Below are 57,671 nucleotides of genomic sequence, written 5' to 3'. Positions count from 1 at the left end.
CAGAACCGTCTAGAACATCAATTTTCTTGCTTACAGAATTTGATGACATACTAGTGGAAAAGTTGAATTGAGGTTCTCCAGATGTCCCTTTTTTAGTAGTAATAATAATAACACCGTTAGAGGCTCTTGATCCATAGATCGCTGTTGCTGAAGCGTCTTTTAGTACACTGAAACTTTCAATATCATTGGGATTAACTAAGGTTAAAGGGTTTTTTACCCCAGCAGGGTTAGTGTTATCAATAGCAATTCCATCAATAACGATTAGCGGACTACTATTGGCACTTAATGATGCACCACTCCTAATACGAATATTAGGTTCTGCATCCGGCTGACCACCTGCAGAGGTGATTCGTACACCAGGGGCTTTACCATTTAAGAGCTGATCGGCAGATACTATTGCTCCTTTATTAAATTCTTTAGAAGAAACAACATCTACAGATCCGGTTAAGTCTTCTTTCTTAACACTTCCGTATCCTATTACAACCACTTCATCTAAGCTGGCCGTATCCTCAGCCAATACAACATCTAATACAGTTTGTCCTGTATAGGTGATTTCCTGAGTTTGATATCCGATGAATGTAAAAGTGATTACATCTCCCTGATTTACTTGAAGCTGATATTCACCGTCAAAATCGGTAGCTGTACCATTGGTAGTACCTTTAACGAGAATATTTACTCCAGGAAGTGGCAAAGATGTAGATTGTTCTGTAACTGTTCCTTTAATACTTGTTTGGGCCAAAACTATTGCGGGCACAAATAAGAGAAAAAACAGTACGCCATTAATAATTGTCTTCATACAGTTCTTTTTATAATGTCTTTGTTTAGTTTGTTATATCTTCACTTCTCACGTTGAATTATTGCTAATGTAATAATTAGTGGTGTTGGTTAATTATCAAATTCGCAACGCAAACGTTTCCGTGTTAATAACTTTTACGAAATTTTTAACGCAAACGTTTCCGAACGATATTTTTTTTGATACTTAGGTTATTTAGAAGAAACAAACTAAATTAGCTCTACTAGGTTAGTCGTATTTTTAGTAATGCTTCTTAAATTTAGTCATATTTAAAACAAATAATGAAGAAAAAAGTTACATTAAAGCAAATTGCCAGAGAATTAGACGTATCGGTTTCAACGGTTTCAAGAGCCTTAGCGGATAGTAAGGAAATAGGAGAAAATACCAGAAGACGTATTCAGGCTTATGCTAAATTTCTTAATTATAAACCCAATAATATAGCGCTAAGTTTAAAGAACAAAAAAACGAAAACCATTGGTGTTTTAATTCCTGAAATTGTACATCATTTTTTCTCAACAGTTATTAGAGGCATTGAAATTGTAGCCAATGAGCGTGGTTATAATGTAATTGTTGGCTTGTCTAACGAATCGTTTAGTAAGGAAGTTTTAAATATGGAAATGCTTGCTAACGGGAGTATCGATGGTTTTGTGTTGTCGATTTCTAAGGAAACCTTATTGAAGCAGGATTATCATCATTTTAATGAAACTATAAATCAAGGCATTCCTATTGTTATGTTCGATCGTGTAGTAAATGAGGTGGAATGCGATAAAGTGATTGTTGATGATTTTAAAGGCTCAGTAAAAGCAGTGAAAAAACTAATAGCTAACGGATGCAAACATATTGGATTAATCACGACAATGGATTATGTAAGTGTAGGAAGGCTGCGTACCCAAGGCTATTTACGAGCTTTAGAGGAAAGTCAGATGTACGCAGCGCCTAATCTAATTTTAAAGTTAGATGATATGGTCTCTTTAGAGGAAAACCTTGATGTCCTTGAAAACGAAATTGAACAGTTATTTAAAAAGAACCCAAAAATAGATGGTGTTTTTGCAGTGAATGAGTTGTATGCGGTAACTGCTATGAAGGTGGCTAAAAAATTAGGATTAGCTATTCCTGATGATTTGCAGGTGATTGGTTTTACCGATGGTGTTTTGTCGAAACACGCATCGCCGAGTTTAACTATTGTAAGTCAGCACGGACAAAAAATAGGAGAGAAAGCAGCCGATTTATTAATCGATCGTTTAGAAATGGATGAAGACGATGGTGACGCAAATATCAGTGATAACACTAGAGAACAGGCGTTTGAAACCTGTGTGATAGAGACCGAAATTATTGAAAGAGAATCGACTAAATAATTTTTTTTAGGAATTTTAAAATTCTTTTCTATATCTTTGATGCAGAATCAAAACTTATATTTTCACTTCTCACAAAGTAAGTTTTGATAAGTTTTATGCTTATCAATAGTATCAATTAAATACTATTTCGATGGAAAAGCGTAAGTTAAGTTTTCTTCAAATCTGGAACATGAGTTTCGGGTTTATGGGAATTCAAATGGGTTTCGCCCTGCAAAATGCCAATGCAAGTAGAATACTTCAAATTTTTGGAGCCGATGTACATCAGTTATCTTGGTTTTGGATTATAGCACCTTTAATGGGCTTAATCGTTCAGCCAATTGTTGGATACTACAGCGACAAGACTTGGGGTAAATTCGGTAGAAGAAAACCGTTCTTCTTAATCGGAGCTATTTTAGCATCGATAGGACTTGTATTAATGCCACAAGCCGATATTTTTACAGCCTTTTTACCTGCCATTTGGGTAGGTGCCGGATTCTTAATGGTTATGGATGCGTCTTTTAATATTGCCATGGAGCCGTTTCGTGCTCTCGTGGGTGATAATTTAAGAACAGACCAGCGTACCTTAGGGTTTAGCGTACAAACGGCTTTAATCGGTTTTGGAGCGGTTATTGGTTCCTGGTTGCCTTACACATTAACCAATTGGTTTGGGGTATCTAATGCAACGATTGCAGGAGAGGTTCCGTTAAACTTAATTTTGTCTTTCATTATTGGAGCGATTATTTTAGTGCTTTCCATTTTGGTTACGGTATTCACAACGAAAGAATATTCTCCAGAAGAATTGGAACAATTTCAAGATGATCAATCTTCTCATTCAGAAGATGAAGACACTTCAGAAAAGGCAGGTTTAAAGACGATTTTCGAAGATTTTAAAAACATGCCAACCACCATGCGTCAGTTAAGCTGGGTTCAGTTTTTCTCATGGTTTGGGTTATTTGGTATGTGGGTATTTGCCGTTCCTGCCATTGCACAGCATATCTATGGTTTGCCTGTAAACGATAGTAGTAGCGTCGATTATCAGGATGCTGGCGACTGGGTAGGTATCCTTTTTGGTGTTTACAATCTTATTTCAGCGTTATACGCCTTTACTTTACCGCTAATAGCAAAGAAAATAGGTAGAAAGCGAACACATGCCGTTTCTCTGATTATTGGAGGCTTAGGCTTGCTTTCTATTTACATTATGCCAGACCAAAACTGGTTGGTTCTTTCTATGATTGGTGTTGGTATTGCCTGGGCTAGTATTCTGGCTATGCCTTACGCTATTTTGGCGGGGTCTATCTCACCAAAGAAGATGGGCGTGTATATGGGAATCTTCAACTTTTTCATCGTTATTCCACAAATTATCAATGCTTTAATTGGTGGGCCATTAGTTAAGTATGCTTATGGCGACCAGGCAATTATGGCTTTAATGGTTAGTGGGTTTAGTTTCTTAATTGCTGCTGCACTAGTATTTAAAGTTAAAGACGTCGACGACGTTATCCAATCTTAAAAAAACATCGTAATGAACGGTTTTATTTTTGACCTCGATGGGGTCATTGTAGATACTGCAAAGTATCATTACCAGGCTTGGAAGCAATTAGCTAACAACATTGGAATTGAGTTTTCATTGGAACAAAATGAACAACTTAAAGGAGTGAGTAGAGTAGAGTCTTTGAAAAAGATTCTTCATTGGGGGCAAAAAACTATTTCCGATGATGAGTTTATGGTTTTAATGACTGAAAAAAATAATCACTATTTGAGCTTTATTGAAACCATGAAGGAAGATGAAGTCTTACCAGATGTTTCAAAGATTTTGAATTATTTATCCTCAAGACATCAAAAAATCGCTTTGGGATCGGCCAGTAAAAATGCCGTAGGGATTCTTAACAAAGTTAACCTAACAAAGTTCTTCGATGCTATTGTAGACGGTAATCAGGTCACACATGCCAAACCAGACCCTGAAGTGTTTTTAAATGCGGCCAAACAGATGAATGTAAAACCAGAAGACTGCATTGTTTTTGAAGATGCAGTGGCAGGTATTCAGGCGGCAAACGCCGCAAACATGATAAGTATTGGTATTGGAGACGCCAATGTTTTGCATGAGGCAGATTATGTGTTTAAAGATTTTACAGAGATGTCTTTGACATTTATAGATAAACTAATTAACCCTAAAAAATAAACTGTTTTAACTGAATGTATTTCAATTAAATCAGTTTGAATATAGAAAATGAATCAAGATTATATAAAACCAGATCAGTGGTCTATCATAGAAGAAGGCTTTGATGCAAGTCGCGTAAAGTCTTCAGAAAGTCTGTTCAGCATCGGTAATGGTGCTATGGGACAACGCGCAAATTTTGAAGAACAGTATTCCGGATCGACATTTCAAGGAAGTTATATTGCCGGCGTATATTATCCAGATAAAACTCGTGTGGGTTGGTGGAAGAATGGGTATCCAGAGTATTTTGCGAAAGTGTTAAACGCACCAAATTGGATTGGGATAAACGTAAAGGTGAACGATGAAGCTTTAGATTTATCGAACTGTAAAGCTGTTGAAGAATTCCGTAGAGAGCTGAATATGAAAGAAGGCTGGCTATCCAGAAGTTTTAAGGCGACGCTTCAAAACGATGTTCAGGTTACCGTGAAAACGAAGCGTTTTTTAAGTCTGGATTTAGATGAAGTTGGCGCTATTAGATACGAGATTACACCTCTAAATACAGATGCCACCATTACATTTTCTCCGTATTTAGATGCAGGAATCACCAATGAAGATACGAACTGGGATGATAAGTTCTGGGATGTTTCAAAAGTATCTCATGAACATACTCGGGCATTTATTGAAGCCAAAACCATGAAAACCGATTTCCATACCTGTACGTTTATGGAATCTCAGGTGTTTGTAAATGATGTTTTTGTAGCAGTAAATCCTGAAATAGAAACGACTTCAAATACAATTGTTTTCAGTTATTCAAAAGACATCAAAGCTGGAGAAACTTATAAAATTGAAAAATTTGGGGGTTATACTGTAGATCGTAATCATGAGAAATCTCAATTGGTTTCTGCTTCAATAGAAGTCTTAAGTAAGGCAAAAGATTTAGGATTTCTAGGCTTATTAGAAAAGCAGATGCAGGCGTGGGCAAATATTTGGGATATGGCCGATATTACTATCGATGGTGATGTTAAAGCACAGCAAGGTATCCGATTTAATATATTTCAGCTAAATCAAACCTATTTAGGAAAAGATTCAAGATTAAACATTGGTCCTAAAGGGTTTACAGGCGAGAAGTACGGTGGAAGCACGTATTGGGATACCGAGGCCTACTGTATTCCGTTTTATATGGCGACTAAAAACCAAAGTGTAGCGCGTAGTCTTCTGGAATACCGCTACAACCATTTAGAACGTGCGATTGAAAACGCCGGAAAACTTGGTTTTACCAATGGTGCAGCCTTATACCCGATGGTAACCATGAACGGTGAAGAATGTCATAACGAGTGGGAGATCACTTTTGAAGAAATCCACCGTAACGGCGCCATAGCTTTTGCTATTTATAATTACTACCGTTATACGAACGATTACAGCTATATTCCTGAAAAAGGATTGGAAGTTTTAATCGGAATAGCTCGCTTTTGGCAGCAACGAGCCAGTTTTTCAACCGATAAAAACAAATATGTTATTTTAGGGGTGACAGGTCCAAATGAATACGAAAATAACGTAAATAACAACTGGTACACGAACTATTTAGCACAATGGTGTATTCATTATGCGATTGAAAGTATAAATAAAGTAAAGTCTGAGTATTACTCAGATTATAGCCGAATCATGAACAAAACGAAGTTGTCTGCTTCCGAAATTGAAGAGTGGCAGCAAGTTGCAGATAATATGTATTTTCCGTATTCTGAAAAACATCAGGTATTCTTGCAACAAGACGGGTTTTTAGATAAGGACTTAGTAACAGTAGCTGATTTAGACCAATCGCAACGTCCAATCAACCAGAAATGGAGCTGGGATCGCATTTTGCGTTCGCCATACATTAAACAAGCCGATGTGTTGCAAGGGTTTTACTTTTTCGAAGATCAGTTTACTCAGGAAGATTTAGAGCGTCATTTTGATTTCTATGAACCATTTACCGTTCACGAAAGTTCATTATCGCCTTGTGTTCATAGCATTCAGGCGGCTAAATTAGACCGTATGGAGCAGGCGTATACGTTTTATTTACGTACATCACGTTTAGATTTAGACGATTATAATAAGGAGGTTCACGAAGGTTTGCACATTACCTCTATGGCTGGTACTTGGATGAGTATTGTTGAAGGATTTGGAGGTATGCGGATTGTAGAAAATATGTTGTCGTTTACTCCAAAAATCCCGAAACAATGGGAGGGGTATTCCTTTAAAATCAATTTCCGAAATCAAATTTTAAAGGTTTATGTTACGCAACAGGAAACCACTTTTGAACTAGAAGGTAATACTGAATTGCAAATTTTAGTAAATGGTAAATTACAGGTAATTGCGTCTAAAAAAATAGAGAATGTTTCAGAATAAATTGAATACATATCGTTTGTTAAAACCATGTTTTGTTCTGTGTGTCCTAATGTTAAATATGGCCTGTAAGCATCAAAAAGAGGAAAAAGAAATAGTATCTTATACCGAAGTTATGATTTCAGAATTTAACGACGTAGAACGCATAGAGCCTTTAAACTGGTGGGTAGGGTTTAAAAATCAGGATTTGCAATTACTTGTGAAAAGTCCGGGTATTTCCTTGGCTCATCCTGAAATTAATTACTCAGGAGTTAAGATAGAAGCTGTTCATAAAGGTGAAAGTCGGAATTATTTGTTTATTGATTTGCAAATTGATGAGCAGACCAAGCCTGGAAAATTCAACATCGATTTTAAGTTTGAAAACGGTGAAGAAAAGCATCAAACTTATGAGTTGAAATCTAGAGTAAAGCCTTCTGAGGATTATATGGGGTTCAACAGTTCGGATGCTATTTATTTAATCACCCCAGACCGATTTTCAAATGGAGATTCTTCAAACGATATCAATAAAAATCTCTTAGAACAAACAATCGACAGAAGCAATGATTACGCCAGACATGGCGGTGACATTAAAGGCATTACCAATCATTTGGATTATATTGAAGATTTAGGGTTTACCGTCATTTGGCCTTGTCCGTTACCTACTAACGATATGCCCGAAAGCTCTTATCATGGCTATGCAATGACCAATTTTTACGAAATAGATCCGCGATTTGGAACTTTTGAAGATTATTTGGAATTGTCAGAAGAAGCAAGTGAAAAAGGTATTAAACTAATCATGGACCAGGTAGCTAATCACTGTGGGGCAGAACATTGGTGGATGAAAGATTTACCATTTTCCAATTGGGTAAATCAACAGAAAACTTTTGAAAATAAAGAACATTTAACCAATTCTAATCACAGACGTACCAGTAATCAAGATCCTTACGCATCAGTAAAAGATAAACAGGAGATGAGTGATGGTTGGTTTGTGCCGTCTATGCCTGATTTAAATCAGAAGAATCCGTTTATGGCTAAGTACATTATTCAAAATAGTATTTGGTGGATTGAAACGGCCGGATTAGGTGGTATTCGTCAGGATACTTATCCGTATTCTGATAAAGATTTTATGAGTCGTTGGGCGGGAGCTATCATGAGTGAATATCCTAATTTTTCTATTGTAGGCGAGGAGTGGAGTGTTAATCCGTTGATTATTGGGTATTGGCAGGAAGGTGCGAATAATCGTGATGGTTACGATTCTAATTTAAAATCTCCGATGGATTTCGCGATGCAAGGTCAGATAGTTAATGGGTTAAATGAAGAAGAAGGCTGGGATACGGGACTTATTAAAATCTACGAGGGTTTGGCTAACGATTTTTATTATGCTTCTCCAAAAGACATTCTAATTTTTGCTGATAATCACGATATGAGTCGTATTAGTACTCAGGTTCATGACAATGCTGAAAAGGTAAAAATGGCTTTGGGGTATATGTTTCTGATGCCAAGAATACCACAGTTTTATTACGGTACCGAGATTTTAATGAATGACACTGAAAAGCCCGGCGATCACGGATTAATTCGAACCGATTTTCCAGGTGGTTGGCAGGGTGATACCATAAATGCATTCACGGGAGAGGGTTTAACAACAGCTCAAATAGATATGCAGCAGTTTGTTAAAAAAATGGTGAATTATAGAAAACACAGTAAAGCTATTCATGAAGGTAAGACTATTCATTTTGCTCCTGAAAAAGGAGTTTATGTATTGTTTCGAGTGTTAGAAGATGAGGTTGTTGCTATTATTCTAAATAAATCTAACGAGACAAGTTTATCTACATCAAGGTTTTATGAGCTCGGTTTAAGAGGGAAAAACATTAAAAACATAATTAGTGAAGAGGTTAGTGTTTGGGGCGATTTGGTAGCAATTAATTCTAATGGTGTCACGCTGTTTTCAACTAAAATTAAAAACTAAAAAATAAGAGATAATGAAAAAAATAATGTTATTGGTACCAGCCTTAATTGTATTCATTTCCTGTAAAAATGAAAAGAAAGAGGTTGTGCAGGAAACTGAAATTTCTCAGGAAGTAAAGGTGCTTGCGCCCATCAATAATGAAGTTTTAGAATCTGCTGTGATTTATGAAGCTAATATTCGTCAGTATTCTAAAGAAGGGTCGTTTGAAGCATTTACAAAAGATATTCCGCAGTTAAAACAATTAGGCGTTAAAATCATTTGGTTGATGCCGGTGTTTCCTATTTCAGAAACCAATAGAAAAGCTACAGGAGGTGATTTTGCTTATAAAATTGAAGATAAAGCTGAACGAGCCAAAATGTTAGGGAGCTATTACGCGGTTTCAGATTATACCAAAATAAATCCGGAATTCGGAACCATAGAAGATTTCAGAAACCTGATAAAAACCGCTCACGATAATGATATTTACGTGATTTTGGATTGGGTGCCTAATCACACAGGTTGGGATCACGAATGGATAAAAAATCACCCGGATTATTACACGCAAAATGATAAGGGCGAGATTATCGATCCTATTAATCCTGATACAGGTGAATCTTGGGGGTGGGGCGATGTGGCTGATTTAAACTATGATAATTCTGAGATGCGAAAGGAAATGATTGCCGATATGAGTTATTGGATTACCGAAGAAAACGTTGACGGATTCCGTTGTGATGTGGCAAGTAATGTGCCAACCGATTTTTGGATGCAGGCTATTCCTGAGTTGAGAGCAAAAAAGGACATTTTTATGTTAGCTGAGGCATCTCAGCCTGAACTTTTAAAAGCTAATTTATTCGATATGGCTTATGGCTGGGAGTTTCATCATATTTTGAATGAAGTGGCTCAGGGAAAAATGAATGTAAGTGATATAAAAACTTATATAGACAAAATCAAAACGGAATATGAATCGGATGATATTTTAATGAATTTTGTGACCAATCACGATGAAAATTCATGGAATGGAACCGTAAAAGAACGCTTAGGTGAGGCTTCTAATTTAATGACGGCCCTAACTTATATAATGCCGGGCATGCCGTTAATTTATTCGGGTCAGGAATATGGTTTAGATTACCGTTTAAAATTTTTTGAAAAAGATTCTATCCCGAAAACAAAAGGTGAAACCTGGAATGTATTAGAGGAATTAGGTAAGCTTAAAAATACCAATAAGGCCTTAAATGGAGGTAAAGTTTCTGCAGGACTTAATATTATAAATGTTGAAAATAAAGATGTTTTGGTTTTGGAACGACACAAAGAACAAGATAAATTGGTTTTCATTGGTAATTTTTCAAAAGCAGAACAAGAAGTTAATGTACCTATAACAGGACAGTTTACAGATTTTAACACTGGTACGATTTCAGAATTAAAACAAGCTAATCAGCTAACATTAAAACCTTGGGAATATAAAATTCTAATAGGTAAATAATAAATAACTAACTAAACAAAATAAGCATGAAGAGGCAGAGTATCTATATCCTGTTGCTAACCCTACTTACCTGTTTTGAGGTAATAGCACAGCAACTTTCTTCGCCTGATGGCGATGTAGTTTTAGAGATTTCTATAAACTCAAACGGAACACCGAGCTACCAATTATTTTTCAAAGATAAAGCTGTTATAAAATCCAGTAAACTCGGATTTACGCTTAAGGAATCTGAAAATCTGGATAATGGTTTTATAATTTTAGACTCTGAAACATCAACATTTGACGAGACTTGGAAACCAGTTTGGGGAGAAGAAAGTGAAATAAGAAATCACTATAATGAGATGCTTGTCAAGTTAAAACAGGAGTCAACGGGACGTTTAATGAATATCCGTTTACGAGTGTTTGACGAAGGAGTGGGATTTCGTTATGAATTTCCTGAACAACCTAATCTGGGTCATTTCATCATTGAAGATGAAAAAACACAGTTTGCTATGACTGGAGATCATACAGCATTTTGGATTCCGGGAGATTATGATACTCAGGAATACGATTATACTGAATCTCGTTTGTCTGAAATTCGAGAATTGATGGATAAATCGATTACCGAAAACCTGTCGCAAAAGTCGTTTTCTTCAACAGGCGTTCAAACATCATTAATGATGAAAACCGATGACGGTATATATATTAATATTCATGAAGCCGCTTTAATAGATTATTCCGTATTGCATTTGGAATTAGATGATGAAAATATGGTCTTTAACGCTTGGCTAACTCCCGATGTACAAGGTACAAAACCTTATATGATTGCTCCAGCCAATACGCCTTGGCGTACCGTTATGGTTAGTGACGATGCCAGAGATATTTTAGCATCACGTATGACCTATAATTTAAATGATCCATGTGTTTTAGAGGATACGTCATGGATTAAACCTGTGAAGTATGTAGGTGTTTGGTGGGAAATGATTACCGGAAAAAGTTCATGGGCATATACAAACGATTTTAAAGCTGTGAAATTGGGAGTGACTGAATATGGTACAGCTACTCCTAATGGAACACATGGAGCGACCAACAAGCGCGTAAAAGAACTCATTGATTTTGCCGCTTTACATGGTTTTGATGGCGTTTTAGTAGAAGGTTGGAATGTTGGCTGGGAGGATTGGTTTGGACACTCCAAAGATTATGTATTCGATTTTGTAACGCCATACCCTGATTTTAATGTAGACGAAATTCAAGCTTACGCAAAATCTAAAGGAGTTGAAATGATTATGCATCACGAAACATCTTCTTCCGTTAGAAACTACGAAAGACATTTGGATGCAGCCTATCAGTTTATGAAAGATCATGGTTACAATGCGGTTAAAAGTGGTTATGTTGGGGATATTTTACCAAGAGGAGAGAATCATTACAGCCAATGGATGATTAATCACTACCAATATGCTATTGAAAAAGCAGCTGATTATGAGATTATGGTAAATGCTCATGAAGCGGTTAGACCAACAGGAATAGCCAGAACATATCCAAATTTAATAGGTAATGAATCAGCTCGTGGTACCGAGTATCAGGCCTTTGGAGGATCGAAGCCTAATCATGTTACAGTATTACCTTTTACCCGTTTAATAGGTGGACCAATGGATTATACTCCTGGTATTTTCGAAATGGATATCAGTAAATTAAATCCGAATAACAATTCTCATGTTAATAGTACTATAGCCAATCAGTTGGCGCTTTATGTTACTATGTACAGCCCGTTGCAAATGGCAGCTGATTTACCTGAAAACTACAATAAGTTTTTAGATGCTTTTCAGTTTATAAAAGATGTTGCGGTTGACTGGGATAAAAGTGTGTATTTAGAAGCAGAACCAGGAAGCTATATCACCATTGCAAGAAAAGCTAAAGGTACAAACAATTGGTTTGTGGGTAATGTTAATGGAAAACAAACCCGAGAATCTAATATCTCATTAGACTTCCTGGATAAGGATAAAAAATATACAGCAACCATTTATGCCGATGCTAAGGATGCTAATTATAAAACGAATCCGCAGGCCTACACGATAAGAAAAATGAAAGTGACTAATAAGACGAAGTTATCATTAAATAGTGTAGAAGGTGGTGGTTATGCTATAAGTATTATGGAAGAATAGGAAGATTTTGAAGGGACGAAAAGTATTAATATCATAATAAAGGGCGGCTTGAGATTCAAGCCGCTTTTTTTTTTTTGATTCAATTAAAATAAATTCTAATCTATTTTTAATGAGGTCATGGTTAATGATCCAGCTACTGGTTTATCGTTAAATAAAGTTACTTTTTCGTTTTCTTCTTTTAAAGCTAAAGTGTAAAGTAGTGGTAAATAATGTTCGGGTGTTGGAATAGCCAAATCGAAAGCTTTACCTTGTGACCTGAAATTGATAAGACTATCATGATCGTTATCTAAAATAAAGGTTTTCATTTTTTCATTAGCCTCAGTGGCCCAGTCATAAGCATATTCTTCATTTAATCTATTCCAAGCTACCATACGCAGATTGTGTACCATATTTCCACTTCCAACAATCAATACGCCTTTGTGCCTTAATTTATTAAGCTGTTGTGCAAGTTCGTAATGATCTTTAGGAGATTGCGTATAATCAATACTCATCTGAATTACCGGAATATCAGCGTTAGGGTAGAGGTGTTTAATAACACTCCATGCGCCATGATCAAGACCCCATTTTTTGTCTAAACCAACTTCGGTTTTAGTAATTAGTTTTTTTGTTTCCTGAGCCAATTCAGGGCTTCCGGGAGCCGGGTACTGCACGTCAAACAACTCTTGCGGAAACCCTCCAAAGTCGTGAATGGTTGGTGGGTTTTGCATGGTAGTTACAAAAGTTCCACGTGTTTCCCAGTGAGCAGAGATGCATAAAATGGCATTTGGTTTGGTAAGTTCCTGACCTAATTTTCTGAAATTTTGAACAAATTCATTTTCCTCAATAGCATTCATCGGGCTTCCGTGACCAAGAAATAATACAGGCATTTTTTCTGTATTATTCATGGAAGAGGTCATTTTATCTAAATCTTTTAAATTCATACTTGAGCCAATTAGAGGCAATACAGCCAAGGATTTTAAGAAGTTTTTTCTATCCATTTTAAAAAGGAAGTTATAAAAAAGGATTCCAAAAAAGCAGAATCCTTTTACTGATTTATAAAACCTCACTTATTGATTTGGCTAAAGGTGTTGTTGGTCTTCCTAACAAATTAGAAAGTTGATGATTGGCTTCGAATAAATCGCCTTTTGAAGCCGAGACATCCCAATTGGCTAGTCCTTTAGCTAAACCCTCTGGAAGTCCTACTTGCAATAAAATACCAGCGTATGCTTCTTCTGGTAAGTTTTTATAAGGGATCTCTTTTCCTGTTTGTTTAGAGATTTCAGAAGCCAAATCGGTTAAGGTGTAACTTTTATCTCCGGCAAGTTCAAATGTTTTTCCTTTATTGTTTTCATCGCTAATAACTATAGCTAGAGCCTCAGCATAATCTAATCGAGCAGCTGACGAAATTTTCGCATCTCCGGCACTACCAATAAAAGCTCCATTTTGAATAGCACTAGGTATAGACGCTGTGTAATTTTCGGTATACCAGCCATTACGTAGGATAGTAAAGTCTAGACCTGAATTTTTAAGTTCTTGTTCTGTAGCCAAGTGTTCACCTGCTAAACTTAAAGTAGAGGTGTCAGCACGAAGAAGACTTGTGTAAACCACCCAATTTACGTTAGATTTTTTAGCAGCATCTATCACGTTTTTATGTTGTCTTGCTCGTTGTCCAATTTCATTGGCCGAAATAAAAACTAAACGATCAATGTCGAGAAGGGCTCTTTCTAAACTTTCAGGATTGTTATAGTCAAACTCACAAGCCTCAATTCCTAATCCTTTAGCTTTTTCTGTTGAACGAACCAGCGCTACAAGATGATCACTATTTTCTCTTTTTTTAAGTTCTTCAACTACAAGTTGACCTAATTGACCAGTAGCTCCTGTTATTCCTATTTTCATAATTTATGTTTATTAAGATTTCTATTGTATATTTGATTTATAAAAGTATTTAACTAACTTTTAGTAAGTCAAATATATAATATAATTATTTTATTTGCAATAGGTTACGTTTGAGTTGGATACTTACGTTTAGGTTAGTTTTTATGATAATCAAAATGCTATGGATCAAGAAATATTAAAAAAATATAGTAATGTAGATGAATGTCCGGTGAGAAATGTGTTGGATCGTATTGGAAATAAATGGACTTTATTAGTTCTGCTGGTTTTAGAAGAACAACAGGTGCTACGATTTAACGAGTTGCATACTTATATCTCCACGATATCTCAAAAAATGTTGAGTGTTACATTAAAGAGCCTGGAGGCTGATGGATTAGTGAAACGCACCATTTATCCGCAAGTTCCGCCAAAAGTTGAATATGAGTTAACAGCGAGAGCACAATCGCTTTTACCGTTGATTCATAATTTGGTAGATTGGTCTAAAACACATATCAATGCCATTAAAACCTCAAGGAAACATTATGAGTTGGTGACACGGAAGTAACATGTTAAATCTGAGTTTACCACCATGTTTCGTTTTAATTTCATGAACTTTGCAACAGATAAAATCTATTGAAAAGGAGATTGTAAGACTATGAATTCAAAACAAACAGCGTATTCTATTTTAGAATTAGCATTAATATCCAAAGGACAATCTGTTCAACAAACTTATGCTAATTCGGTTAAATTGGCGCAGAAAGCTGAAGAGTTGGGATATACACGCATCTGGTTTGCAGAACACCATAATATGATGGCTGTAGGAAGTAATGCGCCTACGGTTTTAATAGGTCATATTGCAGAAATGACATCTGTAATTCGTGTAGGATCGGGCGGAGTGATGCTGCCAAATCATTCGCCTTTAGTTGTGGCTGAGCAATTTGGAACCTTAGGGAATTTGTATCCCAATCGAATTGATTTAGGATTGGGTAGAGCTCCGGGTACAGATCGAGATACGGCGTTAGCTATAAAATCTGATTTTTTACAGGCGTCACATTCGTTTCCTAATGATGTGGAGCAAATTCAAATGTTATTTTCAAAACAGAATGAATCTGCAAAAGTAAGGGCGGTTGTTGCTGAAGGGGTGGAAGTGCCTATATATATTTTAGGAAGCAGTACCGACAGCGCACATTTGGCGTCTAAAAAAGGATTGCCATACGCTTTTGCGAGTCATTTTGCAACGGCATATTTAGATGAAGCTTTAGCGATTTATAGAAGCCAGTTTAAACCTTCGGTAGATTTGGATTCGCCTTATGTAATTGCTGGGGTTAATGTTATTATTGCTGATACCGATGCAGAAGCAAAACGCTTATTTACCTCGTCTTTAAGAATGATTATAGGGATGTTTACCGGCAAGCGCGACTATTTGAATCCTCCAACAGAAATGACGTCAGATTTGGAAGAGATTATTCAGCACCCTCAAATCCAGAATATGATTAAATACAGTTTCATAGGAAGTAAAGAAACGGTTAAGGAGAAAGTAAAAGCTTTCTTGGAGCAAACTCAGGCAGATGAATTAATTGTTTCTACAAATGTATATGATGTAAATGATAGATTGTATTCGGTTGAACGTTTTTCGGAGGTTATGAGAGAAATGAATAATATTTGATTGTAAGAGTCTGTTTAGTTAATAGGTTGATTTTTTTTAGTTTTATTAGTGAAATAAGTCTGTTCTTTTAGATTTAGGAAGTGGAAAGCCGATCTTCTTTCTTTTTATACGTATTGGCTATACCATAGATGTTTTTCATTCGCTCTAATTTCCTGTTACAGGATTACGGAATGAAAAATAAACATACCAACGCTTGTCTAAATTGCCGTTAGCTGTATAGATTTTTGGGGTTGAAAATTGGGGGCTTTTACTCAAATCGTGTTCCAAATCGTGTTCAAAAACGTGTTCACTTTTGAAATCAAATGTAAGAAATTCATTTAGATAAGACATAAAAAAAACGGTTTAGAAAACCTAAATCGTTAATTGATTACATTTTGTAGCGAGAGCGGGGCACGATCCCGCGACTTCCGGGTTATGAACTCAACAATCGTGTTCACTAAAACACATTTATTGGGGTTCACAGAGCCCAATTTCTTATAATCGTGTTCACAAACGTGTTCAGGTTTGTGTTAACTTTTTAATATTTTAATATTAAGCAATTTAAGAAATATAATTTATCCACTTCTGCCACTCTAAATTAATTTTCAATAAAAGGTTTAGGTTTTTCTTGAAATTAAATTAATACTCATAAACAACCTTAGTTGTTAACGTCGAAATAAGAAATCTTTGTTTTCATACATTATTTCTTCGATTTTATTTATGATATAACCATTTCTGTTTGGGTTATTTGATTTTTATAATAAAAGAATATAAATTCTATATGCGCATGTTCTTGGGATAAATTGGTCTAGGTCTAAATTCTTAATTATTATCGACTTAATTTAATTTAGGAATATTTATATGTAAGTAATTTATCTGTTTAACACCTCTTTTTTTTTACAAAAGTCAATTTTTTAACCTTTTTAGAAAATTTATACTTGGATTCTTAAAAATTTATTATAAAATTGCATTATGTATTACATAATACTGTTATGATATTTTAACTAATCAAATTACTAAGTATGAAAAAAAGAGACTTTAATATCATGTGTATGATATTTTTATTGCTTTTAAATTTTCCGATTTTAAGTTTTGGACAAGAAAAAGTAATTACAGGACAAGTTGTTTCTGAGGGAGATAATATTCCTTTGCCAGGAGCGACTGTTATTGTAAAGGGAACACAAAGAGGTGCAACTACCGATTTTGATGGAAATTATTCTATTGAAGCTAAAGCGGGAGATGTATTAGTTGTTACTTATGTTGGTTTTACAGCTAGCGAGATTACTGTTGCTTCTACGGCAGTAATTAATGTTGTCTTAAAGGCAGATGTCGCAATGCTTAACGAGGTTGTAATTACTGGTTATGGCCAACAAACCAGAACAACTTTAACAACCTCGGTGTCTAAATTAGATACAGAAATACTTGAAACATCGACAAGATCTAATGCTGCAACTGCATTGCAAGGAACTATTGCTGGTTTACGTGTAACAAATACTACAGGACAACCGGGTGCGACACCTTCTATTGTTTTACGTGGAGGAACCAATTTTAGCGGTAATGATTCACCTTTAATTTTAGTGGATGGAATTCCTAGTTCATTTTATGCTTTAAACTCAGATGATATTGAGTCTATTGAAGTGTTAAAAGATGCTGCTGCAACAGCTATTTATGGAGCAAGGGCTGCAAATGGTGTAATTTTAGTAACCACCAAAACAGGAAAAGTAGGTAAGTCTTCCATAAATTATAAGTACAAGTATAGTACCAATCATGAAAGAGATGATCAAAAATATATTGGAGCAGCCGATCATATAAATTATAACAGACAAGGTATTGCATGGTATAGAGAAGTCGCTAACAATGCTGGTGCATTTGGCGCATTTTTAGATGGTAAAAATGGAGCAGCAACAGGAAATAATACAACTAACGATCCTTATACAACACAGCTTCTAACTTCTAGTAATGAATATTTACTAAATCAACCAGGATGGAGTTCAATTCCAGATATATTAAATCCTTCACGAAGCATTTTATTTTATGATAACAAAAATGTAGGTGACCGTATTTATCAAAATAGTGAAACAAAGGATCATTATTTGTCTTTTGATGGTGGAAATGAAAATGGAACATATTATTTAGGCTTAGGTTTACTTGATAATGATGGTTTGGTTTTGGGGTCCGGATTTAAAAGATATTCTGGAAAGTTTAGTGGATCGTATAATATCAATGAAAGTATAAAGGTGAATTCTAATATTTTATACTCTCATTCAAATTTAAATCAGAGCCCGTTAGGTGGTGAAGATACCGTTTTTAGAAGATTTCAAGGTCAGGCTTCAACATCAAGAACTTTTGATAGTAATCCAGACGGTACATGGTCTGATCAATATGCTGTAGGTACAAATCAAGGTTTTGGTAATCCGCTGTATTATCAAGATAAGTTTGTTAGAAAAAATTTAGAACAGCGTTTATCGGCATCGGTGGGATTAGATTGGAAGATTATTGATGATTTGAAGCTTTCCGTAAATGGAAGTCATTTCACTATAAATAATCATAACGAAAGTTTTAATAGAGCTTACAGAACAGGTAGTACCACAGGTCCTCTTATAACAACCAGAGGAGCTGGAGTTTCACTCGGAAGAACATTAAGGAATCAGTTAACAGGAACTTTAAATTATATGAAAAGTTTTGGAAATCACAATGTTAATGCCTTGGTTGGAACAGAATATTTTAAAGATAATTATTTCGCATCTTCGGCAGCAACAAGAAACTCACCAACTGATTTAATAGAAACATTAAATGCTGGAGCAGAAGCCGACGGTATTCCATCAACTTCAGAAACCGAATATGTAATTGTGTCTGCTTTTGGTAGATTATTGTACGATTTTGATAATAAATATTTAGTTGGATTTACCTTCAGAAATGATGGCTCCTCACGTTTAGGAAACGAAAAATTCGGGTTCTTTCCAGGGTTATCTTTAGGATGGAATGCCCATAACGAAGCATTTTTTCAAAACGGTTCAATAAGCAATGTTATTTCTAGTTTAAAGCCTAGATTAAGTTATGGTGTAAACGGTAATCTTGATGTATTAAGTAATTACGGAGTTTACGGTTCTTACGGAGAGCAAGGAGTTTATAATGGACAAACAGGTTATGCCAATTCTTCATTACCAACACTGGATTTAGTTTGGGAGAAGTCAACAACATTAAATGCTGGTCTTGATGTGTCATTTTTTGATAGTAGATTATCATTAATTGCAGATGTTTATTCTAGAGATATTGAAGATAAATTGGCAAATCAATTACTACCATATTATACAGGTTTTGGTTCAATTTTAACCAATAATGGAACTTTAAGAAATAGGGGTATTGAGTTACAGTTAAATGCTGATATTATTAGAACTGATGATTTAACCTGGAATTTTGGAGCCACATTTACTTCAAATAGAAATTACGTTGTAAGTCTACCTGATAACGATAATGATTTTAATAGACAAGGAGGAACTTTGATCTGGAATCCAAAAACACAACAAGAAGAATGGGTAGGCGGATTACAGGAAGGTAAACGTTATGGTGGTGATTTAGTAGTTGCTTTTGAACAAGAAAAAATTTATGCTACACAAGCTGAAGCTGATGCCGATAATGCCATTACAGATGAATACATGCCTGCAGCAAGCCGAAACAAACGTTGGGCGGGAGATGTAAAATGGGTAGACCAAAATGGAGATGGGGTAATAAATAACCTGGATAGAAAAGTTATAGGTCGTACAACTCCTGATTTTGTAGGAGGTTTCACTACAAGTTTAGCATATAAAAACTTCAATTTATTTGTGAAAACTGATTTTGCTACAGGACATTTAGTCTGGAATCATATTAGAGCAAAAGGTTATGGGCAAACCCAAGGGAATCTTGAACAACCAATTGAGGTTTTAGATTCTTGGACCCCAGATAATACTGATACAAACTGGCCTCGTTTTGTATTTGTTAATGGCTCTAAAAATGTTTGGAGAGGTAATGAAGGAGCTGGTAGTTTACAAACCGAAGGTAACTCACAATTCTGGGAAAAAGGAGATTACTTGGCGTTGAGAGAAATTACATTAAGCTATAATATTCCAACTGAATATTTTAAAGATGTAATTAAAAGACTTAACATTTATGTAACTGGTTCCAACTTACATTATTTTAAAAGTATGAGCGGAGACACACCTGAAGTTGGTGGAGTACAGTATGGTGAATTTCCTGTACCTAGAACATTTACGGTAGGACTAAATGTAACATTTTAAATAAAAAAAAAGATGAAGAAGTATTTATATATATTAATAGCTGTGATGACATTCAGCGCTTGTGAAAGTGAATTAGATTTAACAAGTCCAAGTCAATTAACAGCGGCAGGTTTTTGGGATACAGAGGAAGGAGCAAGAACTGCTCAAACAGGAATGTATGCAAATTTAAGATCTACAGCTGGCAACTTATGGTTGTTAGGAGAAATGAGAAGTGATATTTGGGGAGGAAGAACCTATGAATCTCCGGCAAATGAAGCTTTAATCGAATCAAATATAACTGTTTCAACAGCTCCTTTTGGAGGCTGGGCAGGTTTGTATACAAATATTCACAGAATAAATGACTTTCTTAAGAATGTGCCAAATGTAAGTTTTATTAATGAAGCAGATAAAAACCATTTGTTAGGACAGGCCTACGGCTTAAGAGCGCTGTATTACTATACTTTGTTAAAAACATGGGGAGATGTGCCTATTATTTTAGAACCACTAACAACAGTTGATGCGTCAGCTTTAAGTAAGCCTCGTTCTTCTCAAACTGATGTAATGGCTCAAATAAAATCTGATATAGCATCATCTTTATCTGCTTTTGGGTCTGATAATAGTTTTTTTGAAGGACAGAGAATTTACTGGTCTAAGCCAGCTACATTAGCACTTAAGGGAGACGTGTACATTTGGTCAGGTAACCTTTTAGGTGGTGGTAACGCTGATTTTACTGAAGCTAAAGCGGCATTACAGCAAATCGCATCATTAGGTATCGAACTAGAACCCCTATCAAGTTTATGGGGTGTTGAAAACGAAGCTAATAATGAATTTATTTTTGCCATTCAGTATAAGCAAGACGAAGCTTCTAATATTTATAACAGTCTTACAGGAAGAAGTACAGAGATTAATGTTCAGTATAATGATATGGGAGCCTCAATGAGTGATTTTGTTATTGCTGGAGCCAATAGATATGGACAGTCTGAAAAAACAATTTTACTCCTGGATGATAATGATGATGGTAGAAAGGATGCGACCTTTATAAGGTTATATACAGATGATAATGGTGGACTAGGGTATTCTTCTTACGACGAATCAAAATACTTTGGGTCAATATTTAACAAGTTTCTTGGTGTTGTTAAAGGATCAGAACGCATTTTTGAAAATGATGTCCCTCTTTATCGTTACGCCGATGTAGTTTTACTTCTGGCAGAGGCCAAAAACTTACTGGGAGAAGATCCTTCATCCGAGATAAACCAAATTCGTGAAAGAGCCTATGGCGATAATTATAATCCATTAATTCACGCCTACACAAATAGCACTAAAGTGAATAATACCAATGCCATTTTAAATGAGCGTTATAAAGAATTTATAGGCGAAGGAAAGCGTTGGTGGGATTTGCGTAGAGCAGGTAACAGTTTTGTAATAGATAATATTAGTTTTTTAAGTACTGGCGATGAGTATAAGTTAGTACTACCAATCACAAATGACATGATTGGGAGAAATCCATTGTTGCAACAAACAACAGGATATATAGAGTAAGTTTAGTTTGGTTAATTGTAATTGAGTTAGTGACCAAAAAGAGGGTTAAGGTTTGGCCTGAACCCTCTTTAATTTACTGTTTTGATTATAAGAATAGCATTAATTAGGTATAAAAAATGAAGATAGAGAATTTAATAGCGGCTACATATGCCCCAATGCATCAGGATGGTTCATTGAATACAGGAGTCATAAAAGATTATGCTCAATTTTTAATAAATAATAAGGTCTCGGGAGTATTCATGAATGGGTCTACAGGTGATTTTGTCTCATTATCCACCGAAGAGCGCAAAGCATTAACTTTAGCTTGGTCTGAAAATAAGTCGTCAGATTTGTATTTGATAGATCATGTAGGAGATCCTAGTTTAAAAGTGTCAAAGGAATTAGCGACTTATGCATCGGATAAGGTTGATGCCATAGCAGTATTAGCGCCTTATTATTTTAGGTTGAATAGTATAGATAAATTGGTGCAATACTGTAAGGAAGTTGCAGCTTGTGCTCCAAAATTACCCTTTTATTATTATCATATACCAGTATTAAGTGGAGCTAACTTAAATATGATTGAGTTTTTAAAAATTGCTCCTAGGGAAATTCCAACTTTTGCAGGAATAAAATTTACGAACAATAATTTAATCGATTATTTACATTCCAAAAACTTTGAAGACGGAAAGTATAATATATTATTTGGTTTCGATGAAATCTTTCTTTCAAGTCTTCCTTTGGGGGCTAAAGGGTGGGTAGGTAGTACCTACAATCATATTCCATCATTATACTATAAAATAAAAGAATTGTTTGAAGCAGGACAAATGCAAAAGGCAGCTCAGTTACAGACTAAAGCAATTCGTTTTGTTGAAATTTTGGATAGTAAAGGAGGATTTAATGGGGTTGCTAAAGGTTTTATGAAAACGTATGGTATCGATTGTGGACCAAGTAGATTTCCGCATTCTAATGTTTCGAATGAAGTTTATGATGATATTAAAAAAGAACTTGAAAAGATTGGCTTATCTGAGTTTTTAGGCAAATAGTTGATTGTTAGTATTTAAAAACCCAAGCAATTAATATTAATTACTTGGGTTTTTTATTAAGAATAAGAAAAATGATTTTAGACAAAATTGAAAATATAAGCTTATATCAAGGAACTCATAAAAACTTGGATATTGCCTTGAAATACTTGAAAAAAGGAGGTTATTCAGGTTTAAAGGCAGGTAAATATAACATTCAAGGAGATGAGGTATATGCTATTATAAAAGTATGTAAAACAAAAACTGCCATTCAGCATAAAAATGTGTTAGAAGCTCATAAAAAGTTCATAGATATACATTATGTAATTGAAGGAACAGAGCAAATTGGTTTTGCTACTTTAAATAAACAAATACCTATAAAAGCATACAATTTAGAAGATGATTATGCTCTTTATAAATCATCATACAACGTATTAACCATGGAAAAAGGAATGTTTGCTATTTTTTTTCCCGATGACACCCATTTGCCTGAAATTGAATTTAATAAAATATCAGATTTAAAAAAGGTAATCGTAAAAGTTAAGATTTAGCTTTTTCCAAAACGCGGTTTAAATGAGGCTCCAAGTGATTAGATAATCCTTTTCGAAATGCTTTTATGTTATCGTCTTTTAAAAAGTTTAATAATTCTCGATGAGTTGTGAATTTTTTCGAATACTTAAATGGTTCTGCGTTAGGTAACTTGTGCTCATGAACATATTGAAAAACAGGTAACAATAGGTTTTGAAAACGTTGTAAAGTTTTATTTCCAGACATTTCATAAAGTTTTCCGTGAAAAGCAACTTCGTTCTCTAACTTAAAAACAGTAGATTCAGAATTATTGGATTCCATTCGATTCACAATTTCTTCTAATTCCTTTAAATCCTCATCGGTTTTTCTGGCAAACAAAATATCAACCATTCCCATTTCTAATATTAACCGAAGTTCAAAAATATCTTTTAGGGTTTCGTCTTCAAGTAAGTTTGAATCTATGACCTTTTCAAAATTTTGAATAAAATCAGGATGAGAAAGTACCATTCCTTTATGTTTCTTAGTTTCAATAATACCAATGGTACGCAATCTGGAAAGAGCTTCTCTTATAACCGTTCTGCTAACACCTAAAGCTTCGGCAAATTGAAGTTCTTTGGGTATGGCATCTCCAACTTCAAGATTGTTGTTTTTTATGTACTCGTTTATACGCATTTCAACTTTATCAACTAAACTAAGAGTATTTAAAGGTGTAATATTCAAATCTTTTTTCATTGGGAATAAATTTATGACAAATGTAAATTATAAATTTTATTTTATTAAATTTGTATTATGTTATACATAATAACAAATATAACATTTTTTTTATAGCTACCGATTAAAAGTTTTGAAATGAATTATAGCATACTTTATAAAGATACATTATTAAAAGATATTTTACCTTTTTGGGAAAGGTACTCCATTGATACACAGTATGGTGGTTATTTTACGTGTTTAGATAGAAATGGCAAGGTTTACGATACCGACAAATTTATATGGCTTCAAGGAAGACAAGCCTGGACATTCTCTATGTTATATAATAGGGTTGAAAAGAATCCTAAATGGCTTGAGATTGCAAAAAGCGGAGTTGATTTTTTACGAAATTATGGAAGAGATACAGAAGGGAACTTTTACTTTTCAGTAACTCAGAAAGGAGAGCCATTAGTGCAGCCATATAATATTTTTTCAGATTGTTTTGCAGCTATGGCTTTTAGTCAATATGCCATTGCAACAAATGATGACGAAATAAAAGAACTGGCCAAAACTACTTATTTCAATATTTTACAACGCATTGATAATCCAAAAGGGAAGTATGAAAAAAATACCTCGACGAGACCCTTAGTTGGTTTTTCTTTACCTATGATACTATCAAATTTAGTATTAGAACTTGAGGGTGTATTATCTTCTGAGGAAGTTAATAAAACTATTGATTATAGTGTTAATCAGGTGATGGAAATCTTTTTGGATAAGAAAACAGGTTTAGTTTTTGAAAATGTGCAGCCCGATGGAAGTCATGATAATAGCTTTAATGGACGATTATTAAATCCAGGACACGGGATAGAGGCTATGTGGTTTATGATTGATATTGGTGTTAGAAAACGCGATTCTAAATTAATAAATCGAGCAACAGAGACTATTCTTAGAATTCTGGAACACAGTTGGGATAAAGACTATGGCGGTATTTTTTACTTTATGGATGCAAGCGGGTATCCTTTACAGCAATTAGAGTGGGATCAAAAATTATGGTGGGTTCATTTAGAAACCTTAGTGGCTTTAGCTAAAGCCTACGAACATACTCAGAAAGATGAGGTTTTTAATTGGTACAAAAAAGTACATGACTATTCTTGGAGCCACTTTTCAGATGCTGAAAATGGCGAATGGTTTGGATATTTAAACAGACAAGGAGAAGTATTATTAAATTTAAAGGGCGGAAAATGGAAAGGATGTTTTCATGTGCCTAGAGCCATGTTCCAGTGTTGGAAATCTTTTGAAAAAATAGAAGCTAATATTCAAAAAAATAAATTAAATGATTAATAAAAGTATTTTAATACTAGGTTTAGTATTGTTAAGTTCCTGTGGAACGAAAGTAAAGGAAGTTAATACTTCTTTAGGAAATCAGATGCCGGAATTTGTTACCTTATTTGAGAAAGGAATGGAGGAAGGAGTATTGTGTTACAGGATACCTTCAATTGTAACAGCTCCTAATGGCGATTTAATTGCGGCAATAGATCAAAGAGTGCCTTCATGCGGAGATTTAAAATGGAGCAGAGATATAAATATTATAGTTAGAAGAAGTCAGGACAATGGAAAAACCTGGTCCGATATTGAAACTGTTGTAAATTTTCCAGATGGATACTCTGCGTCAGACCCATCAATGATTGTTGACAAAGAAACTGGTGATATATTTATGTTTTACAATTACATGGATTTAGAAACAGAAAGGGATGTCTATTATCTGCATGTGGTAAAAAGTTCCGATAACGGTAAAACCTGGTCTAAACCTGAAGATATAACATCTCAGATAGCGAAACCTGAATGGCATAACGATTTTAAATTTATCACTTCAGGAAGAGGTATTCAAACCAGTTCGGGTAAACTACTTCATACCATGGTAAATTTAAACAAAGGATTGCATGTTTTTGGAAGTGACAACCATGGCAAAAGCTGGTATTTTATTTCTACACCTATTATGCCTGCGGATGAGTCTAAGATTGTAGAATTAGTAGACGGGACTTTAATGATTAACGCAAGAGTGAATAAAACAGGAATGCGCTATGTTCACAAATCTCAGGATGAAGGACAAACATGGGAAACTAAAACGGCTCCTGATTTAATAGATCCGGGATGCAATGCCAGTATAATTAGATATACTTCTAAAAAGGATGGATTTAAAAAGGACAGATTACTGTTTTCAAATGCTAAATCTGAAAATAATAGAATTAACATGACTGTAAGAATTAGTTATGATGAAGGAAAAACCTGGAGTGAAGGAAAAACAATTTATACAGGATCATCAGCTTATTCTTCTTTAACTATTCTAAAAAATGGTGAGATAGGTATCTTTTTTGAAAAAGACGAATACTCGAAAAATGATTTTGCCCGTTTTTCTTTAGAGTGGTTAACTGATGGTAAAGACGCCTTTACACATCCATAATCAAGGCCCATGTTTTCAAAGTTTATTTGCTTAATAGTCATTCTACAATCTTTCATTAGTCATGCCCAAAAGGTGAAAATTGCCTGTGTAGGAAACAGTGTAACTTATGGCTATAAAATTGAAAATCGAGAAGAAAATTGTTATCCTACTCAACTTCAAAATCTATTAGGAAAGCAATATGAAGTGGGGAATTTTGGACATTCTGGAGCCACCATGCTTAAAAATGGCCATAAGCCATATTGGGATGAAAAGGAATTTACCGAGTCAAAAGCGTTTTTACCGAATATCGTTGTCATTCATTTAGGTTTAAACGATCAGGGAAATAATAATTGGCCAGATCACAAAGATGAATTTATTGATGATTATCTGGATATGATTTCGGCATATCAAAATCTGCCAACAAGCCCGAAGGTGTTTATTTGTAGAATGTCTCCAACTTTTTCCGGTCATCATTGGTTTGAAGAAGGTATGCGTGAAAGTTTTAAAGAAATTCAATCCAAAATTGAAAATGTAGCTAAAATTGCAAATGTTTCATTAATAGATTTGCACGAACCTTTATACAGGTATCCTGAATACTTTCCGGATAATTTACATCCCACAAAAGAAGGAGCGGCCAAAATAGCTCAAAAGGTATATAGTACCATTTCAAAGAATTGTGGAGGATTAAAAGTATCGCGATTATATGGTGAAAATATGGTTTTTCAAAGAAATGAACCTATTGTTGTCACCGGAGTTTCAAATCTAGATGATGAAATTACTGTTGTTTTTAATACTGGTAAACAAATTACAAAACCAAATGAAAATGGAGTTTGGAAGGTAACATTTAAAGCCATGGAAGCCGGAGGTCCTTATAAACTCAAAATCAACTCTAAGGGATCTAATAGTATAGAAATAAATAGGGTTTATTTAGGAGAGGTTTGGTTGGCATCAGGACAATCAAACATGGATTTTAAAGTGCATCAGATGGCATCTGCTAAAGCTGTTCTTAAGGATTCTATAAATCCGAATGTATTTGTGTTTTCAATGAATCCGAAGGTTTTAAAATCGACATCGTTTTCCAGTGAAGAATTAGCATTATGCCATGCTGATAACTATTTTGAATATTCAGGATGGGCCAATTCAGATGGAGATATACTTGAAAAGTTTTCGGCAGTAGCCTATGCTTATGCCTGTAACTTACAAAAGAAACTAAATGTTCCTGTAGGAATTGTTTGTAATGCTGTAGGTGGCTCACCAACTCAATCATGGATAAGCAGGGAAAGTATGGAACAAAAGCATGAAACCATTAGTTTGTTAAATGATACTTGGTTTAATCCTCTGGTAGATGCCTGGGTTTCTGAACGTAAGTTTGAAAATTTTGCAGGCGATAAATATCTAAAAACAAGACATCCTTACGATGCAACTTTTTTATTCGATTCAGGTATTTTACCTCTCTTAAACTATAATTTTAAAGGAGTTATCTGGTATCAGGGAGAATCAAATACCAATCAGGTAGACTTACATTCTAGATTATTTAGAATGTTAGTAAACGATTGGCGGATCCATTTTAACAAGTTCGATTTGCCATTTTATTATGTTCAGTTAAGTAGTATTAATAGACCTAATTGGGGCTACTTTAGAGATGAACAGCGTAAGTTGTTATCCATTGCCAATACAGGTATGGCCGTTTCATTGGATGTAGGTCATAAAACAGATGTACACCCCAAACAAAAATGGGGTGTAGGGGAGCGTTTAGCAAAAGTGGCTTTGGCTAAAGCATATAAAAATAATCTTAATTTTTCAGGACCTTTATTTGATTACGTAAATGTTTTGGATGACAAATTAGAGGTTGTTTTTAAATATTCGTCAGGCCTGAAAACATCTGATGGATTTCCGGTGAAAGATTTAGAAATAGCAGATGAAGATAAGCTTTTTGTTAAAGCTCAATCTAAAATAGAGGCTGACAAACTAATTCTATGGAGTAAAGAGGTAAAGACTCCAAGATACGTAAGGTATGGATATAGTTCTTTTTCAGAAGGAAATTTAACTAATGCATCAGGTTTACCAGCGTCAACATTTTCAAATATTACAAACTAAACTACATGAGAACTTTTTATTTTTTTCTTACAATTTTATTAATAGCCATTCAGATAAATGCTCAAAAATTTCAAAATTTAGCATTAACACCGCCCATGGGATGGAATAGTTGGAATCATTTTGAATGTGATGGTGTAAATGAAACAGTAATAAAAGAAATGGCCGATGCCATGATTATTAATGGTTTGAATGACGTTGGTTATCAATATATTGTTATTGATGATTGTTGGCAGGTAGGCCGAGATACAAATGGGTGTATCATAGTTGATAAAGAGAAATTCCCATCAGGAATGAAAGCCTTGGCGGACTATGTTCATTCAAAAGGTCTAAAATTCGGCATTTATTCTGATGCTGGAACGAAAACTTGCGCGGGTCGTCCGGGAAGTAAAGGATATGAGCTTAAGGATGCAGAAACGTACGCTAAATGGGGGGTTGATTATTTAAAATACGACTGGTGTAATACACAGGGTCAAGACGCAAGAGAAACCTATGCTTTTATGAGAGATGCACTTTTTAAAGCAGGACGACCAATTGTTTTTAGTATGTGCGAATGGGGTGAAAATAAGCCATGGGAATGGGCTCAGGAGGTGGCTCATCTTTATAGAACGACCTACGATATTGACATGAAAGGAAGATTTGATGGAGATATTTGGGGAAACCAATTAGGGTGGACAGAAATCCTTGATAAACAAGTAGGTTTAGAAAAATACGCAGGTCCCGGGCATTGGAATGACCCCGATATGCTGGCTGTTGGAAATTCGAATATGACCACTAATGAGGCTAGAGCTCATTTTACAATGTGGTGCATGTTGGCAGCGCCTTTAATGGCTGGCAATGATTTGAGATCCATGTCGGTAAACGATAAAAATATTTTAACAAATAAAGCTTTAATATCTGTAAATCAGGATGAATTGGGAAAACAAGGTTTTAAAATTGAAGATTTTGGAAATTTTGAAATCTGGCAAAAAGAACTTTCCAAAGGAGACATTGCCATATGCTTTTTTAACAGAGAGTTTAATCGTAAAAGATATAACATTGACTGGGAAAGTATACCAATCAAAAACTTCATAGGAAAATATAGTGTAATAGATTTATGGAATAATCAAAATATAGGTACTACAGAATCAAAATTTACAATTGAAATTCCTTCTCGCGACGTGGTGGTTTATAGGTTAAAAAAAGTACTATAAATGCTATAAAAATAGCAAGAATAAAAGATTTAAATAAAAGTAATTTATTAAAATGAAATTTACAATTTGTAAAACAAAATTAGTGCCTGTATTATTCATGTGTCTAATTTCACATGTTTTCGCTCAAGATTTTAGCAATACATTCGAATCTCTAATTTCTACCGAGACATTAAAAAATGTCCCTAGAAAATTAATTCCTTACCCAAAAGAAGTTACTTGGAACACTGGGCATTTAAGTTTTAACAACCTTAAAATTGAAAGTGATATTGATTTAGACCAAATTTCAATAGAAATTATAGAAAGTATTGTACATAATGATGCGTTTGTAACCGATGCTTCAGTAGCTGTTTTTAAGTTGGTAAAAAATCAGAGAATCAATTCTGAAGGCTATACTTTAAAGGTTTCAGAAAATGAAATAGAAATACAGTTCAAAGATGAATCAGGACGATTTTATGCCTTGCAGACATTAGCTCAACTTGCAATAGTAAAGCAAGGGAAGATTCAAATTCCTTTTTGCGAAATTGTAGATGAACCAAAACATTCAGTGCGCGGTTTTTTATTGGATGTGGGCCGTAATTTTATAAGCTTAGATATTTTGAAAGAACAGCTAGATATTATGGCTAAATATAAGTTAAATGTTTTTCAGTGGCATTTAACCGATAGACCTGCATGGCGTATAGAAAGTAAAGCTTATCCGAAACTTAATCTGGCAGAAAACCACAGACCAACAAGAGATCCCGGAAAATATTATACCTATGGTGAAATTCGCGAATTAATAGCTTATGCCAAAGAAAGGCACATAACAATTATCCCAGAAATAGATATGCCAGGCCATAGCGATTCTTTTGTGACATCTATGGGTTTTAAAATGGAATCGAAGCAAGGAATGGATGCTTTAGAAGTCATTCTTAATGAATTTTTTATGGAAATTCCTGAAGATTTATGTCCTACTATTCATTTAGGATCAGATGAAGTTCATATAGAAAATCCAGATGAATTTATGACCAGAATGATTAGGGTATGCAAGGAAAATAATAGAGAGGTTATCGTTTGGAACCCAGGTTTAAAAATAGAGGAAGATGTTATTAGGCAAACCTGGCAACCTAAGAATTTAGAAGCCAAAGGCTATAAAGAAATTGACTCATGGAACAGCTATATAAACAACAGCGAGCCTATGACGTCTGTACCTAAGATTTTATTCAAACCAATCGGATATAAATCTAAAAACAATATTATTGGTGGAATTTTAAGTTTATGGCCCGATGTTAATTTAGAAAATGAAACCGATTTTATAAGCCAGAACCCTCTATATCCTTGTTTGTTAACGTATGCCTGGACAACATGGACAGGCGATGTTACAAAAACTTCAGATAGATATCTTACCATGTTACCTGAACGAGGTACAGAAGCCTTTAAATATTTAGAGACTTTTGAATACTATTTATTGCATCATAAAAAGCAATATTTAAAAAACAAACCCTTTCAGTATGTAAAACAAACTAATAGTGATTGGTTATTATCTGAGCCTTTATCAAAAGAAGATGCGTTTATAATAGAGGAGCAGGTTAGTTCAGGAAAATCGTTAAATACTGAAAACTGGAAACCAGCAACAGGAAATACCATAATTGTTAAAGATCGCTTTAAGCAAGGGGGATATTATCCCGAAGCAAATAATGGAAATACTGTTTTTGCGCAGAGACAAATTAAAGTAGATCATGATCAAACTATTAAAGTTTGGATAGGTTTTGAAACCCCTTTAAGAGCAAACAGGGTCTATTCTGGTATTCCAGAACAAGGCAGATGGGATGCCAATGGAGGGACTATTTGGGTTAATGGAAAGGAACTTACGGCACCAAAATGGAAAAATCCGGGATGGAAACCGTCAAAGATAGAAGGCTGGGGATCGAAAGAAGATCAAGAAATCCCTTGGGCGAAAGAAGAATTGTATTGGACTCGCGAACCTGTTTCTATACAGCTTCAAAGAGGCGTAAATACAATTGTATTTAAAGTGCCAGGTAAAATAGATTATCAGAATTGGATGTTCACCTTTGCTCCATTGGAGCCAGTTAAATCTTATTCTAAACATTACTATAAGCGGTTTGAATTGTTTAATAAGGAACCTGATTCAGAAAATGAAATTATCTTTTTGGGAAATAGTATAACCGAAGGAGGCAATTGGAAAGTTTTGTTTCCTAAATATAATGTTATTAATCGCGGTATTAGTGGCGATGTCACAGATGGTATTTTAAATAGAATTGATGAGGTTGCGGCATCTCAACCATCAAAAGTGTTTTTGCTTGTAGGAACTAATGACATGGCACATGGTCGAAGTGTAGAATACGTTTTAAAGGGAGTTCAGCATATTATTGAGGCGATAAATGAAAAATCTAAAAACACGGAAATTTATATTCAAAGTATACTGCCAGTAAACCCTTATATTGGAGAGCGCTTTGCTGGTCATAAAGCTAATCATCAAAAGATAATGGAAGCCAACAAGCTACTAGAAGATTTAGCAAAAACGTTAAATATTGAGTATATAGATCTTCATAAAGCTATGAGAAATAAAGAAAGGTACTTAAAAACAGAATATACTCATGATGGTTTGCATTTAACCGAAAAAGGTTATGCCAGGTGGAAACAAGTCATTAAAAAATATGTAAAGTAAGGTTTATGGAAAATAAAGCAAGACCATATGTTTTAGCAGAGACAAACTATAAGGCAATTGAAAACGAAGATTATACGGTAGCTGTGCTGCCTTGGGGAGCGACGGAAGCACATAATTATCATTTACCTTATGCCACTGATAATATTTTGTCTGAGGGTGTAGCTATTGAAGCTGCTCGATTAGCCTGGAATAAAAATGCAAAAGTGATTGTTTTACCAACGATTCCCTTTGGTGTAAATTCAGGCCAGTTCGATGTGCCTTTTTGTATTAATATGAATCCCAGTACTCAATTAAAAGTTATTCAAGATATTATAAAAGTACTAGAAGTTAACAAGGTGAATAAATTGGTAATCGTAAATGGACATGGAGGAAATAATTTTAAACAAATTATTCGTGAGTTATTCATCCTATTTCCTGGGGTATTTGTTTGTGCCCTAAATTGGTGGCAGGCTGAAAATGGCTCTGATTATTTTAATGAACCTGGTGACCATGCAGGGGAACTTGAAACCTCAGTTGTAATGCATTTAACACCGGAGTTGGTACTACCTATTCAGGAAGCAGGCAATGGCGAGGCAAAACAATTTAAAATAAAAGGATTAAAAGACGGTTGGGTAACGGCACAACGAAGATGGACATCAGTTACATATGATACGGGTGTAGGAAATCCTAAGGAGTCAAACAAAGAAAAAGGAGAACGTTTCTTTGTAGCTACAACACAAGCAATAGCTTCGTTTTTTGTAGAACTCCATAATGCCGATTTAAATAATTTTTATGAATAAATTTGGAAAAACTAAATTAAATATGAAATTCTTATCGAATGTTTTATGGATTGCTGCAGCAATCGTTTTAGGCTCATGTGTAAATGATAAAACATATACACAACCAGTCGTACAAATTATACCTAAACCAAATCATACACAAATAAATGAAGGTGTTTTTGTGTTTAATGAGAATACCCAATTTGTAATAAGTTCTTCTTCACAAGAAGAAATAGCAACGTTGTTAACTAGTCAATTTAAACATGCCGCTGGATGGGATCTAAATGTAAGCGACAAGTCACATGGGAAGAATGTGGTAGAATTATTAATTGATGAAAGTATTGAAAAAGAAGGGTATCAATTAAAGATCGATTCAAATCATATTGAAATATTTGCAAGTAGTAATGCAGGATTTTTATATGGAATTGAAACCTTAAGACAATTATTACCAGAAAGTATTGAAAGTGATAATTTGAAACCAGACATAGACTGGATTGTGCCTTGTCTTACTATAGAAGATAAACCAAGATTTCAGTACAGGGGCTTAATGTTAGATGTATCTCGCCATTTTTTTGAAATAGATTATTTAAAGAAAACCATAGATCGGTTGGCCATGCTAAAAATGAATGTTTTGCACTTGCATTTGGTTGATGATCAAGGATGGCGAATAGAAATAAAAAAATATCCCGAATTAACTAATGTTGGAGCCTGGAGAGTAGATCAGGAAGATAAACATTGGGACGGTAGAAGAGCTACTTTACATGGGGAAAAAGGAACTTACGGCGGGTATTACACGCAAGAGCAATTACAGGGCTTAGTGGCCTATGCTGAAACAAAAAACGTGGAAATTATTCCTGAAATAGAAATGCCGGCACATGTATCTTCCGCTATAGCTTCTTACCCCGAATTAGCCTGTTTTAATCAGAAAATAGGAGTGCCTTCAGGAGGTGTTTGGCCAATTACAGATATTTATTGCGCTGGAAAAGACGATACATTTACGTTTTTAGAGAATGTTTTAACCGAGGTCATGGCTATTTTTCCTTCAAAATATATCCATGTAGGAGGGGATGAGGCTACCAAAACCAATTGGGCAAAATGTTCACATTGTAAAGAAAGAATGAATGCGGAAGGTCTTAAGAGTGTTGAAGAACTTCAGAGTTATTTTATAAAGCGTATGGAGCGATTTATAAATGCTAATGGAAAAAGGCTAATTGGTTGGGATGAAATTTTAGAAGGAGGCATTGCTCCAGAAGCTACGGTAATGAGTTGGAGGGGTGTAAAAGGAGGAGTTGAAGCTGCTGAACAAGGACACGATGTTATTATGACTCCGGGTACACATTGTTATTTCGATCATTATCAAGGACCTCAAAACGAAGAGCCGTTGGCGTGGGGAGGCTATACACCGGTAAGTAAAGTCTATACTTTCGATCCTGTGGTAGAGACTATGACAGAGGATGAAGCTAAACATGTATTAGGAGGGCAGGCGAATTTGTGGTCTGAACAAATTAAAACCGAATCGCATTCTGAATATATGATTTTTCCAAGACTATTGGCATTATCAGAAACGCTTTGGTCTCCTAAATCAACTCGTAATTGGGAAGATTTTTCATCAAGAATGGAAACGATGTTTACACGATTGGATTACTTGGGGATTAACTATTCAAAAAGTTCTTATTTAGTCATGCATGATGCAGAAGTAGATATTCAATCAAAAGAGGTTTTGGTGTCTTTGAATAATGAATTTACTAATGCAGATATTCGTTATAAGCTTTCCGAAGAGAATAGCGACCAAGAATTTGTAAAATATACAAAGCCTATTAAACTTAAAGAGACGAAAAGAATTCAGGCATCATTATTTAAAGACGATACGCCTGTAGGTAAAATGTTTGACACTAATATAGAATTCCATAAAGCTGTCGGCAAGCCAATTACATTTAAGAAAGCATACCATCAAAACTATACTGGAGAAGGAGAGTTTGGTTTAGTAAATAGCCTAAGAGGTACCAAGAATTTTCACGATGGACATTGGCAGGCATGGCTGGTTGAGGATATGGAAGCTATTATAGATTTGGATGAATCTACCAATGTGCACGAAGTTATTGTTGGGACTTTAGAAAATCAAGGTCCGGGTATTTATTTTCCAACAGCAGTGATAGTTTATTTGTCAGAAGATGGTAAAAGTTATAGAGAAGTTGGAAAGGTTACGAGAGCATTTGCTAAAAATCCTAAATCTGAACTTAAAGAATTTAAGGTAAGTTTTAATGAGCAACCTTGCAGATATGTTAAGATTGTAGCCGAGAATTTAAAAGAAAATGAATCAGGAGGAGATACTTGGCTGTTCGTTGATGAGATTTTAATAAAATAGAGATTTATTTAGAGTTTTTAAGTTTAACTACTTAATAAGAAAATAATTTTAATGAAGAATTTAATAGTTATTATTTGCTGTTTAATGGGCGTTTTTTTACAAGCCCAGACACTTGATCCTGTAACAGAAAACCCCGAGATAACAGAGATGAATAAGTTAGACGCTAGGTCTAGTTTTTTTCCTTATCGAAGTATGGAGTTGGCTAAATCCAATGACTTAACGAGTGCAGAAAACTATTTATTATTAAATGGGATTTGGCAATTTAATTATAGTGAATCACCGGAATCAAGACCAGTTGATTTTTATAAAAACAGTTATGACACTTCCAATTGGAGCGCTATAAAGGTGCCTGGTAACTGGGAGGTTGAAGGTTTTGGAGTTCCTATTTATGTCAACGCCAGCTATCCATTTGCTAAGGGGCAGGCCTCGCCACCCGATATTCCTGATGGTCATAATCCTGTAGGGGCTTATAAACGAGATTTCGAGCTGCCATCTAATTGGAGAGAAGACAAAATTTATATTCACTTAGGGGCAGTAAAGTCGGCTTTTTATATCTGGATAAACGGAGAACAAGTGGGCTATAGCCAGGGATCAAAATTACCGGCTGAATTTGATGTTACGGAATATGTAAAACCAGGAAAGAACAGTGTTGCGCTGGAGGTGTATCGATGGAGTGATGGTAGTTATTTGGAGTGTCAGGATTTTTGGAGACTATCAGGAATCGAGCGTGATGTCTATTTGTATTCCAGACCGCAGGTACAATTACAAGACTATTGGGCTAAATCTGGTTTAGTTAATAATTACACCGATGGCGATTTTAACTTAACCTTGGATGTCAAAAGTTTTAGCTCTAAAAAGCAAAAAGGTAGAGTAGAGGTGAAACTTTTAAAATCAGGAGAAGAGGTGTTTTCAGGTTCATCAGGATACGAATTATTGGAAAACGGTACATCTACTTTATCATTCACCCAAATTATTAAGGATGTCAAATCATGGTCTGCCGAAGATCCTGCACTTTATGAATTGGATATAGTTGTAAAGGATAAAAAAGGAGGTGTTTTAGAAGCGATTTCAAAAAAGGTGGGATTCAGAACTTCAGAAGTAAAGGACGGTCAGTACCTGTTAAATGGCCAACCTATTTTATTTAAAGGTGTCAATCGACATGAGCACGATCCTGTTACGGGACATGTGGTATCTAGGCAAGACATGTTAAAGGATATCCAGTTGTTTAAGCAGTATAATATTAATGCAGTACGCACCTGTCACTATCCTAATGACCCTTATTTTTATGAATTATGTGATAAGTATGGTATTTACATGATTGATGAAGCCAATATCGAATCACACGGTATGGGGTATGCGCTGCATAAAACTTTGGCAAACAATCCGGAATGGTTAAAAGCACATATGGAGCGCACCCAACGTATGATAGAGCGCGACAAAAATCATCCTTCCGTCATTATTTGGTCTTTAGGAAATGAAGCAGGTAACGGCTATAATTTTTATAATACGTATCTATTAGCCAAGAAATTAGATACGACGCGTCCTACTCAATACGAGCGTGCCGGATTGGAATGGAATACCGATTTATTTGTGCCTATGTATGCGACCCCAAAATATGTGGAAGAATACGCTAATAATGAAGAGTTTACTAAGCCATTAGTACAATGTGAATACGCTCATGCTATGGGGAATAGTATGGGAGGGTTTAAAGAATACTGGGATCTATACGAGAAGTACGATAAGTTACAAGGCGGATTTATCTGGGACTGGGTAGATCAGGGTATTAAAACAGTAAAAAATGGTAGAGAGATTTATGCCTATGGTGGTGATTTTGGTCCTGAAGGTACACCAAGTGATAATAACTTTTTAAACAATGGATTAGTACAGCCGGATAGAACACCAAATCCACATATTCATGAAGTAAAATATGTTCATCAGAATGTGAAGTTTTACGACAAAGATGTTTCTAAAGGGTATATTATCATGAAAAACTGGTACTTCTTCAGAGATTTATCAAACTACACATTAAACTGGGAGATAATTGAAAATGGTATTGTTGTTGAAAACGGCAGTATAGATAACATTGTAACCAAACCTCAAGCAGAGAAAATAATAAATATTCCGTTTAAAACGTCCTTCAAACCAGATGAAGAATATTTTCTAAATATTGATGTGAAGTTAAAAGCTGACGAACCATTATTAGAATCAGGTTATACAATAGCTTATGAGCAGTTTCAGTTACAGGAATCGTCTATAAAAGGACCAGAACTTTCGACTCAGCCGATTAGTTACAAAGAACAGAATGATGTTATTACAGTAAATGGAGATGATTTTAAGTTAGTTTTTGATTCGCATGAAGGTGTATTAGATCAATATAATTACAAAGGAAACAGTCTAATAACATCTGGACCGGAGGTTAACTTCTGGCGCTCACCAAACGATAATGATTATGGAGCTCAGACACAGAAAAAGTATAAAGTCTGGAAGGATGTAACCAAAGGAATAGAGGTAAGTAGCTCCATCAAAACACTTAATGAGTCGAGTGTAGAAGTACGTTTTAAGCGAGACTTGCTAAACGGAGATGCTCAGGTAGTAGAAACCTACGTTGTATATGGTAACGGTGCAATTCAAGTAACCAATGAATTTAAAGCGATTAAGGGTTCGCATCCTAACCTGTTTAAATTTGGAAATCGTTTAATCTTACCGAAAGATTATAAGACGATTAAGTACTATGGGAAAGGTCCGTTTGAGGCTTACACCGATCGTCAGCATGCAGCTAAGGTAGGTTTGTATACACAAACAGTCAAGGAGCAGTATTTTCCATATATCCGTCCTCAGGAAACAGGAAATAAGCTTGATGTACGTTGGGTTGATATAATTAAGGAAAATGGATCAGGCCTAAAGTTTTTAAGCTCTTCACCATTTAGTTTTTCAGCATTAAACTACAGCCAGGAAGATTTAGATTCGGGAGATGAAAAAGGACAAAAACATGCTGGTGAGTTAGATGCGAGACCGGAGATTTATATAAATATTGATGGGTTTCAGCAAGGATTAGGAAGTATTAATAGTTGGGGCACATTACCAATGGACCAGTATCTACTGCCGTATAAAGATTATTCTTACTCTTACTGGATGATGCCTGTAAAATAGATTGAATTCATTTTATCTAATATTGTAAAAAATAGCCCCTAACAATTAGGGGCTATTTTTTTATTTCAACATTACATATTTAATTCAATATGTATAACATAATACATTTTATATAAAATTAATTATATTAGCGGTTTAATCCCCTTAATCAAGTTAAATTTGCTAAAATGCTGTTTAAATGGTTTAAGAGATAATTGTTATTTTAAGTAATGAGAAAAATTAATAGCATATTTGTACTTCTTTTTGTGGTTATAAACAGTTTTATAATTAGTGCTCAGGAAGAATCGAAAATTACTGTGTCTAATTTACAGAATTTACCAGCAACTCAGCAAAATATGACTTCAATGGGTTTTGCTGGTATGCTAGGTGGAAAATATGAAGATGTTATTATTGCTGCTGGAGGTGCAAATTTTCCGAATGGCTTACCTTGGAAGGGAGGGGAAAAAGTTTGGAGCGATGAGATTTACGTTTTTGAAAATGAAACGTGGGTAAAGGTTTCAGAACGTCTTCCTCAGCCAATTGCTTATTCGGCTTCAGTCTCTCTAAAAGATGGTGTTTTATGCATCGGGGGAAATAATAAGGAATCTTTTAGCAATAGGGTACTACATATGGCATACGAAGCCGATTCTAAAACTGTTAGGATTACCAATTATCCAAATCTACCAGAACCTCTAGCTTTTTCAACAGCGATAGTTGAGGATAATTATGTGTATGTTGTAGGGGGAAAGAATAAAGATTTTACAACCAATGCTTTTTACAGGTTAAATCTAAATGAAAAAAAACAATGGGAAAAATTAAAAGATTTTCCTGGAGCACCAAGAGCACTTCATACTATTGCAGTCCAAGAAACATCTCATAGTAAAAAAATATTTGTTTTTGGAGGTAGAAATGAAGTTTCAGGTAAAAAATCGGAGGCTTTAAGTAGTTATTTATCTTATGATTTGAATAATAATGTTTGGACAGAAGAAGGCGATGTTGAAATAGATGGAAATAGTCGGGTATTAATGGGGGCGTCGGCTGTATCAATGGGATCTATGCATATATTAATTTATGGAGGTTGTGATGAATTAATCTTCGATAAATTAGAGAATATAGCCTTAGAAATAAACAATACAGAAAACGATTCTATTTTAGATTCGCTTACAGAAAGACGTGATTCACTCTTAAATAATCATCCTGGTTTTTCGAAAGAAATTTTATCTTTTAATACAATAACGAAGCAATGGTTTGTATATAATGAGTCAATGAGTAAACTTCCTGTTACGGCATTAAGTTTTAAAGATGATGAAGATTTTGTAATTGTTTCCGGGGAAGTGTCGCCTGGAATAAGAACACCCGAAGTTAAAAGATTTCGAATAGATGATCAAGAACATGGTTTTGGTATTTTAAATTATAGTGTTCTTATTTTATACCTTTTAATATCTGTATTAATTGGAGTTTATTTTTCGCGAAAACAAAAATCTACAACAGATTATTTTTCGGGAGGCGGTCGTATACCTTGGTGGGCTTCAGGCTTAAGTGTTTTCGGAACTTTATTAAGTGCAATAACTTTTATGGCTATTCCAGCTAAGGCCTTTGTAACGGATTGGTCGTTTTTCTTTTTAAACATAGCTGCAATTATTATAACTCCAGTAATAGCCTATGTGTTTATTCCCTTTTTTAATAAACTAAAAATAAAAACTGCTTATGAGTATCTCGAAAATCGATTTAATTACCTAGCACGTGCATTTGGAAGTTTATCTTTTATAATTTTTCAATTGGGTAGGATAGGAATAGTTTTGTTACTTCCATCTTTGGCAATTTCAATTGTAACTGGTATTCCAGTCGAAAGTTGTATTTTGATTATGGGATTATTATGTGTGTTTTACACTACTTTTGGAGGAATAGAAGCTGTTATTTGGACAGACGTTATGCAGGTATTCGTTTTAATGGGAGGAAGTGTTTTGGCTATTATTTGGATATTGGTTCATACAGAAACCCCTTTTGGTGAAATGATATCATTTGCCTCAGAGGAAGACAAATTTAGTATGTTGAATTTAGAATTTAATTTTTCAGATTCAACATTTTGGGTAGTTCTTATTGGAGGGTTAGCTTCTGCTATGGTGACTCAAGGGACAGACCAAACCATAGTTCAACGTTATTTAACAAGTTCGAGTATTAAAGATTCTAGAAAAACCCTTTATACCAACGCTGTTTTAACATTACCAGCCACAATTATTTTCTTTGGAATAGGTACTTTGTTATTTATATTTTATACCGAAATGCCGAACAAATTATCTCCAACTATCTCTAACAATGACTCTATATTCCCATGGTATATTGTGAAGGAACTACCATTAGGAATATCAGGACTTTTGATTGCCGGAATATTTTCAGCTGCAATGTCAAGTATAAGTAGTAGCTTAAATTCGGTGTCCACAGCGTATTGTAATGATTTTCATTTACATTTTAGACCTTTTATAACAGATAAACAGTTGCTAAAAATAGCAAGAATAGCAACGGTTTTAACGGGGATTTTTGGTGTGTTATTCGCTTTATGGATGGCTAACTCTAATATCAAATCTCTTTGGGACCAATTTTATCGCTTTTTAGGATTGTTTACCGGAGGTTTAGGAGGAATGTTTCTCTTAGGCATGCTTACCAAGAAAGCTAATGCCATAGGGACGTTGTCGGGACTTGTTGTTAGTGCTTTATTAACCTGGTATGTTAGTGTATATACTAATTTGAACTTTTTAATGTATTCGTTTGTAGGTGTAGTATCTTGTTTTGGTTTTGGGTATATATTTAGTTTGGTTACTAAAGAGAAGAGTCAATAATAGAAGGAAGTTATCCATAAATAGAATAAGAAAAATTTCAATTAAAGAAATATAAAATTTTGTTTTTCAATTTTTTATAAAATTTTTGGATAATTTAATAGAGCTACTAATTATTAAATTTGAAAATGAAGTTTCAATTTGGAAAATCCATAAGGCAATACATGTGGTTTTAAGTATAATTTCCTTCTTGTTTATAAGATTTTATGCGTATATTTTTTGATGTTTTGGATGCTGTATGAAATTCTATTAAGTAAATTTAAACTATTATATTTTTTATAGATGTGATTCCAGACAGCTCGATTAAAAAAAGTAAAAGATTTAGAACGCAAGTATAGCGTTAAAATTAGTGATGAAAATTAGGAAAAATACTTTGACGCCTCAGATCATCTCAATGGGTTTTCTCATCCTAATGTGCTAGTTATACCACAAGAGAAACCTGAGGTATTAGCTCCTGGAGTTTGGGGTATAGTTCCCAATTATAAAAGCCCAGAGGACATTAAACCTTATTATAAGGAAGCTGTAAAATATGGTTCAGGCTTGAATGCGCAATCCGAAAAGCTGTTTAGTCATTTCATGTATCTGGAATCCGTCATGACCAGGCGATGTGTTATCCCTGTAGATGGCTTTTTTGAACCTCACGAACGCAATAAGAAAAAATACCCTTTCTACATTAAAGAAAAGGAGGATAAGGGCTTGGCTTTAGCTGGTATATATACTGTTATTGGCACTTATATCACCTTTAGTATCTTAACCAAAAAGGCCAGCCCTTTATTGGAGAAGATACACAATTTGAAAAAACGGCAACCTGTTATTCTAAGTTCTGAAAATATTGATCATTGGCTTTCTGAAAGCCTTAATGAAAAGGATGTAAAGGAATTAGTTAATCTCAATTTTCCTGAAGAACGATTAGATGCCTATACCGTAAGTAAAGATTTGTCTAGCCCTAAGATAGATAGTGATATTGAAACTATTTTAAATAGAGTTGAATTTGATGAATTGAAACTTCTGTTTTAACGGTCTAGTATAAGAATGGTAGCGGATTTTGACGCACTAACTTTCCGGTTAAACACAGACCTTTTTTATATTTACTCACTTTCGTTTTAGCGATTAAACCGCTATTATTTTTATACATTGTTACCCGCTGGGTATTATATGTTTTTATTTTTTAGTGAAGAATTTCGCCATAATTTTTCACAAATTTCAATTATAAAACTTTGATTTTCAATTAACCACTCAACTCCAACTTCCTTAATTTTAGGTAGAGTAAATTTGTCAGACAGCACTAAACTTTCGTTTTCTGATAGAGTTCCATTATTAAGAATTCGATACAAAACATTAGTTTCAGATTCATCTATATAGTCAATATCTTTTCGCAACAGAGCTATTGCTCCAATATTTGTAGCAACACTATAGAAAACATCATCATTTTCAAACTTTTGTTTATCAGTATCCTTTAATAAATGAGCAATATTTGACCCTGATTTTCTCCTTGCAGTTATTAAATCATAAAAATCAGTTTTATTATCACATAAATTATCAATATACATTGTTATTCTTGAAACAAAGTATTTCAAAAATTTACGATTTGAATTATAAGTGTTCAAATTTCTTATTTGTTCATAAGCCTCATCATATTGAGTTAAATATGTCTTGAAATTATCTTCAAGCTCTTGAACACTTAAATCTCTAATTTCTTTTATTATCGTATTGAAAAATGAATATCTTATTGAAGTTTGTGAAATTGGTTGATTTAATATTGATTTTAATATAACATACCTCTCAATAAAATTAGCAACGATTAAAATTTTATCATTGATTTCTTCTTCAGAATCAGTTTTACTAATCGCTGATAAATATAGAGGATACGACAAAGAGGTTGCAACTGAGTAATTGGTAATATAATTAACAATCTCAAACCCATTTGTTGGATAACGCTCCATTTTTTTAATTCTAATGTATAAATCAGAGTAAAAAACAAAATCACTCTTAACAAAGTAATAATAGTTTTCTTCAGACTTTAATTTTAAGAGTTTTGTGTTTTCTTTAACCCATCTATGAAAACTTGTTCCAATCTTTTCAAAATCTTCTCTTGCTGTTCCAGCAGATGAAGAACGCTTCATACTTTCCGCATACTGACCTCTAAACCAGGCTCTGAAAAACTCTAAATCTTCATCTCTGGAAAAATAATGTAATTTAGAGATGTTTTCTCTCCAAATTTCATTTAGTTCTATAAGAAAGTTTTCTTTTTCTACCTTAGAAAGAAGTAAGCCTTTTAGCATCTCACTTGGAGTAAGGTTATAACCTCTATCATTCATAGTTTCAAAAATTGTAAAGGCATTTTTGTCAGAATAGGCTACAATTTCTACAAAAATCAATTTTTCCTTTATCCAATCAATAAATATTGGAAGCTTGTCGCCAGATAGAGATTCAGGAAAAACCTCCTTTATATCTTGAAATCTTTCATAAATATTATGAATTGTAATATTGTCATTTTCATTAATTTCAAAATCTACATTCTTGTAAAACGCATCTAAAATATCGAATCGTTCAGGAACATCAATATTAAAAGAATTTCTCCCGTGTTTTCTGGAAAATATTAAATCATCAATAGGTTCTTTATCTTCTCTATCTTTTTGTAAATTATTAATATGAATAAGTAACAAAGAGAGGGATGTCAATCTTTGTTGACCATCTATAATTGAAGAAACACCTGATTTTTCACAAAAAATCAAAGGTCCCATATAATATGAATCATAATTAGATACATCTGCAATAGTATCTCCTAATTTGTAGCTACCACTAAATGCTTCTTCAATGTCAATAAGAAGTTGTTCGATATGTTTTTTTTCCCATTTATATTCTCTTTGAAAAAAATCAATAGAATATTTTTTAGAATGCAGGATATCTCTAAGTGTTTTATCGTTTGCGTCTATTTTATTTGCTGCTGATGACATATTGTTTAGTTTAAGCTTTGAATTAATGTTTTTAGTATATAAAAAGCTGGTTCGTATACTTTCTTATTATCCTTATTCGGTATTAATTCTCCGTGAAACAGAATGTTTCTCAATTTGTATATAACCTCAATTAAACCCTTAACTAATTTTTCTACATCATTTATTAAAAATATATTTCCTGCTTCTATACCTTGGCGATTTGATGATATTAGATTTGTTGGCTTTTTTGGGTCAATTTTTCTATATGTATCTAAAAGGCAATTTCTTTGATTTTCAGTTAAACTTGAATTTTGTTGAAGGTGATTGTTTAAATTTTCAACATCAAATTTTGATTGATTAAATGTGTATTGAGTTATACTTCCCGAATTGGTTACGAGAGAATTAATATTAATAGCATTGCCTGTTCGAGTTAGCTCAACTTTATAAACCCATCTCCTAAATGTCAAAGTTTCTGAAGTTATAGGATTGGTTTCTATAGAAAGTGATTTAAATGTAATTCTACTGTCTGCATTTGGAATGTAAATAGATTCCAGATATTGGTGCAATTTTGCAATTTGACCTTTAAATATTATTGAATCATTATCCGTTCCATTTAACAAAGCAATAATTTTATCTCTAAATAAATTCGGATTACTTTTAATTTCTTCGATAATTACTCTATCTCGTTTTAAAGTTGGATACATATTCATATACCAAGCATTAAAGGGAATCCAAGCTTTTACAAATTGAGTTAAATAATCTATTTCTGCTAGAGCTAACCATCTTTCAGAGTTATCTATATAAGGATTTGGCATTTAGTATATGTTTTTCATTTATCTATAAGTGTTTTCTCGCCTTGCACGTAACGGTTTCGGCTATGAACAGTTGGGGGCTTTGTGCCCTAACTTTTCAGTTTAGCACTGACCTTTGGTTTATGTTTATACTTTGGTCTTATCACTTTCGCCCCAATTGTTTATAGCCAATGTTGTGGGCAGTTTTTCATTTAATAATTATACACTTCTAATTCATCAAAGTCCTTAATTTCAGATAATTTGATTAGTGCTTCTATTTCAATGTTATCCCAAGTTTCCTTAAATACTTCATCTCCTCCTTCTGCATTTTCATTAGTATTTTCTCTAATCAATTTCTTCTTTGTCAAAAAGTTTATACTTGTTTCACTACTTATTACAACACCTCCATTGCTTTCGTCATATCCAATTAATTCAAAATTTGAGTTTTGAAATCTAAAAATATATCTCCAAAATCCATATCTGCCGTGTCCGTAATGAACTATTAAATTTCCTCTTTCAAAATCAATCCATAGTTCTGGTGGAAAATAAACTCCACCATCTTCATTTTCTGACGAAAAGCAACTGTAGTTTTTATCGGCAAGTTCATAACCTTTCTCTTTTTTGAATAAGACAACAATTCCACGTCTATTTCTGTCAACTTTTTTGTCAAAACGATTAGTGACAATGTTAGCTGTATCAGTCTTTTTGATAATCAAAACACAGTCATCCAATCCATCTTTATTTAGGTCTCCAAAATATTTTTCAAATTCAGCATATCCTTTTGGAATAAAATCTGAAGGTTCTCTATCCTGTGCTTTACAGCCTAGTATAGTCAGTAGAAAAAAGGGTAGTATTAATAAAGATTTTTTCATTCAGTATTTAGCTTCTGGCGGTTGGTTTAAATTGCCCACAACAGTTGGGTAAACGCAATTGTGTTTATTTCTAATATATATACAACGAATATAAGGTAATTACATAATTAGTAAAATGATTATTCGTACAAATACATAAATAGTAGATAAAGCAATAAACATTAACCTTCTATTCTTTACACTAAAAAATGACAAAAGAGTAACCTAATTATTTTTAATTGCTATTACTCAGAAATTGATCTACTTTTTATTAGTACCCCATTATTGTATATGTTTGTTTTTAGAGAGTTCCCTTCATAATCGTATATGTTTTCAACACCTTCTAATACATTTTGCTTATAATTAGAAATTATTTTGGGGCTACCATTTTCATGATAATAAATAAGCTCTCCATGTAATAGATCATTTAAATAATTACAAGACTTAACTAGGTTGCCATTTTTATTATACTCCTCCCATTTTCCATTTTTAATATCGTTACTGAAATTACCTAATTGGTATTTGTTGCCATTTTCAAAATATTCGGTGTAGGTCCCTGATCGTTTACCTTTTATAGCGTAAAAACTCATTTTCAAATTACCATTACTATAATACTCAAGGACCAGTCCGTTTGTCAAGTCATCTATTATATTTGATGTAAACTGTAATTCACCATTTTCATGATAATTTTTTATTTTTCCGTTACCCTTACCATTTGAAAAGTTCATTACCCCCAATAATTGACCGTTTTCATAGAATGCTTTAACCGCCCCTTCTTCTGTACCATTTTTATAGTTACCAATAGATTTTAAATTACCTGTATTTCTATAATATTCTTTGCTTTCTCCTTCTAATTTACCGTCTACATAATTAGATTGGCTTTGGAGTTTTCCATTTTTGAAAAAGACTTTAACTAAACCATTAAGTTTATCATTTGAATATTTTTTGATACTTCGAAGTTCACCTGTATCATAGTATTCTTTTACTTCTTGGGAATAAGATGACATAAAAAATAAACATAAAAGTATAGTAATTAACCTGTTCCTCATTTAACATGTTTTTTTTTAATAAAATTGATTACCATTTAAAAGATGCAAATAGGTTTAAAAATATATTAATTCCTGTGTTTCTACATCATAATATGGGTACTGTCCAAACTGATTTGGTTCTAAATTCGTGACAGGCAAATATCTTGAACCCATTAGTAAAGACTTCAACTCTCGTAAATCTTTTTTAGTTGCACTTTTATTCTCTTCTTTTGTAACAAAGGCCTTTAAAGAGTCTGCGGTATGTTAAAGGCACATCGTTTACAAAGTTAAAGGGACATAGTTTACACTTTTTAGGTTGTAATTTGAGACAAAAATCAAATTATCATGCCTTGGAAAGCCACAACAACTATGGAACAAAAAATTGAATTTATCTGTGAATGGCGTACAGGAAAATATACCATTACTGAATTATGCAGAAGCTTTGATATCTCAAGACCAACAGCTTATAAACTAATCCATCGGTTTGAAAATCAAGGTTGCGAAGGGTTGCGAGAACAATCCAGGGCACCTTCTAAACATCCAAATGCCACAGGCGAAAATATCGTTAAAAGCATCATTAAACTCAAGACAAAGCATAAATTTTGGGGCGCTAAAAAAATCAGAGTTTTATTGTTTAAAGAATACCCTAAAGAAATAGTTCCTTCTGTAGTTACCGTTCACAACATTTTGAAGAAAAATGGTCTGGTATGCCCTCAAAAGCGATTGCGAAGAGTGAAACCTGTATTCCCTATTTTCGACCCCAAATCCTGCAACGAAGTCTGGAGCGCTCATTATAAGGGAAAGTTTCTAATGGGAAATAAAATATACTGCCATCCTTTAACCATTGCTGACTCTAAAAGTCGTTTTTTGTTTACTGCTAAAGGACATTACAAAGAAAACCTAAAGTCAGTGAAAGCTGAGTTCACCAAGGTTTTTAGGAAATATGGTATCCCTAAACAAATCCATACGGACAATGGTAGTCCTTTTGGTTCTGTCAGAGCTATACAGCGTTATACACAGCTCTCGTATTGGTTCATTGAACTTGGAATTACCCCTGTATTTTCAGATCCTGCCCACCCAGAACAAAACGGACGACATGAACGTATGCATAGAGATTTAAAGGCTGCCTGTGCAAAACCTTCTGCCTATGATTTGAAAGCCCAACAACGAAGATTAAACCGCTTTGTAAAAGAGTACAATCATGTAAGACCACATGAAGCTCTGGACATGAAAACTCCAGCTGAAGCTCATAACTTTTCTACCAGACCCTTTCCTGAAACAATACAACACTTTGATTATAATCATAACTATAAAGTCATTAAAGTAACTCAAAATGGAGCTATTCGATGGAGATCCTATTATTGGGTATATCTTACCATAGCTTTAAAGGGTAAATATGTAGGTGTTGAAGAACTTGGAAATGGTATTTGGAAAGTATTTTATAGAAACGTATTTTTAGGTTTCTTTAATGAAAGGGAATTAATAAATAAAGAATCGAATATAAGGTTAGAAACTAATTTAGTGTAAAGTCTAATCTTTAACTTGTGTAAACCATGTCCCTTAACGAACATAAAAAAAGAAAATGATAGATGCTTTAAAATCTTGGTTTGTAGAATATCCTATTCTTACAAGTATCGCTAAATACTTAGCTTGGATTGCACTGATTTTTATTGTCATTGCTTGGGCAAGAAAGACTTTAAAAAAACGACTACCGGACAATTCTCTAAGATACAAATCCCAAAAAGGAATTGAAATCATTGGATACTTCATAGCTGTATTAATCACCATCACGTATTTCACAGGAAGCATTAAGGACTTTGGACTTGCTATAGGTTTACTAACTGCAGGAATAACAATAACCTTGCAGGAATTGATTTTAAGTGTCGCAGGCTCATTCTATATCTTCTTTGTTCGTGTATACAAACCTGGAGATAGAATTGAAATTAACGGGATTAAAGGAGACGTAATTGATATTGACAGTGTATACACATCAATGATGGAAATAGGCCAATGGGTCTCAAGTGACAATTATACTGGACGAATTGTCAAACTCAGCAATGCATTTGTCTTTAAAGGTCCTGTCTATAACTACTCGCAAGACTTTCCTTTTGTTTGGGACGAATTCAATTTGCCAATTCGCTATGGATCGGATATTGAAATGGCAAAAAACATTGTAATTTCTGTTGCACAAGATCACCTATCGGAATACGTTAAAGAATCGATTTCAGATTGGAAAGGTGTTGTCGATAAATATTATATAGAAGATGCACAAGTTGATCCAACCCTTGCAATTACAATGACAGATAATTGGATTCAATTTAACTTAAGATATATTGTTGACTACAAAAAAAGAAGATACATCAAACATGTACTTAATGAAGAAATTGGAAACAAAATTCAGCAAACTAATGGCAAAGTAATTCTTGCATCAGCAACCTTTGAAATAGTGAAGATCCCTACAGTAAACTTTAAAGACGAAACTACACACAACAACACCTAAACGGCATTAAAACGATCGTTTAGCCTAACCGTTGTGGTGCAATTATGACCGAATGACCGACTACACTAATAGACTACAAAATCTGACAACTGAAAAACTAATTGATGTTGTAAAAAACTATCGTCAGTATGGATATGACGAAGAACTACGGAATTCTGCAATCTCTCTATTGGAACACAGAGGAATATCTAGAGAAGAACTAAAGCTGACTGGGAACTTTCAAAACAAAACATATGATTTCGCTCATAATTTGTACACTTCATTCAGAAGGAACTCAAAAATAGCCTTCGTTCTATATATTGTTATCTTGCTGAATAACATTTTGATTCCTGTTTTGTCTCATAATTCAGAGATACTATCGGATTTAATGCTGATTGCAAATTTTGCTATTGTAATAGGATATTTTGTGTTTCTAATTAAATCATTTTTTAACCAAAATCAGTTTTACAAATCAATTAATCAAGATTACGGAACCGAAGGAGCGTTAATGTATTTTTTACTTGGTATGCCTTTCTATTTTATAATGTTCTTTTACTTTCGAAATCAGATGAAAGAAAAAATGAAAGAAATAAAATAACTGTGCCTAACAACGCATCCTATGAAAAGCACTAGTCCAGTTCTTCAAAGTTAATATTTATTCTTTTAACTATCTCATTTTAATATTTTTAAACGTGTTGAATTAGGGGTGAAGCTACGATTCATCTTTAATTCAATACTATATATCTTGCTCCGCATCCTATTTAGGTTTTAGTGAAGAGATACTCGATTTATTGCTTTTTACATGGATGCTATAGTTCATTGCTGCTGACTTTCCTCTCGGAAAGTCCCTTTGGATAAAGTTTAAATGAGTAACAGGACGAAAGGGGTAAATCCATAATAAGTATGACTGTGAATCGAAATACTTTAATGTTAATTTGTCCATAATAATCAAACATTAATTATTCTCTAAATGGTGGTGGTGGGCATGTTTTAAAAAGAAATTTCTGAGGAATGTCATCTTTCATTTGACTATGATAAAAACCAAAAATCTTAGTCCACCAATCTTTTAAAGATGGCTTTTCTGTAAACAAATAAGAATTACTGAATTTAACATCTTTACCAATAACTTTATAAGAAACTATCGCTACAAAACAATATGTTTTCTTTTTAACATCAAAGGCAAATAAATTATATGAGTATAAATTAGAATTGGTAACAGAGCTAGGCATAAGGATACTTCCGTATAGTATATCTTTTGACCCTAAATTCTTTTTATACTCTTCCAGTTTTGAAAATATCCAAGTATCTTTAGGTGGATTTACATTTCTTAACGATTCGATTTGTCCATTTTTTATAGGCGTAGTGTATGTTTTACCACGTTGATAAATTTCATTTAAAACCTCTTCATTTACTCCTTGTGAAAAGAGCGAACAGTTGGTTAAAATGAGAATTAAAGCTATAAATAATTTCATCAAAATTTTATATCTAATAAGATTTACTAATATTTCATTTTTTCTAAATATAGCTATTATTCTTACAAATACTATTAATGCTTAATAAATCTGATGAATTGTTTTATAAGAAATACTAGAACATGCGAGAAGCGGTAATCGGTAATATCTGTATTAGTTTGATAAAACATATTTTGTTTTCTCTATACATTCGTAATAACACTGTAGTATTCACAAATAGTTTTTAGGTCCATTTAATTTAGATACCATAAAATGAAACAAAAAAAAGTAATCCAAAAGATATTAGTGGAAGTTAAGTCAATTACATTATATATTTTCTCAAAACCTTTTGAACATCAACATTATCTTTTTGAGGAATGAGATAGGTTTCTAAAGATTCTAAGTTTGCAATTTGTTCCGCAATATCTATAAAACCATAGCCCAGGTAAACACCATTTTGAATTTGAATAAATGCCTGCTCTTCAGCATGGCGCCCCGGTTGTTTAATCACTTTGTTTAAGGTGTTAGAATTGGTGTATTCAAGGGCTTCATGAACACGTTGATTATAGGTGTCAACGGATTCCTCATTTTTACAAATACCATGACAAGTATGAATTTTGTAATGATTACAATATGCTACACCTTCTTGTAAATGACAGTATTTGGGACAGAGCTCAAATTGCATACATAGTTTTTCTAAAAAGGTTCTGCAATTTGTAATATTGTAAAATGTTATAAATGGAGCAACTGTGTTTTGTAGGGTATTATAAGCCAGATGGATCACCCCATCGCGATCCTCATAGGTAAAGATGCCATACACTTTAGGATTTCGTTTTGATGCTACATTATACTCCGGGTAGTGTTGTTTAATCGCAGCGTCTTCCATAAGTAGGGCAATAAGCTCGCCTCCTGATAACTCATAGTCAATATCAGCAGTTTCCCTGCATAAAGTAAGTTCTTTATCGGACTTATCATAAAAGTGTCCTAGAACACGTTTCTTTAAATCTTTGGCTTTGCCCACATAAATGATTTTACCTTTTTTGTTTTTAAAATAGTATATGCCTGGAGCGTTTGGAATGCTATTAAAAACAGTACTGGGTAAATGCGGAGGTAAGGTAGCTTCCTTAGAACTCTTCTTTAAAAACTCTGAAATCACCTGTTCTGAGTTTTCACAATCAAGTATCTGTTTAAAAAGAGTAACTGTAGCCTTAGCATCTCCACGTGCGCGATGTCGGTCTTCTATGATAATATCTAAAGAGGTACAAAGTTTACCTAAACTGTAGGAAGGGTGTCCTGGAATTAATTTTCTGGCCAGTCTGATGGTACAAAGCTTTCTTCGATTAAAATCAACACCAATAGCTTTAAACTCGCTTCGAATAATGTTATAATCGAAGTTTACATTATGAGCCACAAATATGCAGTCTTTAGTGATGGATAGAATATTGTCGGCCACATCTTTGAATGTCGGAGCATCTGCAACCATATAGTTGTCAATGCCAGTAAGCGCGGTAATATAATCCGGGATATAGGACTCAGGATTTACTAGAGAGGTGAATTCATCAATAACCCTATCTCCATCATATTTAAAAATGGAAATCTCAGTTATTTTGTTGCCTTGTCCAGTTGTCTCAATATCTATAATCGTGTACATCATCTCATCATTTTTTCCAGAGCTTTGAGTTCTACGCCAAGACTATTAAACATGGTGATGATGCTAGATATTTTAAGATCTTGCTCATCGTATTCCTGAGTATTAATACTACAGGTAAACTCCCAAAGTTCCAGAACTTCATCAATAGGGACTTCATAAGGTTCATAAGTCGCATTATCAGAAACCAGACGAAGTGTTCCGTTCTCTTCAATTTGATTATAAACACGCTTATATACCATACCATCATTAAGCGTAATAAGCACATACGTTTTACCGCTGGTTATATCACGTCGATCTTCTATAAAACGACCAACCACATAAGAACCGTCTTTCATAGGAAGCATAGAATCTCCTTTTATAGGAAAGGCTCTGTGTTTTCCTGTTGGTAAAAAAGGAAGTTTGATTTTTTGTAAGTGTTCTATGTATTCTGGATCATCATACCCTGCGAGATACCCGGCTGTAGCTTTAATGGGAACCACTTCGATTAGATTTTCGTTATCCTCATCGACCATTATAGGAAATAATATGCGTTTGTTTCCAACTTCAATAAAAGAAGTGTTTTCAGCCTTTGTCAGATCATTGCGTAATAAAATATCTATTGGAATCTTAAAATAATCAGATAGACTTATTAAAAACTCTATCGTAGGAGCTGAGCGCCCTTCTTCGTAAGATCCAATGCGAGAACGTGTAACCTTCATATTATCAGCAAAAGTTTCCTGAGTTTGGCCTTTTAGCTCCCTTAAGTATTTAATGTTTTTAGCTATCATTTTTTTACTTTGCTACAAATATAAGCAATCATTGCTACAAATTGTAGTTAATTTTGCAATATGAAACAACAAATTTTACATCTGGATTTAGATACCTTCTTTGTATCCTGTGAACGACTCATAGATAGTCGTTTGCAGAAGCGACCTTTGCTAGTTGGAGGCACCGGTGATCGAGGTGTTGTAGCCGCATGTAGTTATGAAACCAGACGCTTTGGTGTGCATTCCGGAATGGCAATGAAACTGGCCAGACGCTTATGTCCAGAAGCAGTGGTGATTCGGGGAAATGCTTCTGTTTACACCAAGTACTCAAGTCAGGTTACAGATATTATAAAGGAAAAAGTACCTGTTTTTGAAAAGGCCAGTGTAGATGAGTTCTATGCAGACCTTACTGGTATGGATAAGTTTTTCGGAACCTATAAGTATGCCTCAGAGTTAAGATCTACCATAATTAGAGAGACCGGCTTACCAATATCATTTGGTTTGTCAGCTAATAAAATTGTATCTAAAGTCGCTACAGGAGAGGCTAAACCTAATAACCAATTACGAATAGATGAAGGTTTTGAAAAATCCTTTTTAGCTCCTTTGTCCATTAAGAAGATTCCATCTGTTGGCGATAAAACCTATCAGATATTACGTAATCTTGGCATAGATAAAGTCAGTGTGGTGCAACAAATGCCTTTGGAAATGATGATAAGTGTCTTGGGGCAAAATGGAAAAACCATTTGGATGCGAGCTAATGGATTGGATAATCCACCTCTCATTCCGTTTTATGATCGTAAATCCCTGTCTACAGAACGTACCTTTGGGAAAGATACCATCGATATGCTAAGGCTAAAAACCACCATTTTTGCCATGGCAGAGAGTCTGGCTTATAGCCTTAGAAGTGGTGATCGCCTGGCAGGTTGTATCAGTATAAAAATCAGATATTCCGATTTTAACACCTATACCAAGCAAGTAAAAATCCCTTATACCAGCGCCGACCATGTGATTATTCCTAAAGTGATGGAACTGTTCGATAAACTCTATGAGCGACGTTTACTCATTCGTTTGGTCGGGGTTAAACTCAGTGATCTGGTAACCGGGAACTATCAAATCAATATGTTTGATGATACCGAAGAGATGTTAAGTCTCTATAATGCTATGGATACCATCAGAAACCGCTATGGCGAATTAAGTATTCAAAAGGCCGCTGCTATGGGCGCTAAAACCATAGGACGGTTCAGTAACCCGTTTAATGGCGAACCACCCATATTATTGGCACATCGTAATCAGTAATGTATTTAAATTGTCATTCATATTATTCTTTAAGGTTCGGAACATTTTCAGAGGTAGAACTTTTGGAGATGGCAGCTAGCTATGGCCTAAAATCATTGGCTTTAACAGACATTAATAATACCTCTGCCTGCCTTAATTTCATTCGTAAATCTAAGGATTTTGGCATCAAACCAATAGTCGGTATTGATTTTAGAAATGGCACAAAACAGCAGTTTGTGGGCCTGGCAAGGAATAATGAAGGCTTTTATGAGCTCAATAGTTTTTTATCTAGGTATTCTCATGATAAATTGACCATTCCTAATATTGCTCCGGAGTTTGAGAATGCATTTATCATTTACCCTTTGGAACAGGTCATGCAAATGGAGAAAACGACCTTCAAAACCTATGAGTATATAGGCATCAGCATTGAAGATTTAAAACGATTGCCTTTTACTATCTATAAAAGCTATACCGATAAGTTAGTAGTACAACAACAAGTCACTATCAGAAGTAAACGAGATTTTAACGCCCACCGTTTGCTGCGTGCTATTGATAATAATATTTTACTGAGTAAGCTCTCGAAGTCTGAAGAATGCCGGGAAACCGATAAAATGTACGCTCTGGATGAGCTTAAAGAACATTTTCAACAGTTTGATTTTATCTTAGATAATACAGAACAATTACTTGAACAATGTACTATGCATTTTGAGTTTGGTAATGATCGCATCTCTCAAAACCAGAGCTTGTATTTGGAAAGTGAAGAAGCGGATTTTAAGCTATTAAAGGAGCTTTGTGATAAAGGCTTGCCAAAACGTTATGCTAATCCGTCACAGAAGGTAAAGGATAGACTTCAGATTGAGTTAAAGACCATCAGAGAAATGAGTTTCGTGTCCTATTTTTTAATTAACTGGGACATTGTAAACTATTCCAAACAAAAAGGATTTGTGCATGTAGGTCGGGGTAGTGGTGCCAATAGTATTGTCGCTTACCTTATAGGAATTACAGATGTAGATCCTATCGAGCTGGATCTGTATTTTGAGCGTTTTATTAATCCTTACAGAACATCACCTCCTGATTTTGATATTGACTTTTCCTGGAAAGAGCGTGAAGAAATTACAGAGTACATCTTTGGTCGGTTTAAAAATGTTGCTCTCTTGGCTGTTTATAATACTTTCAAATACCGTGCTGTGGTTAGAGAACTGGGTAAAGTGTTTGGTTGGCCTAAAGAGGAGATTGACAAGATTAGTGTTGGTCGGTATCAAAAACCGGAACTAGACGAGTTTGGAGCCTTAGTCATTAAATATGGAAAGCTAATTCAGGGATTCCCGAATTACGTTAGTGTGCATTCTTGTGGTATTTTAATCTTAGATAAGCCTATTCATTATTTTTCAGCCACCGATATGCCGCCAAAGGGATTTCCAACGGTACAGTTTGATATGATTATTGCTGAAGATGTCGGTATCTTTAAATTCGACATTCTGGGACAGCGTGGACTGGCAAAAATAAAAGATACTCTGGAAATTATTAAATACAACAGACCTGAAGTGCCTCCAATTGATATCACCGAAGTTGAAAAGTTTAAACGAGATCCCAAGGTTAATGCTTTGCTTAAAGCCGGTAAAGCTACAGGGGCTTATTATGTAGAGTCACCAGCCATGCGCGGTTTAATGCAGAAATTGCAAACGCAGGATTATTTAGGACTCGTGGCTGCTAGTTCCATTATCAGACCAGGGGTATCCAGTTCTGGGATGAAACAGGAGTTTATTAAGCGTCAACGTCATCCAGAGCGCCGAAAAGAAGGTCACCCTATACTCTTAGAGATTATGCCGGAGACCTACGGTATTATGGTGTATCAGGAAGATGTTCTTAAAGTGGCCAATCAGTTTGCGGGGCTGACTCTTGGGGAAGCCGATGTATTAAGAAGAGGGATGAGCGGAAAGTTCAGATCGCGTGCTGAATTTGTAGCTGTGGAAGAAAAGTTTATTGCGAATTGTAGAGCCAGAGGTTATGATGATCATCTCACATTTGAAGTCTGGAATCAGATTAAGAGTTTTGCAGGTTATGCTTTTGCTAAAGGGCATTCCGCATCTTATGCCGTGGAAAGCTATCAAAGTTTGTATTTAAAATGTTATTATCCGCTGGAGTTTATGGTGGCTGTCCTTAATAATGGTGGTGGTTTTTACAGTACCGAGCATTACGTACATGAAGCGATGCAGTGTGGTGGTCAGGTTGAGGCGCCTTGCATAAATCATAGTGACCACCCCAATATTATTATCGGAGACACCATTTATTTAGGCTTGGGGTATTTAAAGAATCTGGAACATTACACTGTAAAACGGTTACTAACCGAACGCAACTTTAATGGGGCTTACACGTCTCTAGATGATTTTATTGATCGGGTTCTGATAAGTATTGAGCAGCTTACCATTTTAATCAGAATTGGAGCTTTTAGATTTACAGGTATTGCAAAAGCAGAACTACAATGGCAGGCTATTTTTAAGCTCAATGCCAGCAAGCAGAGAACAGTACAAAAGCAATTGTTTAAACCCGATCATAAGACTTTTGTGTTGCCTAAGTTACCTTCCAACTGGATAGAAGATGCTTACGATCAAATGGAGCTATTAGGGTTTACACTATACGATTATTTTAGTTTGATTGATGAGCCATTTAAAAATAGTATCAAAGCGAAAGATATGTGTGGTCATGTAGGTCAGGTGGTTTTGCTTTATGGGAAACTGGTTAATACACGATTTCATGAAGCTTCTAATGAGAAACTCATGCGGTTTTGCACCTTTATTGACCAACAAGGAGACTATTTTGATACCGTACATTTTCATGATACAGTTGAAAGGTATCCCATTCATGGTATGGGAGTTTATGAATGCTACGGTAAGGTCATAGAAGAATTTGGCTTTTGTAGTATTGAAATCATTAAAACGAGAAAGTTAGCATTAAAACCCGATCCCAGACTGAATTGATATTTTTTGTAAATTCATGACAGTTAAAAGTTTAGATATGTGTTTTCATATTTCAAATTGGCATGAACCCGAATATTGGGAAAAGGAGTTTAAGGTTAAAATCAGTGACGAGCGTATAAGACCTGTTATGAGTAAACCGCATTACCATCTCAATGGGTTTTCTCATCCTAATGTGCTTGTTATACCACAAGAGAAACCTGAGGTATTAGCTCCTGGAGTTTGGGGTATAGTTCCCAATTATAAAAGCCCAGAGGACATTAAACCTTATTATAAGGAAGCTGTAAAATATGGTTCAGG

General features: G+C 34.4%; 40 protein-coding genes and 1 pseudogene (1 of these 41 cut by a window edge). 29 read left to right on the top strand and 12 right to left on the bottom strand.

Translation table 11 applies throughout. From position 1 onward, the window contains the following. Positions 1-796: the start of a SusC/RagA family TonB-linked outer membrane protein gene (locus ICJ84_RS07500; protein ID WP_188215752.1), read on the bottom strand. The gene continues 2,324 nt to the left of window position 1, outside the view; 796 of the gene's 3,120 nt are visible here — the first part of the coding sequence; it begins with the start codon at positions 794-796; the stop codon falls past the left edge of the window. A gap of 278 nt (positions 797-1,074) precedes the next feature. Between ICJ84_RS07500 and ICJ84_RS07495 the strand changes: the two genes are divergently transcribed. The 7 genes from ICJ84_RS07495 (at position 1,075) to ICJ84_RS07465 (ending at position 12,203) form a co-directional block, all read left to right on the top strand. Beyond that, positions 1,075-2,148 carry a LacI family DNA-binding transcriptional regulator gene (locus ICJ84_RS07495; RefSeq protein ID WP_188215751.1) on the top strand — a complete coding sequence of 358 codons (1,074 nt, stop codon included), beginning with the start codon at positions 1,075-1,077 and terminating at the stop codon, positions 2,146-2,148. Positions 2,149-2,278: 130 nt separating this feature from the next. Then, entirely contained in the window at positions 2,279-3,634 is a 1,356-nt protein-coding gene (locus ICJ84_RS07490; protein WP_188215750.1) for an MFS transporter, read from the top strand. 12 nt (positions 3,635-3,646) lie between these two features. After that, the gene (gene pgmB, locus ICJ84_RS07485) at positions 3,647-4,303 is read left to right on the top strand and encodes a beta-phosphoglucomutase (RefSeq protein ID WP_188215749.1); all 657 of its coding nucleotides are present in this window, start codon (positions 3,647-3,649) and stop codon (positions 4,301-4,303) included. Positions 4,304-4,351: 48 nt separating this feature from the next. Next, entirely contained in the window at positions 4,352-6,664 is a 2,313-nt protein-coding gene (locus ICJ84_RS07480) for a glycoside hydrolase family 65 protein (protein ID WP_188215748.1), read from the top strand. A 58-nt stretch (positions 6,665-6,722) separates the two neighbouring features. Then, the gene (locus tag ICJ84_RS07475; protein WP_241748720.1) at positions 6,723-8,606 is read left to right on the top strand and encodes a glycoside hydrolase family 13 protein; all 1,884 of its coding nucleotides are present in this window, start codon (positions 6,723-6,725) and stop codon (positions 8,604-8,606) included. Positions 8,607-8,619: 13 nt separating this feature from the next. Continuing rightward, entirely contained in the window at positions 8,620-10,065 is a 1,446-nt protein-coding gene (locus ICJ84_RS07470) for an alpha-amylase family glycosyl hydrolase (protein WP_188215747.1), read from the top strand. A gap of 26 nt (positions 10,066-10,091) precedes the next feature. Next, entirely contained in the window at positions 10,092-12,203 is a 2,112-nt protein-coding gene (locus ICJ84_RS07465) for a glycoside hydrolase family 97 protein (protein WP_188215746.1), read from the top strand. Between the two features lie 95 nt (positions 12,204-12,298). On the opposite strand, the gene ygiD is transcribed toward ICJ84_RS07465, so the two are convergent. Both ygiD and ICJ84_RS07455 read right to left on the bottom strand, forming a co-directional pair. After that, positions 12,299-13,123, bottom strand: coding sequence for a 4,5-DOPA-extradiol-dioxygenase (ygiD, locus tag ICJ84_RS07460; protein ID WP_455423513.1), 825 nt, complete (start codon positions 13,121-13,123; stop codon positions 12,299-12,301). Between the two features lie 112 nt (positions 13,124-13,235). Then, a complete protein-coding gene (locus tag ICJ84_RS07455; protein WP_188215744.1) occupies positions 13,236-14,078 on the bottom strand; it encodes an SDR family oxidoreductase in 843 nt (280 codons plus the stop codon). A 160-nt stretch (positions 14,079-14,238) separates the two neighbouring features. On the opposite strand from ICJ84_RS07455, the gene ICJ84_RS07450 reads away from it, so the two are divergent. Further along, positions 14,239-14,619, top strand: coding sequence for a winged helix-turn-helix transcriptional regulator (locus tag ICJ84_RS07450; protein ID WP_188215743.1), 381 nt, complete (start codon positions 14,239-14,241; stop codon positions 14,617-14,619). 90 nt (positions 14,620-14,709) lie between these two features. Further along, the gene (locus ICJ84_RS07445) at positions 14,710-15,720 is read left to right on the top strand and encodes an LLM class flavin-dependent oxidoreductase (protein WP_188215742.1); all 1,011 of its coding nucleotides are present in this window, start codon (positions 14,710-14,712) and stop codon (positions 15,718-15,720) included. 144 nt (positions 15,721-15,864) lie between these two features. Here ICJ84_RS07445 and ICJ84_RS07440 read toward each other — a convergent pair whose 3' ends face one another. Then, on the bottom strand, positions 15,865-16,050 hold the full coding sequence (locus ICJ84_RS07440; RefSeq protein WP_188215741.1) for a hypothetical protein: 186 nt from the start codon (positions 16,048-16,050) through the stop codon (positions 15,865-15,867). 671 nt (positions 16,051-16,721) lie between these two features. Here ICJ84_RS07440 and ICJ84_RS07435 point away from each other — a divergent pair. From ICJ84_RS07435 to ICJ84_RS07420, 4 genes are all read left to right on the top strand, one after another. After that, positions 16,722-19,976, top strand: coding sequence for a SusC/RagA family TonB-linked outer membrane protein (locus ICJ84_RS07435; RefSeq protein WP_188215740.1), 3,255 nt, complete (start codon positions 16,722-16,724; stop codon positions 19,974-19,976). A gap of 12 nt (positions 19,977-19,988) precedes the next feature. Beyond that, positions 19,989-21,494 (top strand): RagB/SusD family nutrient uptake outer membrane protein, encoded by a 1,506-nt coding sequence (locus ICJ84_RS07430; RefSeq protein WP_188215739.1) that lies wholly within the window; start codon positions 19,989-19,991, stop codon positions 21,492-21,494. A 116-nt stretch (positions 21,495-21,610) separates the two neighbouring features. Beyond that, entirely contained in the window at positions 21,611-22,516 is a 906-nt protein-coding gene (locus ICJ84_RS07425; protein ID WP_188215738.1) for a dihydrodipicolinate synthase family protein, read from the top strand. Between the two features lie 71 nt (positions 22,517-22,587). Beyond that, a complete protein-coding gene (locus ICJ84_RS07420) occupies positions 22,588-23,043 on the top strand; it encodes a YhcH/YjgK/YiaL family protein (protein WP_188215737.1) in 456 nt (151 codons plus the stop codon). Here ICJ84_RS07420 and ICJ84_RS07415 read toward each other — a convergent pair. Further along, on the bottom strand, positions 23,033-23,752 hold the full coding sequence (locus tag ICJ84_RS07415; protein ID WP_188215736.1) for a FadR/GntR family transcriptional regulator: 720 nt from the start codon (positions 23,750-23,752) through the stop codon (positions 23,033-23,035). The two genes, ICJ84_RS07420 and ICJ84_RS07415, sit on opposite strands and share 11 nt — an antisense overlap. A gap of 117 nt (positions 23,753-23,869) precedes the next feature. Here ICJ84_RS07415 and ICJ84_RS07410 point away from each other — a divergent pair, with 117 nt between their 5' ends. The 10 genes from ICJ84_RS07410 (at position 23,870) to ICJ84_RS07365 (ending at position 42,205) form a co-directional block, all read left to right on the top strand. Continuing rightward, positions 23,870-25,051, top strand: a complete 1,182-nt coding sequence (locus tag ICJ84_RS07410) for an AGE family epimerase/isomerase (protein ID WP_188215735.1) — start codon at positions 23,870-23,872, stop codon at positions 25,049-25,051. Then, entirely contained in the window at positions 25,044-26,171 is a 1,128-nt protein-coding gene (locus ICJ84_RS07405; protein WP_188215734.1) for a sialidase family protein, read from the top strand. Before ICJ84_RS07410 ends, ICJ84_RS07405 begins: the two co-directional genes overlap by 8 nt. A 9-nt stretch (positions 26,172-26,180) precedes the next feature. Next, positions 26,181-28,247 (top strand): GDSL-type esterase/lipase family protein, encoded by a 2,067-nt coding sequence (locus ICJ84_RS07400; protein ID WP_188215733.1) that lies wholly within the window; start codon positions 26,181-26,183, stop codon positions 28,245-28,247. A gap of 5 nt (positions 28,248-28,252) precedes the next feature. Further along, entirely contained in the window at positions 28,253-29,437 is a 1,185-nt protein-coding gene (locus ICJ84_RS07395; protein ID WP_188215732.1) for a glycoside hydrolase family 27 protein, read from the top strand. Positions 29,438-29,489: 52 nt separating this feature from the next. Then, entirely contained in the window at positions 29,490-32,102 is a 2,613-nt protein-coding gene (locus ICJ84_RS07390) for a family 20 glycosylhydrolase (protein ID WP_188215731.1), read from the top strand. A gap of 5 nt (positions 32,103-32,107) precedes the next feature. Continuing rightward, a complete protein-coding gene (locus tag ICJ84_RS07385; RefSeq protein ID WP_188215730.1) occupies positions 32,108-32,881 on the top strand; it encodes a creatininase family protein in 774 nt (257 codons plus the stop codon). Positions 32,882-32,903: 22 nt separating this feature from the next. Continuing rightward, positions 32,904-35,225, top strand: a complete 2,322-nt coding sequence (locus ICJ84_RS07380; RefSeq protein WP_188215729.1) for a beta-N-acetylhexosaminidase — start codon at positions 32,904-32,906, stop codon at positions 35,223-35,225. Between the two features lie 51 nt (positions 35,226-35,276). Beyond that, on the top strand, positions 35,277-38,375 hold the full coding sequence (locus ICJ84_RS07375; RefSeq protein ID WP_188215728.1) for a glycoside hydrolase family 2 TIM barrel-domain containing protein: 3,099 nt from the start codon (positions 35,277-35,279) through the stop codon (positions 38,373-38,375). Positions 38,376-38,584: 209 nt separating this feature from the next. Further along, positions 38,585-41,191, top strand: coding sequence for a sodium:solute symporter family transporter (locus tag ICJ84_RS07370; RefSeq protein ID WP_188215727.1), 2,607 nt, complete (start codon positions 38,585-38,587; stop codon positions 41,189-41,191). A gap of 411 nt (positions 41,192-41,602) precedes the next feature. After that, positions 41,603-42,205 carry an SOS response-associated peptidase gene (locus ICJ84_RS07365; protein ID WP_188215726.1) on the top strand — a complete coding sequence of 201 codons (603 nt, stop codon included), beginning with the start codon at positions 41,603-41,605 and terminating at the stop codon, positions 42,203-42,205. Positions 42,206-42,339: 134 nt separating this feature from the next. Here the strand turns inward: ICJ84_RS07365 and ICJ84_RS07360 are convergent, their stop codons facing one another. From ICJ84_RS07360 to ICJ84_RS07345, 4 genes are all read right to left on the bottom strand, one after another. Continuing rightward, the gene (locus ICJ84_RS07360; protein WP_188215725.1) at positions 42,340-44,145 is read right to left on the bottom strand and encodes a DUF262 domain-containing protein; all 1,806 of its coding nucleotides are present in this window, start codon (positions 44,143-44,145) and stop codon (positions 42,340-42,342) included. 5 nt (positions 44,146-44,150) lie between these two features. Further along, complete coding sequence (locus ICJ84_RS07355) at positions 44,151-44,939, bottom strand: hypothetical protein (RefSeq protein WP_188215724.1); 789 nt, start codon at positions 44,937-44,939, stop codon at positions 44,151-44,153. A gap of 188 nt (positions 44,940-45,127) precedes the next feature. After that, a complete protein-coding gene (locus tag ICJ84_RS07350) occupies positions 45,128-45,787 on the bottom strand; it encodes a hypothetical protein (RefSeq protein ID WP_188215723.1) in 660 nt (219 codons plus the stop codon). Between the two features lie 224 nt (positions 45,788-46,011). Then, positions 46,012-46,773 (bottom strand): toxin-antitoxin system YwqK family antitoxin, encoded by a 762-nt coding sequence (locus tag ICJ84_RS07345; RefSeq protein WP_188215722.1) that lies wholly within the window; start codon positions 46,771-46,773, stop codon positions 46,012-46,014. Positions 46,774-47,139: 366 nt separating this feature from the next. On the opposite strand from ICJ84_RS07345, the gene ICJ84_RS07340 reads away from it, so the two are divergent. The 3 genes from ICJ84_RS07340 to ICJ84_RS07330 are packed head-to-tail and all read left to right on the top strand — an operon-like array spanning position 47,140 to position 49,871. Next, positions 47,140-48,321, top strand: coding sequence for an integrase core domain-containing protein (locus tag ICJ84_RS07340; protein WP_188215721.1), 1,182 nt, complete (start codon positions 47,140-47,142; stop codon positions 48,319-48,321). A 55-nt stretch (positions 48,322-48,376) separates the two neighbouring features. Then, positions 48,377-49,294, top strand: a complete 918-nt coding sequence (locus ICJ84_RS07335; protein ID WP_188215720.1) for a mechanosensitive ion channel family protein — start codon at positions 48,377-48,379, stop codon at positions 49,292-49,294. A 52-nt stretch (positions 49,295-49,346) separates the two neighbouring features. Further along, positions 49,347-49,871: a hypothetical protein gene (locus tag ICJ84_RS07330; RefSeq protein WP_188215719.1), complete on the top strand. Its 525-nt coding sequence runs from the start codon at positions 49,347-49,349 to the stop codon at positions 49,869-49,871. A gap of 361 nt (positions 49,872-50,232) precedes the next feature. On the opposite strand, the gene ICJ84_RS07325 is transcribed toward ICJ84_RS07330, so the two are convergent. From ICJ84_RS07325 to ICJ84_RS07315, 3 genes are all read right to left on the bottom strand, one after another. Beyond that, positions 50,233-50,745, bottom strand: coding sequence for a hypothetical protein (locus tag ICJ84_RS07325; RefSeq protein WP_188215718.1), 513 nt, complete (start codon positions 50,743-50,745; stop codon positions 50,233-50,235). A 301-nt stretch (positions 50,746-51,046) separates the two neighbouring features. Next, the gene (locus ICJ84_RS07320) at positions 51,047-52,378 is read right to left on the bottom strand and encodes an exonuclease domain-containing protein (protein ID WP_188215717.1); all 1,332 of its coding nucleotides are present in this window, start codon (positions 52,376-52,378) and stop codon (positions 51,047-51,049) included. Next, complete coding sequence (locus tag ICJ84_RS07315) at positions 52,375-53,142, bottom strand: XRE family transcriptional regulator (RefSeq protein WP_188215716.1); 768 nt, start codon at positions 53,140-53,142, stop codon at positions 52,375-52,377. Before ICJ84_RS07315 ends, ICJ84_RS07320 begins: the two co-directional genes overlap by 4 nt. 60 nt (positions 53,143-53,202) lie before the next feature. Here ICJ84_RS07315 and ICJ84_RS07310 point away from each other — a divergent pair, with 60 nt between their 5' ends. The 3 genes and pseudogenes from ICJ84_RS07310 to ICJ84_RS07300 form a co-directional block, all read left to right on the top strand. Next, complete coding sequence (locus ICJ84_RS07310; RefSeq protein WP_188215715.1) at positions 53,203-54,417, top strand: DNA polymerase Y family protein; 1,215 nt, start codon at positions 53,203-53,205, stop codon at positions 54,415-54,417. Beyond that, a complete protein-coding gene (locus ICJ84_RS07305; RefSeq protein ID WP_188215714.1) occupies positions 54,417-57,374 on the top strand; it encodes a DNA polymerase III subunit alpha in 2,958 nt (985 codons plus the stop codon). The genes ICJ84_RS07310 and ICJ84_RS07305 overlap by 1 nt, the downstream gene beginning before the upstream one ends. A 16-nt stretch (positions 57,375-57,390) precedes the next feature. Continuing rightward, a pseudogene (locus ICJ84_RS07300) lies at positions 57,391-57,671 on the top strand (SOS response-associated peptidase); the annotation flags it as partial.

It is taken from the genome of Aestuariibaculum suncheonense (assembly GCF_014596935.1).
GTDB lineage: Bacteria > Bacteroidota > Bacteroidia > Flavobacteriales > Flavobacteriaceae > Aestuariibaculum > Aestuariibaculum suncheonense.
The sequence above is the reverse complement of the archived record's forward strand: the minus strand, read 5'-3'. Positions and strand labels throughout refer to the sequence as shown.

What these genes read in the sequence shown, in the direction of transcription:
- ICJ84_RS07495 (WP_188215751.1), top strand. Translation starts at nt 1,075, where the DNA reads ATGAAGAAAAAAGTTACATTAAAGCAAATTGCCAGAGAATTAGACGTA.
- ICJ84_RS07490 (WP_188215750.1), top strand. Translation starts at nt 2,279, where the DNA reads ATGGAAAAGCGTAAGTTAAGTTTTCTTCAAATCTGGAACATGAGTTTC.
- pgmB (WP_188215749.1), top strand. Translation starts at nt 3,647, where the DNA reads ATGAACGGTTTTATTTTTGACCTCGATGGGGTCATTGTAGATACTGCA.
- ICJ84_RS07480 (WP_188215748.1), top strand. Translation starts at nt 4,352, where the DNA reads ATGAATCAAGATTATATAAAACCAGATCAGTGGTCTATCATAGAAGAA.
- ICJ84_RS07475 (WP_241748720.1), top strand. Translation starts at nt 6,723, where the DNA reads ATGGCCTGTAAGCATCAAAAAGAGGAAAAAGAAATAGTATCTTATACC.
- ICJ84_RS07470 (WP_188215747.1), top strand. Translation starts at nt 8,620, where the DNA reads ATGAAAAAAATAATGTTATTGGTACCAGCCTTAATTGTATTCATTTCC.
- ICJ84_RS07465 (WP_188215746.1), top strand. Translation starts at nt 10,092, where the DNA reads ATGAAGAGGCAGAGTATCTATATCCTGTTGCTAACCCTACTTACCTGT.
- ygiD (WP_455423513.1), bottom strand. Translation starts at nt 13,123, where the DNA reads ATGAATTTAAAAGATTTAGATAAAATGACCTCTTCCATGAATAATACA.
- ICJ84_RS07455 (WP_188215744.1), bottom strand. Translation starts at nt 14,078, where the DNA reads ATGAAAATAGGAATAACAGGAGCTACTGGTCAATTAGGTCAACTTGTA.
- ICJ84_RS07450 (WP_188215743.1), top strand. Translation starts at nt 14,239, where the DNA reads ATGGATCAAGAAATATTAAAAAAATATAGTAATGTAGATGAATGTCCG.
- ICJ84_RS07445 (WP_188215742.1), top strand. Translation starts at nt 14,710, where the DNA reads ATGAATTCAAAACAAACAGCGTATTCTATTTTAGAATTAGCATTAATA.
- ICJ84_RS07440 (WP_188215741.1), bottom strand. Translation starts at nt 16,050, where the DNA reads ATGTCTTATCTAAATGAATTTCTTACATTTGATTTCAAAAGTGAACAC.
- ICJ84_RS07435 (WP_188215740.1), top strand. Translation starts at nt 16,722, where the DNA reads ATGAAAAAAAGAGACTTTAATATCATGTGTATGATATTTTTATTGCTT.
- ICJ84_RS07430 (WP_188215739.1), top strand. Translation starts at nt 19,989, where the DNA reads ATGAAGAAGTATTTATATATATTAATAGCTGTGATGACATTCAGCGCT.
- ICJ84_RS07425 (WP_188215738.1), top strand. Translation starts at nt 21,611, where the DNA reads ATGAAGATAGAGAATTTAATAGCGGCTACATATGCCCCAATGCATCAG.
- ICJ84_RS07420 (WP_188215737.1), top strand. Translation starts at nt 22,588, where the DNA reads ATGATTTTAGACAAAATTGAAAATATAAGCTTATATCAAGGAACTCAT.
- ICJ84_RS07415 (WP_188215736.1), bottom strand. Translation starts at nt 23,752, where the DNA reads ATGAAAAAAGATTTGAATATTACACCTTTAAATACTCTTAGTTTAGTT.
- ICJ84_RS07410 (WP_188215735.1), top strand. Translation starts at nt 23,870, where the DNA reads ATGAATTATAGCATACTTTATAAAGATACATTATTAAAAGATATTTTA.
- ICJ84_RS07405 (WP_188215734.1), top strand. Translation starts at nt 25,044, where the DNA reads ATGATTAATAAAAGTATTTTAATACTAGGTTTAGTATTGTTAAGTTCC.
- ICJ84_RS07400 (WP_188215733.1), top strand. Translation starts at nt 26,181, where the DNA reads ATGTTTTCAAAGTTTATTTGCTTAATAGTCATTCTACAATCTTTCATT.
- ICJ84_RS07395 (WP_188215732.1), top strand. Translation starts at nt 28,253, where the DNA reads ATGAGAACTTTTTATTTTTTTCTTACAATTTTATTAATAGCCATTCAG.
- ICJ84_RS07390 (WP_188215731.1), top strand. Translation starts at nt 29,490, where the DNA reads ATGAAATTTACAATTTGTAAAACAAAATTAGTGCCTGTATTATTCATG.
- ICJ84_RS07385 (WP_188215730.1), top strand. Translation starts at nt 32,108, where the DNA reads ATGGAAAATAAAGCAAGACCATATGTTTTAGCAGAGACAAACTATAAG.
- ICJ84_RS07380 (WP_188215729.1), top strand. Translation starts at nt 32,904, where the DNA reads ATGAAATTCTTATCGAATGTTTTATGGATTGCTGCAGCAATCGTTTTA.
- ICJ84_RS07375 (WP_188215728.1), top strand. Translation starts at nt 35,277, where the DNA reads ATGAAGAATTTAATAGTTATTATTTGCTGTTTAATGGGCGTTTTTTTA.
- ICJ84_RS07370 (WP_188215727.1), top strand. Translation starts at nt 38,585, where the DNA reads ATGAGAAAAATTAATAGCATATTTGTACTTCTTTTTGTGGTTATAAAC.
- ICJ84_RS07360 (WP_188215725.1), bottom strand. Translation starts at nt 44,145, where the DNA reads ATGTCATCAGCAGCAAATAAAATAGACGCAAACGATAAAACACTTAGA.
- ICJ84_RS07355 (WP_188215724.1), bottom strand. Translation starts at nt 44,939, where the DNA reads ATGCCAAATCCTTATATAGATAACTCTGAAAGATGGTTAGCTCTAGCA.
- ICJ84_RS07350 (WP_188215723.1), bottom strand. Translation starts at nt 45,787, where the DNA reads ATGAAAAAATCTTTATTAATACTACCCTTTTTTCTACTGACTATACTA.
- ICJ84_RS07345 (WP_188215722.1), bottom strand. Translation starts at nt 46,773, where the DNA reads ATGTCATCTTATTCCCAAGAAGTAAAAGAATACTATGATACAGGTGAA.
- ICJ84_RS07340 (WP_188215721.1), top strand. Translation starts at nt 47,140, where the DNA reads ATGCCTTGGAAAGCCACAACAACTATGGAACAAAAAATTGAATTTATC.
- ICJ84_RS07335 (WP_188215720.1), top strand. Translation starts at nt 48,377, where the DNA reads ATGATAGATGCTTTAAAATCTTGGTTTGTAGAATATCCTATTCTTACA.
- ICJ84_RS07330 (WP_188215719.1), top strand. Translation starts at nt 49,347, where the DNA reads ATGACCGACTACACTAATAGACTACAAAATCTGACAACTGAAAAACTA.
- ICJ84_RS07325 (WP_188215718.1), bottom strand. Translation starts at nt 50,745, where the DNA reads ATGAAATTATTTATAGCTTTAATTCTCATTTTAACCAACTGTTCGCTC.
- ICJ84_RS07320 (WP_188215717.1), bottom strand. Translation starts at nt 52,378, where the DNA reads ATGATGTACACGATTATAGATATTGAGACAACTGGACAAGGCAACAAA.
- ICJ84_RS07315 (WP_188215716.1), bottom strand. Translation starts at nt 53,142, where the DNA reads ATGATAGCTAAAAACATTAAATACTTAAGGGAGCTAAAAGGCCAAACT.
- ICJ84_RS07310 (WP_188215715.1), top strand. Translation starts at nt 53,203, where the DNA reads ATGAAACAACAAATTTTACATCTGGATTTAGATACCTTCTTTGTATCC.
- ICJ84_RS07305 (WP_188215714.1), top strand. Translation starts at nt 54,417, where the DNA reads ATGTATTTAAATTGTCATTCATATTATTCTTTAAGGTTCGGAACATTT.